Here is a 44,804-nt window from a genome sequence, read left to right as displayed (position 1 = left end):
CTTCCTCTGCTAGCTTATTCGAAGAAGATGGGTGCGTCGAGGCTACTCGCAGCGGATTCATGGACGTTTCGCTCGTTGCTCTATCCTACTGAGCTACTGGGACACGACATAAAAAATACATTTCCTTTTTTATTCTATCCCACCCCACTCTCAGTACGCTAATTCAAGTAGTGGCTCGAGTGGGGGCGCGGATGCTTCCTTCCGTAGCCTATTCAGACGTGCTGAGCTACTGGGACACGGCATAAAAAATACATTTCCTTTTTATTCTATCCCACCCCACTCTCAACGCTAATTCAAGTAGTGGCTTGAGTGGGACGCTATCACTTCCTCCATTGCCCTGTCCATTTTGCGTCAGGCTGTTCAATACATGAAAAAAAGGCCCTTTTCGGGCCAAACTTTTTTTACGTCCCAGGAGAGATTCGAACTCCCGACTCGACTCGGTTTTGCTTCTTCTTTTGGTCTTTGTTTCCTATTTCTTTTTTCTCTTCGTACGTTGCGCCGTCCCTTCCTCTTCTCGCTTTTTCACCGAAGCCGGATGCGTCGGGACGACTCGCAGCCGATTCACCGATGTTTCGCTCGTTGCTCTATCCTACTGAGCTACTGGGACACGACATAAAAAATACATTTCCTTTTTTATTCTATCCCACCCCACTCTCAGTACGCTAATTCAAGTAGTGGCTCGAGTGGGGCGCTGATGCTTCCTTCCGTAGCCCATCTTGTTCTAAACATGAAAAAAAGCCCTTTCCGGGCTTGGGTACGTCCCAGGAGAGACTCGAACTCCCGACCGACGGCTTAGAAGGCCGCTGCTCTATCCTGCTGAGCTACTGGGACACGACATAAAAAATACATTTCCTTTTTTATTCTATCCCGCCCCACTCTCAGTACGCTGATTCAAGCAGTGGCTCGAGTGGGGCGCTGATGCTTCCCACCGTAGCCTATTCAGACGTGCTGAGCTACTGGGACACGATACTAAAAATCAACACTGTGCTGCATTATCATTTATGATTCTGCTCGGCTGTGCCTCTTCCTCTACTAGCTTATTCGAAGAGGATGGATGCGTCGAGGCAACTCGTAGTTATTTCTCTGATGCATTGCTCGTCGCTACTGGGACACGGCATTATTAAATAGTAAGCGGGTGATGGGAATCGAACCCACGACGCCAGCTTGGGAAGCTGGAGTTTTACCATTAAACTACACCCGCATTGGACGCCGAAGGCGGCACCCGGATTCGAACCGGGGGTGAAGGTTTTGCAGACCTCTGCCTTACCACTTGGCTATGCCGCCGAGAGAGCGGAAGACGGGACTCGAACCCGCGACCCCCACCTTGGCAAGGTGGTGTTCTACCACTGAACTACTTCCGCATATGGCTGGGGTAGCTGGATTCGAACCAACGCATCACGGAGTCAAAGTCCGTTGCCTTACCGCTTGGCTATACCCCAATAATATGCAGCTAATGGGGCGACTAGTGGGAATCGAACCCACGAATGCCAGAGCCACAATCTGGTGCGTTAACCACTTCGCCATAGCCGCCATAAACAGGGGCAGTAGGAATCGAACCCACACCGGAGGTTTTGGAGACCTCTGTTCTACCATTAAACTATGCCCCTAAATGGTGGAGGGGGACGGATTCGAACCGCCGAACCCACAGGGAGCGGATTTACAGTCCGCCGCGTTTGGCCGCTTCGCTACCCCTCCAAGAGATGGCTCGAGACGGAATCGAACCGCCGACACAAGGATTTTCAGTCCTTTGCTCTACCGACTGAGCTATCGAGCCGTTATATCATATGTATTATTTATTACTTGCTTATTTTGTGCATCGCACTATGCTTTTTAACTATATAACTTAATCTATGTTATGTAAAACCATTGAAAATATGTATGGCGGAGGAAGAGGGATTCGAACCCCCGCGGGCTGTTACACCCCTATCGGTTTTCGAAACCGACCCCTTCAGCCAGGCTTGGGTATTCCTCCGCGAAGTGGAGCCTATCGGGATCGAACCGATGACCTCCTGCGTGCAAAGCAGGCGCTCTCCCAGCTGAGCTAAGGCCCCAAGATAAACTGGTCGGGAAGACAGGATTTGAACCTGCGACCTCATGGACCCGAACCATGTGCTCTACCAAGCTGAGCTACTTCCCGATTCAGAGTCATCATGTACGGTCTATGCTGGAGCGGAAGACGGGACTCGAACCCGCGACCCCCACCTTGGCAAGGTGGTGTTCTACCACTGAACTACTTCCGCATAAAACAGTGAGCAAGTATTATTATAATGAAAAGTCGCAGATTGTCAATATAATCATTTATTTTTTCTTTTATTTCGTCGTTTATACTGACCTAAACGACGATTTTCATTATACAACTATATTATATATTCGTCAATAATAAAATTAGACACTCTAGTTGAAAGAGTGCCTACTTACGTTAGACGATAGGAAACTCCACCACCACTTTTGTTCCTTCCCCTTCTTTGCTTTCCAATGAAATAGTTCCGTCGTATTTTTCGACGAGGCGTTTGGCGATGGAAAGCCCGAGTCCGTTGCCCCCTTGTTTTCGGCTGCGCGCCTTGTCTACGCGGTAAAAGCGACGAAAGACGTAAGGAATGTCTTCTTGCGGAATTCCGATGCCAAAATCTTGGATCACCATGTTCGCTTTACCATTTTCTTTATAGACGAAAAGGTGAATTTCCTTCCGAGACTCTCGGCTATATTTCACCGCATTGTCCAACAAAATAATAAAAATTTGCTCGAGGTGCCGAACGGCGATTGGAATATGCACACGTTCTCTACAGATTTGTTGGAACGTGTAATCTTCATACACACTCGAAAAGTTGCGGACGACCGAGTCTAGTACAGCGCATGCGTCTACTGCTTCTGTCGCTTCTATCGTTTCTATTTCCGTCCGCGATAGCTGCAACAATTCATTCACTAAATGAATGAGCCGATCCACTTCTTTTAAACTTGACTGTAGCGATTTATTTAATACATCTGGGTCATGTTTCCCCCAGCGGTTTAACATCGTCAAATGCCCTTTAATGATCGTTAACGGCGTCCGTAATTCGTGGGAAGCATCTTCGACAAACTGTTTTTGCTGTAAAAACGCTTGTTCTAAATCGTCCATTAAGTCATTAAAAAGGTTGCCGAGCTGTGCCAGTTCGTCATTCGTATCATTGATCGGCACCCGTTCATTTAGTCCGTTTGTCTTGATTTTTTGCACCGTATTCGTCATCGCTTGCACGTTCACAAGAAGTTGTTTGGCAATAATCGTGCCGCCTAAAAAACTTAAAATAATCGCGCCTGCTCCCGTTGCAATCATGACGAGAAAAATGATATCGCGAAAGTAGTCAAACGCCTCCATATTACGAACAATTTCGATCGTACCAGGAAAAATCGTCAACGGGGAACGTAAAACAAGTAATCGATCCTCCCCATGGTGAACGATTTCATATTGTAGCGATGTGGTGTTCTTCGGCTTCACCCATCCGCTTGGGACAGCGCGAGAAACCGTCAAGATTGGGGTTCCTGTTTTGTCTAATATTCGAAAAAGTTGGTTTTTCTCATTAATGGTCGCAAAATACGATTCGTATCGTCGCAATTGTGAAGGGGTTTGAATCGATTTTTCTTTAAAAAACGCTTCCATTTCCGTTAGTTGGTGCCGCATGTTTTGTTGTTCATAACTAACGCTCCACTTTTCAATTACGATATACTGTAACAAATTGTACGAGATAAACAGCACGCTTAACAACACGGAAGACCAAATCGTCAATTTCCACTTAATCGGAAGTTTTTTAATCATTGGCGCATCACATATCCAACTCCCCGAACGGTCTGGATATATTGTTCTTTATCTTCTGCATTTAGTTTATTGCGCAAATAGCGGACATACACATCGACCACGTTCGTTTCTACAGCATAATCATAGCCCCATACTTGATCTAATAACATCTCGCGCGTTAATACGCGGTTAATATTTCTCATAAACGTTAAAAGGAGCTCAAATTCTTTATTGGTTAGCTCAATCAGTTCTTTTCCGCGTTTGAGCACGCGGGATTCAATGTCCAACTCTAAATCTTTAAACGTCAAAAGGGGCGGTTTTGCTTCCCGTTTTTCTTCGCGACGCAAAATGACGCGAATTCGTGCTAACAACTCTTCAATCGCAAACGGTTTAACGACATAATCATCTGCCCCACTATCGAGCCCCATGACACGATCCATGACGCTATCTCTTGCGGTTAACATAATAATCGGTGTCTCTTTTTCATTTCGCAAACGGCGACAAACTTCCACGCCATTCAACCCCGGTAGCATCAAATCAAGCAAAATAACGTCGTAATCGTTTTTTATGGCTAAATCAAGCCCACTTCTCCCGTCATGTGCTACATCCACTTCGTATCCTTCGTATCGGAGTTCAAGTTCTAAAAATTCCGCCAATCCTTCTTCGTCTTCAATTACTAACAGTCGGTACATCTCCCTTCCCTCCTCTACATAAGCAAGTGGACGGCTAAAGCGCCGCCAAATAAAAGCGCGGCCCATTGATGTAACTTTTTATAGCTTCTGCCCTGTTTTCCTTTGTTAAACCGTTGTAACACATACCCGAGCGTACTCACAAGAAGCAAGGCGACGAACGCTCCAATGCCGCTATATACTCTGCCCATTTTATCGTCATGATGCAAGAAAAAATATGTGCCATGACTAATGACAAGAAAAAGCGCAAGATAGCCAAATAACGTATGGTGTTTTCGGAAAAAAAGAAACGCTTCTTTTAGGTCGTGCTGCCAACGAATATTTCGCTTCTTTCCTTGCATAAACGCATGGCGAACGAGCCACATTCCGCCACCGGCGATTGCGCTAAATTCTGCTAGCGTTCCTAACAGTTTGTATAGTTCTTTATGTGGTGCTTGTCCGGTTAACCAGATAAGCACAAATAACGCAACACTTAATGAAGCTAACAGCGCGCCTGCTATTTTCACTCCTACATGAAGAATGGGATGGGAAAAAACTGCTTTCATTTGTCTTCACTCCTTTTGTATTTATCATACCGCATGATGTTAAAGAAAAAAGTGAAAGGAAATGAAAATTTTTTCATAAAACAAGTCCCTTCGCCAATAGCGAAGGGACGGAGCACTCATTCATTTTCGTCGTCAGCTTCTACTTTTACCACTTTTCCAGTTTCTGCATCGATTTTCACTTCTTGCTTTCCGTTGTCTGTTTGCACCGTAATGCTATAAACCGTTTCATCGTTATCTTTTTCAATCGTTGCTTCTGTTACTTTGCCGCTCACTTGATGTAGCGCAATCGTTGTTGCTTCTTCTTTCGTGATGTTGACGGAATCTGCCTCGCTTCCTTTCGCGTCATCGTTCGTTTCGTTGTCGCTTACTTCTCCTTCTGCTTTGTCTTGATCGTTTTTGTCAATCTTCACTACCACACCTGTTTGCGCATCGACTTTCACATCTGATAGTTTTCCTTGTTCATCTTTCACTTCGACCGCATACACAACGACACCGTCTTCATTCTCAAGTTCTGTTCCATTTTCTTGCCCTTTTACATGTTGCAATGCAATGTCCATCGCTTCTTTCTCCGTAATTTTCGCTTTTGCTTGCAGTTGATCCTGCTCTTGTTCGTCAGATACCTCTTTTGTTGCTTGCGTTTTGCTTGCGGCAAACGCATCATGCTTGAATGTAGCGCCGACGATTCCACCTCCAACGATGGAAAGTGCTAATGCTGGGATGAGAAATTTTTTGTTCATTTTTGTTCCTCCTTGTCATGGTATGTTTTACAGTTCTAATCGTACGGTTTGCAAATGAAACGAACGAAAAACGGATATGAACAAGCGTTAATATGTTCATGAAAAATTTTTCACATTTTCTCTCTTCGCTTGTATAATGATAACCGTACAAACGGAACAAAGGGGGGCTTTTTGTGCTTACGTTTATGCAACTTTTTGAAGCATACCGCTCGCTTTGGTCGAACCGGTCGCTTGCAAAAGAGGAGGCGTTGACAGAAGAAACGTGTAAAGCGTTGCTTTATGAGGCGATAGAAAAAGAGTTGCGCGATGAAATGACCCATCCGCGCGTTCGGCAAGCGCCAGAAGTAAAATTTCATTATGCCGTCAAACGAATCATGGCCGCACCTTTAGCAGAAGCGGAAAAACTAGATTTAATTGACCTGCATTTAGAAGTGATGGAGCAAATTTTATTTTAGCACAAGGGTGTTGATTATCCATTATTTTACTAAAAAAACACAGAATCATATGACTGAACACAAGCTTTTCTGCCTCTTCCCTCGAACAAGAACGCCGGCGGGCAAATGACATTTGCCCGCAAAGCGTTCATTGTTCGAGGAGGGCATGCTGCGCGCATGCCCAGTCGGCAAGCGGTTCGCTTGCCGACTAAGGCAGAAAAGCTAGAAATAGAGCGATGTCAACTGGTTTTTATTGGTTAATCAACACACCTGTTTATGTTACTATTTCCTACTCTTTGCTGCCTTATCATCAATATACCGTTTTCTAAACAGAAAATGCAAAAAAGAACCCGACGAAATGTCGAGTTCTTTTGCTTTTTACCGTTTCCCTTTTACATACGGCGTTCCGAGCGCTTTTGGCGCATCGGCACGACCGATGAATCCAGCAAGCGCTAAAATCGTTAATACATATGGCGCGATTAATAAGTAAACGGTCGGCACATTTTTTAAGAACGGAATCGCTTGGCCAACGATACTCAAACTTTGTGCTACGCCGAAAAACAGGGCAGCTCCCATCGCACCAAGCGGATGCCATTTCCCGAAAATCATCGCTGCAAGCGCCATAAACCCGTGCCCAGAAATCGTCGCATGGCTAAAATCACGTGAGATGATTGTCGCATATACCGCACCGCCAATACCGCCTAACGCACCGCTAATCATTACGGCAATATAGCGCATTTTCGTAACGTTAATTCCCATTGTATCCGCCGCCATCGGATGTTCCCCAACGGCACGTAAGCGAAGACCAAACGGAGTTTTAAACAAAATATACCAAACAACGAACGCTAACGCAATCGCAATATATGACGGAATGTAGCCGTTTGCGAAAAAGAGTGGGCCAATCACCGGAATATGGCTTAACACAGGGATATCAATTTTGTCAAAACCGACCTGAATTTGATCCGTTTGCCCTTTTCCGTACATTTTTTTCACTAAAAAAAGCGAAAGTCCAACCGCTAAAAAGTTAATGGCTACGCCGCTGACGACTTGATCGGCACGAAACGTAATGGATGCCACGGCATGAAGAAGTGAAAAAACCGCACCGACTACCATCGCGACTAAAAGCGCCAACCAAGGAGTAAGTTCGCCGAATCGATCAGCAAACGTTAAGTTAAACACAACGCTTGTAAACGCTCCAATAACCATTAACCCTTCTAAGCCAATGTTAACGACACCGGAACGTTCGCTAAATACGCCGCCAAGCGCCGTGAAAATAAGTGGAGCGGCAAAGAAAATCGCCGAAGGAACAATAATTTGTAAAGCCTCATAAACGCCCACTTATTTTCCCTCCTTTTGAAAACGAGATAGTAACAAACGAATTAAGTAACTAGATGCGACAAAGAAGATGATGAGCGCAATGACAATATCGACAAGTTCTGTTGGTACATCCGCACTTGACGGCATTTCAAGCGCTCCTACTTTCAACGCACCAAATAAAAACGCCGATAAAATAATCCCGAACGCGTTGTTGCTGCCAAGTAACGCAACCGCGATTCCGTCAAACCCGACACCTGTAAAGCCAGCTTTTACAGAAATATTCCCAAATGTTCCTAGTCCTTCCATCGCCCCAGCAACTCCGGCGAACGCACCGGAAATAACCATCGCTAAAATAATGTTGCGCGGCACGTTCATCCCTGCATATTGGGAAGCGTGTTGGTTAAACCCAACCGCACGCAACTCATATCCTTTTGTCGTTTTTTCTAGTAAAAACCACATGACAACCGCACCGATAAGCGCAACAATAATTCCGTAATGCAATGTCGAATAATCCGTAATCGATTGCAAAAACTCTGATTGTAATGACGCCGAAGCGTGCACTTTTGCGGACTTAAAGCCTTTATCTGACAACACAGAACGAATAACAGCGTTGGACACGTGCAAAGCGATATAGTTCATCATAATCGTAATAATAACTTCATGTACTTTAAATCGCGCTTTCAAAAAGCCTGGAATAAACGCCCATAACGCTCCCGCTGCGGCAGCTGCTAAAATCGCTAGCGGCAAATGAATGATTTTCGGTAGATCAAATGAAACACCAACCCATACCGCCGCAAGCCAACCAACAATAAGTTGCCCCTCGACACCGATGTTAAACAATCCGGTACGGAACGCAAATGCCACTGCTAGCCCCGCAAGAATGTATGGCGTTGCTTGTCGAATCGTCTCCCCGATATAGTAGCTATCACCAAACGCTCCGTATACGAGTGCAGAATAGCCAGCAATTGGGTCGTACCCGCTAACAAGCATGACAATCGAACCAGCAATCATGCCGAGCAATACAGCAAATACAGGAACAAGAAAATTTGTTACACGATTTGAACTCATGAAGAAACACCTGCTTCCTTCCGTTTACTTCCTGCCATTAATAATCCTAGTTCTTGTTCTGTCGTTTCTTTCGGATCAACAATCGCCACAATTTTTCCTTCGTAAATGACCGCAATTCGGTCGCTTACGTTCATTACTTCGTCCAATTCAAACGAAACGAGAAGAACGGCTTTTCCTTGGTCACGTTGTTCAATCAGCCGTTTATGAATAAATTCGATCGCCCCGACGTCAAGCCCGCGCGTCGGCTGTGCAGCAATGAGCAAATCTGGGTTGCGATCTACTTCGCGACCGATAATCGCTTTTTGTTGGTTCCCACCGGAAAGCGCCCGCGCTTGCGTATATTCATCTGGCGTCCGCACGTCAAACTCAGCGATTAGCTGGCGCGCTTTTTCATAAATAGCTTTAAAGTTTAAAATTCCTCGTTTGGAGTATGGTTCTTTATAGTACGTTTGTAGCACCATATTTTCCCCGATTGGGAAGTCAAGGACAAGTCCGTGTTTATGGCGGTCTTGTGGAATGTGACCGACTCCTGCTTCCATAATTTTTCGCGGTGACAAGTTAAAAATGTCATTTCCATTTAGCTTAATCGAACCAGATTCTGCTTTGATTAATCCTGTAATCGCTTCCACTAATTCTGTCTGCCCGTTGCCGTCAACCCCAGCAATCCCGACAATTTCGCCAGCACGAACGGTCAAATTTAAATGATCGACAACCGTCACCCCGCGCGCATCTTTCACTACTAAATCACGAATCTCTAACACTTCTTTTCCTGGTTGAGATGGTTTTTTCTCTGTTTTAAAATGCACTTCACGCCCAACCATTAATGCTGCTAATTCGTTCGGATTCGTTTCGGAAACGTTAAGCGTCCCAATGCCTTTCCCGCGGCGAATAACGGTGACGCGGTCGCATACTTCCATAATTTCTTTCAACTTATGCGTAATTAAAATAATCGATTTCCCTTCGCGAACGAGCGCACGCATAATTTGAATTAACTCTTGAATTTCTTGTGGCGTTAACACAGCTGTCGGCTCGTCGAAAATTAAAATTTCCGCCCCGCGGTAAAGCGTCTTTAAAATTTCTACCCGTTGTTGCATTCCCACGGAAATATCGGAAATTTTCGCCGTTGGATCGACCGCTAGCCCGTAACGTTCCGATAGTTCGCGCACTTGTTCTTCCGCACGTTTAATATCGATCGTCCCGCCTTTTGTCGGCTCGCTTCCTAAAATAATATTTTCTGTGACCGTAAACGTATCGACAAGCATAAAATGTTGGTGTACCATCCCGATGCCAAGGTCATTAGCCACGTTCGGATTGGCGATTTTTACTGGCTGTCCTTTGACACGAATTTCGCCGCCGTCCGGTTGATAAAGACCGAACAATACGTTCATGAGCGTCGACTTACCGGCACCATTTTCTCCAAGCAAGGCGTGAATTTCTCCTTTTTTCACTTGGAGTGTAATGTTGTCGTTTGCAACGAAATTGCCAAATACCTTCCGAATATTAAGCATTTCAATTACGTATTCCAAACAAATTCACTCCTCTTAAATGAGCTGTTAGAAATCATCAAATAAAAAGTTACAATTGCTTGCAACTTTTTATTTAACGATTTTTAGCGAATAAAAAGGCTAGCATACACTAGCCTTTTTATTCGATTGTGTTATTTCAAATTCGCTTCAAATTGTTTGTATTCGTCGCGAGTCGTTGGCACTTTCACTTCGCCGTTAATAATTTTTTGTTTCCATTCATCAACTACTTTTAAGATGTCTGGTTTAATGTTATCTTGTGTTGGCGCAATGCCTACCCCGTTTTCAGGAAGACCGTACTCAAGCACTTTGCCGCCAGGGAATTGTCCTTCTTTTGTTTTCTTCGCTACGTCATATACTGCTACGTCTACACGTTTTACCATAGATGTTAATGTGACGTTGTATGTTTTGTCGCCTACTTTTACTTCCCCTTCTGGCGCTTGGTCTTTGTCTACACCGATAACCCAAAGTTCACGGTTAGGGTCTTTTGTTTTTAAGTCTTTTGCTTCAGAGAACACACCGTTACCTGTTGCCCCTGCTGCATGGTAAATGACGTCAATGCCAGAAGCGTACATGCTAGAGGCAATCGCTTTTCCTTTGTCCGCTTGGTCGAACGCACCAGCATATTGTACTTCCACCGTTGCTTTCGGATTCACCGCTTTAACCCCTGCGCGGAAGCCGCTTTCGAATTTCTCAATTAATGGAATTTCCATTCCGCCAACGAAACCGATTTTGTTCGTTTTCGTTGTCAATCCTGCGACAACCCCGACAAGGAATGAACCTTCATGCTCTTTGAACGTAATGCTTGCTACGTTTGGTTTATCAACCACACTGTCAACGATGGCGAATTTTTGTTTCGGCTTTTGTTCTGCGATTTTTGTAATCGCATCTGTCATTAAAAAGCCGATACCATAAATTAAGTCAAAGTTGCTGCGCGCTAGTTTGTTTAAGTTTGTAGAATAGTCTGCATCGCTTTGCGATTGCAAATAGTCATAGCCGTCTTTTCCTTTTTTCATGCCATTTTCTTCACCGAACTTTTGCAATCCTTCCCATGCAGACTGGTTGAACGATTTGTCGTCAATTCCGCCAACGTCTGTTACCATTGCTACTGTGAAATTGTCTTTCTTTTCTCCTGCTTTCTGTCCTTGTCCACAACCGCCGAGCAATGTACCAGCAGCTAACACAAGAGAAAGCGCTAAACCACCAATGCGTTTTTTCTTCATCGCTTCTACCCCCTAAAAAAATAGTGAATGCGTATACTTTCTTATTATTGAATACATCCGACGTTTCTATGTATGAAATGTCACCCCCTTTAAAAATGAATGCGTTTTCGTAACACATGGAAACTAAACTTATCCGATTTGAAATAGTTAATCGAATACAAAATCGGTTCATCGTTGTTATCAAAATGCATTTGTTTTAAAACAAGGAGCGCCGTTTCCGGGTCGCATTGCAAAGTTGGTGACACTTTCTCATGGTAGCCGAGCGGTTCGATATGCGCTACCGCATAAGCGATGTCGTGATTTGTCTGGTTGTGTAAATTCTCAAACATTGATTCGTGTTCATACGAAATTCCTTTCGGCAAATATTTGCACGGGATTTTATCCACACAATATACCACTGGCTCTCCGTCAGCTGTCCGTACCCGTTCCACAAATAAAATGTCCTCGTCAGGCGCGCATTGGAACCGGCGAACGTCTTCTTCCGTTGGCCCTTGGATAGAAGAAGAGAGAAAGATCGTCCCTGGCTTTCGACCAGCTTGTTTAATCATATCGGTAACACTACTTAGCTGCTCGATACCAGACGTAAACATCGGGCGGGAATTGATAAACGTACCGACACCGTGCCGACGGATAATCACATTTTCTTCCTCTAGCACACGCAACGCTTCGCGCAACGTCGCTCGACTCACGCCAAGTTGCTTTGAAAGCTCAAACTCCGACGGAAGCTTTTGTTTTTCTTTATACACGCCTGTTTCGATATCATGCTTAATGCGATCGATCACTTGTAAATATAAGTGGCGATTGTCAGACTTAATAGACATTCGAAAGAGCCTCCAGTTAAATAAGTTTCCAGATATCAGACCTCTGACGTTAGACGTTGTAACCTAGTCGTCATTACTATAACATTTTTTTCGTCATAAATAAATAGGGAATAAAAATTTTGTCGAAAAAAGTAAAAACCATCAACGTAAACGGTTTCAATGTGTTATGCTGATTCAAGCGCTGCTTGAATCAGCTTAAGATGTTTTCGCATTTTCCCGCGGAATAAGCACTGCCCGCGGTTTACTGCCTTCGTAAGGGCCGACGACACCGCGTGCTTCCATCGCATCAATTAAGCGGGCTGCTCGGTTATAACCGATGCGGAAACGGCGCTGCAACATCGAAACAGACGCACTTTGCATTTCTATCACTAATTGAACGGCTTCGTCATACAATTCATCTTCAAATTCTCCATCTTCTTCTGCTACGTCTGTCGGCATCATTTCTTCTTGGTATTGCGCCTTCTGCTGCGAGATGACGAACTGGACGACTGCTTCCACTTCTTCATCCGATACGAACGCGCCTTGTACGCGCACCGGTTTCGCTGCCCCCATCGGCAAGAAAAGCATATCTCCTCTCCCAAGTAACTTCTCCGCCCCGCCCATATCTAAAATCGTGCGCGAATCGGTTTGCGACGAAACACTAAAGGCAATACGTGACGGGATGTTTGCTTTAATCACTCCTGTAATAACATCCACCGATGGGCGTTGTGTCGCAATAATGAGATGAATACCAGCAGCACGCGCCATTTGCGCTAGCCGAGTAATTGCATCTTCGACATCAGACGAAGCGACCATCATTAAGTCCGCCAATTCATCAACAATGACGACGATGTATGGAAGAAGCGGCTGTTTTCCTGCTTGTTCTCGTTGAATATATTCGTTATATCCCTCAATATTCCTTGTTCCAGTATGGGAAAATAACTCATAGCGCCGCTCCATTTCGTTGACGACTTTTTTCAACGCTTGCGATGCTTTTTTCGGGTCGGTTACCACTGGCGCTAATAAATGCGGAATGCCGTTATAGACGCTTAGCTCCACCATTTTCGGGTCAATCATCATCAATTTTACTTCGTGCGGCTTCGCCCGCATTAATAAACTTGTAATAATGCCGTTAATGCAGACACTTTTTCCGCTTCCGGTTGCTCCTGCGACAAGAAGGTGCGGCATTTTATTTAGCTCCGCAACGACCGCTTCTCCTGAAATGTCTCTTCCTAGCCCGATTAATAGCTTCGCATCTGGTTTATAATGTTCTGTTGCTTCTAATACTTCCCGCAATGAAACGGTCGCAATTTCTTCATTCGGTACTTCAATACCGATTGCCGATTTTCCTGGAATCGGTGCTTCGATGCGAATATCTTTTGCCGCTAGCGCCAACGCTAAATCGTCGCTTAAGCTGACAATTTTGCTCACCTTCACTCCCGCGTCTGGATATACTTCATATTTCGTCACGGCTGGGCCAAGATGAACTTGTGTCACTTTCGCTTTGACCCCAAAGCTTTGAAACGTTTTTTCTAATTTACGAGCATTAGCATAAATGTTGGCATGATCTTTCGATTGATTGATTGGCTTCGGTTGTTTTAGTAACTCAAGTGGCGGCAATTGGTAATCGGTATTTTCCATTTCCGAAAACGCCATCGGTTCGTTTGCCTCTTCCTCTTCGATTAGCGGCGATTGTTCTACTCTGACAGCGGCAAAATCGGAAATAATCGGTGGCGGCGATGATTCTTCTTCAGCCAATTCTTCTTCCATCGGCAACGTTTCCTCCGCAATGACTGTCTCTTCTGGCGGTTTGCTTGTTCGTTTCGTCGATGTCCGTTGTTTTCGATTGCCCCATGCTTGTTTTATATCGGCAATAAACGCTTGCCATTGGCGGAAAATAAACGAAACAAGCCAATGAACGGCTTTGCCAACCGTTTCGTTTAACGATTTCCCCGTGATTAAAATAGCGCCTATGACAAACAAAAAGAAACAAACCCACTTCGTCCCAAGTTCATCAAAGAGCTGATAACTCGCTGCAAATAAAATCGCTCCGACCATCCCTCCCCCTAAATCGTGCGGCGCAGCAGCCGCTCCGTTTGCTTCTTTCCAAAACAGTTCCCATGTTGTGCGAATAATGCTTGGATGGAATTCCCCTTGCCGTGACAGAAGCCGAAACAACGTCAGATGGCTGAGCAGTAAAAGCGCAATACTAATCGTATATCCGCCAATTAGCCATCGGTGAAAAAATGGCGGCCATGCCCGCTTCCAAATAAGATAAATGGCTAAAACGAATCCCCCGATTAATAAAAGGATGTACCATTCGCCAAGGAAAAAACGCGCAAATGAAACGACTGTTTTCCCGACGAGACCAAGTTGTGCCATCGCGATGACGGAAAGGGCAAGCAAGGCGAGTCCGGCCAATTCGAAACGAAAGGTTGTTTTCCATTCTTGTTTTTTCTTTTGTTGTTTATGACGTTGTCGTTTGCGTTTCGACATGTTTCTCCACTCCGATACAAAACTGGAAATGTCGAAAAAAGCAGCCAACGTTGGCTGCTTTCTTCCGTTTCTTTTTATTATACACTAAATACGTAAGGAATTCATTAAGATGTTATTGTCGATAACGGAAATCTAGCGCCTGGGGCGTATTTTTGCTCTAAAAAATGGGCGGGGTTTGTGCTTAAATTGCGAACAATTTCCCATTCTTTTGTTTCTGTTTCTTGTACGAGAAACGGAATACCGTCGTAATAAATGACTTGCTGTTTCGTATACGCTTGTTCATCTACCGGAAAAATGAGATGTTCAGGCATGATCGTGTATAAAATCATTGCAACATCGTTCCTCCTTCTTTTTTCCATTCGATGAGCTGCCGCAGTTTTTGCAGCGCTTGTGCCACGCCACCTACTTCATCAATTAACCCATATTGAACAGCATCTGGTCCAACAACGTTTGTGCCGATGTCGCGCGTTAAATTTCCCTTTGAAAACATGAGCTCTTTAAATTTTTCTTCGGTAATTTTTGAATGCTTCGTTACAAAACGAACGACGCGCTCTTGCATTTTATCTAAATACTCAAACGTTTGCGGAACACCAATGACAAGCCCTGTTAAACGAACAGGATGAATTGTCATCGTTGCGGTTTCCGTAATAAACGAATAATCACACGATACGGCAATCGGTACGCCAATCGAGTGCCCTCCCCCTAACACAATCGAAACGGTCGGCTTTGATAATGAAGCGAGCATTTCCGCAATTGCCAGCCCCGCTTCCACGTCACCGCCAACCGTATTTAAAATGACAAGCAATCCTTCGATGTTCGAATTTTGTTCAATCGCAACAATTTGTGGAATGACGTGCTCGTATTTTGTCGCTTTGTTTTGCGGTGGAAGTTGAATATGTCCTTCGATTTGGCCGATAATTGTTAAACAATGAATGGCTGTATCTTGCGTCATTTGCGGAATGTTCGTTTGCCCGAGCTGTTGAATGTTCGTAACTACTTGCTCTTGTTTTTCTTCTTGTTGGTCTTCTGAACCGAACGGTATGTATTGTTTTTTCTCCATGTTCATGCTCCTTTCTTGCCTAGTATTGTTTAGTATGTTCTATGAAGCAAAGAAAAATGCCGGCGGAATTTTTTCTCCGACCGGCATTTCCGTTCGACTTTGAGCATGATTCGTTTAAACTTCCATAATGATTGGTAAAATCATCGGTTTCCGTTTCGTTTTTTCAAATAAATATTGGCTTAACGCATCGCGAATATTAGATTTTAATGAAGACCATTCAATCACATACTCTTGCATACATTTATTGACGATTGTCGTCACTAGTTTTGTCGCTTCCTCAAGTAACGTTTCCGATTCCCGTACATATACAAATCCTCGGGAAATAATTTCTGGACCGGCGACAATTTTTTTCGCTTCTTTACTTAACGTCACAACAACAATTAAAATTCCGTCTTGGGAAAGCAAGCGGCGGTCGCGCAAGACGATATTGCCAACATCTCCGATTCCTAACCCGTCAATTAATACGTTCCCGTACGGCACTTTGCCGCCAAAGCGCGCCTGCCCGCTCCGAAATTCAATCACATCGCCTTTATCTACTAAAAACGTTCGCTCTTCAAAAACGCCAACTGCTTTTGCTAATGCGGCATGCGCTTTTTGCATGCGGTATTCGCCGTGAACAGGGATAAAATATTTCGGTTTCATTAAATTAAGCATCAATTTCAGTTCTTCTTGGCATCCATGTCCTGATACGTGCACATTTTTATAGACAACATTTGCCCCTGCACGGTATAGGGCATCAATCGTTTTTAAAAACAACAATTCATGGCCAGGCATCGGCGAAGCCGCCACAATGACCGTATCTCCTTCTTTAATGTTCACTTGTTTATGCGCCTGTTTCGCCATCCGCGCAAGCGCCCCCATCGGCTCTCCATGGCCTCCCGTCGTCAAAATGACTAGCTCTTCATCGCGATATTGTTGAATGTCTTGGATGGAGATGACCGTTTTTTCCGGTAGTTGTAAATAGCCGAGACGAACGGCGACATCCATCACTTTATGCATGCTTTTTCCGACGATTGCTACTTTTCGCCCGTGCGTTTTCGCTGCATGTAGTACTTGCTGAATTCGTGTAATATTGGAGGCATAGCAAGCAGCTATCACCCTGCCGTTAGCGTTATATACGACATCGGAAATCGCTTGGGCGACGGTCGTGTCCGAGCCGGTATACCCTGGTTTTTCCGCGTTCGTACTATCGGATAATAAGCATAGTACCCCTTGTTCGCCAATTTGCGCCATTTTTCCTAAATCCGCACGATTCATCCCGTACGGCGTTTGATCGAATTTAAAATCGCCCGTATAGACGATAGCGCCTTGCGATGTGTAAAAACTAATTCCGATGGAATCTGGGATGCTATGAATCGTTCGGAAAAACGTCACCGTTGCTTTTTCAAACACCACTTCAGAATCGGAATGAATTTCGATAAATGGCGCTGTTGTCGTCATATCATGCTCTTTTAGCTTTTCTTGCGCCAAGCCAAGCGTCAACTTTGTTCCATAGACAGGGGCGGTAATTTTCTGTAATACATACGCAATCGCACCGATATGTTCCTCGTGTCCGTGCGTTAAAAAAATCGCCTTTACCCGCTCTTTTTTTTCAACAAGATACGTAATATCTGGAATGACTTTGTCGATACCGAGCATCTCGTCTTCCGGAAACATCACTCCTGCATCAATGACAAAAATATCATCGTCTAGTTCAATCACATACATGTTTTTTCCGATTTCCCCAACTCCACCGAGGGAAAACACTCGTATTTTCTCTACTTGTTTCAAACGCTTCGTCCTCCTAATGCTAAACTAACCCGCTCAAAGTCACTTGACTTTATTATAACTGATGGAAGATTTTAAATACAAGATAGTATCGTGCATAAACGACGAACGAAGAGAGGGTAAAACTAAGAAAAGCGCAAAGCGCCCGCCTATCGGCGAAGATCGCACAAGCCCCACCGAGGAGGCTTCGCCGCCGCAGCGTGGGGCGGAGCGACTCGAGCCGATGGCGCTTGGAGCTGGACAGCGCTCCGCCTAATGGTAAGATTTTATACTTTCTTACCTTTGAACAAAAAAACCGATTCACGTGTGTGAACCGGCTTATCGTGTTTGCAGCAATGTCATTAGTTCATTGCGCTCTCGTTCCGTAAGCGGGACGAGCGGCAAGCGGACAGGGCCAACATCAAGTCCTTTTAGTTGCAACGCCGTTTTGACTGGCGCTGGACTTGGCGCCGCAAATAATCCTTTCATAATCGGGAGCAGCTGTTGGTGAAGCTTTGCTGCTGTTTGATGATCCCCAGCTTCAAACGCCTCGATCATTTCTTTCATTTCATTGCCGATGACGTGTGATGCGACGGAAACAATGCCTGCTCCACCAATCGCTAATACCGGAAGCGTCAAGCCATCGTCTCCGCTATATAATAGAAAGTCATCGTTCGTGCGCGCAATTACTTCGGTCATTGCATCAAGGTTGCCGCCTGCGTCTTTCAACGCAACGATGTTTGGAATTTCTGCTAAGCGGACGATCGTTTCAACAGAAATATTAACGACCGACCGACCAGGAATATTGTAAACCATCACCGGCAGCGGCGTGCTTTCGGCAATCGCTTTAAAATGTTGGTAAATCCCTTCTTGGTTTGGCTTATTGTAATATGGGGCGACAATCATGACCGCATCGACGCCAGCTTCTTCGGCTTTTTTCGTTAAATCAATCGAAGCACGTGTATTGTTGCTTCCTGTTCCAGCAATAACTGGCACTCGTCCGTTGACAACAGAAACGACGTGACGGAAAAGAGCAACTTTTTCTTCTGTCGTCAATGTCGGTGACTCCCCGGTTGTCCCTGCGACGACAAGTGAGTCCGTGCCATTTTCCAGCAAATAATTCACAAGTTGTGTCGTTTTGTCAAAATCGACATTTCCTTTATTATCAAATGGCGTGACCATCGCCGTTACGATCTTACCGAATGAAATCACTATGTTCACTCCTCATCCACATCATTCATCGACGGTTCCTCGGAAAGATGGAAAGCATCATGCAACGCATTAACGGCTTTCTTTAAATCGTCTTCTTTGACGAGTACCCAAATCGTCGTATGGCTATCCGCCGATTGTAAAATTTGAATGCCTTGTTCTGAAAGCGCGGTAACAATTTTAGCGGTAACCCCCGGTACGCCGGCAATTCCAGCGCCGACCGTTGACACTTTCGCACACCCCCGTGTCACGATCGGCTCATAACCAATCGCGCGCAACGCTTCAATGGCGCGGTCAGTCATTTCGCCAGCTACTGTATAGACTACCCCATTGGGAGAAATGTTAATGAAATCGACGCTAATTCCTTCGTTTGCCATCGCCTTAAATACGTCCGACTGCAATTCGTAATGTCCTTCTTTTGCTTGTACTTTAATTTGCGTCACATTCGCCACGTGCGCAATCCCAGTGACGAGCCGTTCTCTTACGTCGCTTCCTTTCGCTAGTTTAACGCTTGATGTTACAAGCGTTCCTAGCGAATCGGAGTACGTCGAACGGACACGAAGCGGAACTTTTGCTTGCATCGCAATTTCCACCGCGCGCGGATGGATGACTTTGGCGCCTTGGTAAGCCATGTTGCAAATTTCCGTATACGTGACAACATCAAGCGGGCGTGCGTTTTCAACGATGCGCGGATCGGCAGTCATCACTCCTTCGACATCGGTGAAAATGTCGACCCACTCAGCGTTTAACGCTGCTCCTAGCGCTGCGGCGGAAGTATCGCTGCCACCGCGGCCAAGGGTAGTAATATCACCATCTTTCGTCGCCCCTTGAAATCCGGCCACGACGACGACATCATACTCTTCTAATGTTTTTATTACCCGGTCGCACCGCATCTCAATAATTTTCGCATTGGTGAAATCGTCATTTGTTCGAAAGCCTGCTTGCGCTCCAGTAAAGGCGGTTGCTTTTATTCCGTGTTTATTCAGCATGTTCGTGAAAACGACGCTAGAAATAATTTCTCCGCACGCCATTAATAAATCTTGCTCGCGCTTGTTGACAAACGTGTCGCTGCCGCCAATGAGCTCAAGTAGCGTGTCGGTCGCATACGGCTCGCCCTTTCGTCCCATCGCAGAAACAACGACGACGACTTTATAGCCTTCGTCGAGCGCTCTTGCGATATGCTTTCGGGCTAGGTCACGTCCGTATTCATCACGAACGGACGTGCCGCCAAATTTTTGCACAATGATTTTCATGTTAACACCTCATTACAAGTTTACAAGCCCGAGCTTTAATAAGCTTTCGGCAATTTGCACCGAGTTCCATGCCGCTCCTTTTAGCAAGTTGTCAGATACAATCCATAGATGGAACCCATTGTCGCGATCTAAGTCTTTTCGAACGCGCCCGACAAATACGTCGTTTTTGCCGACACAATCGGCTGGCATCGGGTACAGTTGCTCTGCTAGGTCGTCTTGCAGTACAACGCTTGGCGCTTCTTTTAACAGTTGTTTCATTTCTTCGACGCTTATTCCTTCTTTTTCCACTTCGATATATACCGATTCGGAATGCCCTGTTATCACCGGAATGCGCACGCACGTTGCAGCTACTTCTAGCTCTGGCATGTGCATAATTTTTTTCGTTTCGTTGATCATTTTCATCTCTTCAAACGTAAAACCGTTCGCTTGGAATTTATCAATTTGCGGAATTGCGTTAAATGCAATTTGATAATGTTTCCGGTCGGATTTTACCGGCAAAATTTCTGGAGTAAACGACTCGCCAGCAAGAATCGCCTTTGCTTGCGTTTTTAGCTCCTCGATTGCTTGCGCACCGGCACCAGAAACGGCTTGATATGTTGAAACGATGACTTTTTTCAATCCAAACGCTTGGCGAATCGGCTCAAGTGCCACGACCATTTGAATCGTTGAGCAGTTTGGGTTGGCAATAATGCCGTTATGCCACGTTAAGTCGCTTTCGTTCACTTCCGGCACGACGAGCGGAACGTTTTCGTCCATACGAAAGGCACTTGTATTATCGACAACGATTGCTCCGCGTTTCACTGCTTCTGGTGCAAGTGCCTTTGATACCGCACCACCTGCGCTAAATAAGGCAATATCCACTCCTGCAAAACTTTCTGGTGTTGCGACTTGTACTTCGATTTCTTGCCCTTTAAACACGACTTTTTTGCCAGCAGAACGTTCAGAAGACAACAACGTCAACGTTTCCACTGGAAAATTTCTATTTTCTAACGTTTGAATCATTTGTTGGCCGACCGCACCAGTCGCTCCGACGACCGCTACATGCAACCCGTTTCGTCCCATTATTCATTCTCCTTCCAGTTCATTGTTCACTGTATCGATTTCGATAGTTTTTATTTTAACATATTCGTCTTTAAAGGAGAGAAATTTTTTATGCATGTGCATAAAATTTCTTTTTAATGATTATTTATTAGTTTCGGAACGCTTCGATAATGACGGGTTGCAATTGTTTTCCTTCCATCGCCGCAACGACAGTATCCCGCAACAAAGACATTTTCGCTACCATCGAATTCGGTTTTGCATAAGGGGCATCTTGCCCAAACGGTATAAAGTAAATATTTTTCGCTGCCATAAGCCGCATTAAATTCACGCCGTTTAGGCCTAGCGCGTCGTTTGTCGAAATGCCAACGACAACTGGGCGATGGTTGCGCATCGTCGCTTTCGCCGCCATTAACACCGGCGAGTCGGTCATTGCATTGGCTAGCTTGCTCATCGAGTTGCCTGTTAACGGGGCGATGACCATGCAATCGAGCGGAATTTTTGGCCCGAGCGGTTCTGCTTTCACGATTGTATCAATGACTTTGTTTCCTGTAATCTCTTCTAGTTTCTTTACCCACTCTTCTCCTTCGCCAAATCGTGTATTTGTCGTCTTGACGGTGTGCGTAATAATCGGCAATACTTCTGCCCCTTCCTTCACTAACTTTTCTATTTCGGGGATGACAGCATCGTACGTACAATGCGACCCTGTCAATCCAAATCCGATGCGCTTTCCTTTTACACTCATTTACGCTTTCCCCTTTCGTTTCGTTAAATCATGAAATAATAGTTGTGAAAGAACGTTCGCAATAATTTGTCCCGCTGTTTTCGGTGCTACGACCCCTGGAAGCCCTGGGGCAAGCAATGCTTTAATGCCGCGCTTTTCCGCATAGCGAAAATCAGTGCCTCCTGGCTTTGACGCCAAATCGATGATGAGCGTATGCGCCGGCATTTTTGAAATGACGCTCGCTGTCACAACCATTGTTGGGATTGTGTTAATGCAAACGTCGATGTCGCGCACTTCTTTTTCGAGGTCGTGAAGTGGAAACGGCTCTAGTCCCATTTCTGTAATGCGCGCTAAATGTTCGCTGCGGCGTGCACCGACTTTTACTTTCGCGCCTAGCGCAGCAAACGTACGAGCGACGGTCATGCCAACGCGCCCTAGCCCTAATACCGCGATGCGAGAGCCGTGAATAGTAAAGTCGGTATGTTGAATGACCATCATAATCGTTCCTTCAGCGGTCGGAATCGAGTTATAGATGGCGACATCGTCGCGTTCAAACAGCTGGACGTATTTTCGATTGACTTTTTTCATTAGTTCATCTAAATAGCTATTGCTAATGCCAGAGTAAACGACACAATGCTTCGGTGTTTTTAATAACACGTCTTCTGTAATGAAAATTTGTTCGTTCGAAAAAACCGTGTCAATCTTCCCTTCTAGATTGGTGCCGTGAACGGGTAAAATAATTGCGTCGATATCGGAAAAGTCAACTTCATCGATATACATTTTCGTTGCGCCCGTAAAGTTGTGCGCTAATTGGTCGAAGCCGACAAGGGATAACTTCGCATCAAGTTCCGTCAGTTTGCGAATCACTTCGAGCTGCCGCGCATCCCCGCCAATAATAGCGACGTGCATACCTGTCAGCATCATCTTTCTCACCTTCTTTATAAAACGTATTGGCACTATTCCTTCCACATCTTATGTCAATGGCGACTATTAGGTGAATGTATCAAAAAAAAGCGGAGCTGGCATGCGCCAGCTCCGTTATTCCTCTGGAAAATCAATAATGACCATATCTTCCCCGATTTTCCGAATATATTTCCACGGGATGCGAATTTCGTTTCCTTCTTTGCGAAAGCCAAACCATTTTCCCGTTGGGATTAACAATGCTTGAATGTGGCCTGTTTGCTCGTTCACTTCCAAGTCTGTTTGTCCTAACACCCCAAGCCTCTCTGCCCGTCGGACATCGACAATTTCCTTTCCGCTTAGCTCGCTTAGCCGCACCATCTATGCCTCCCTTTATCGCTTTACTATCATTGTAAGAGAAAAGAGAAGAAAAAATGCCTGCAAGTTGTTTTGCAGGCATCTCTATTCATTCAACTTGCTCGGCAGCTGACCATCCGGGCTAATTAACGCAACGGCATAGTCTTCGCTAAACATCCGAGCGGCAAGCTCGTTCACTTTTTCTAATGTCACGCTGTTCACTTCGTCGATGATTTCATCGAGCGAACGGTGACGACCAAGCAACAACTCATTTTTGCCGTTACGGCTCATGCGGCTATTCGTGCTCTCTAAGCTTAGCATCAAGTTTCCTTTCATTTGTTCTTTGCTGTTTTGCAACTCTTTTTCCGTAATGCCGTCCTCTTTTAACTTCCGAACTGTTTCTTGCATCGTTTCAAACAACACATCTAATTGGTTGCTTCCTGTTCCTCCATAAATCGCCAATAATCCGCCATCGCGATAAGAAGAATGATAAGAAAAGACAGAATACGCCAATCCGCGCTGTTCCCGCACCTCTTGGAATAAGCGACTGCTCATGCTTCCCCCTAAAATGTTGTTGAGAATGATTAAGCTATAAATATCTTCATGACCAACCGGAAGTCCATTAAAGCCGATGCATAAATGTGCTTGCTCGGTATCTTTTTGCCGCGCCAACTTTTGTGGGACGAAAACAGGCGAAAGGTTGTTTTCCTGTTTTTGTTTCGCGGTAAACGTGCCGAAATATGCCGCGATTTCTTCGATAAAGCGCTCCGGCACATTGCCGGCAACGGAAATGACGACACGGTCTGGCGTATAATAGTCTGCCATGTACTCACGTAACGAATCGCCAGTAAATGTGCACAACGTTTCTTCTGTCCCTAAAATTGGAAACCCAAGCGGATGGCTAGCGTAGCACGCTTTACTTAATAAATCGTGGACAATATCATCTGGTGTATCTTCATACATTTTAATTTCTTCCAATACGACGTTGCGCTCTTTTTTCAATTCGTCCTCCACAAACGTTGAGTGGAAAAACATATCCGCTAACATATCGAGCGCAAAGTGAGCATGTTCATCAAGTACTTTGGCGTAATAGCACGTATATTCTTTCGATGTAAAGGCGTTTACTTGTCCACCAATGCTGTCAAATGCTTCGGCAATTTCACGAGCGGTACGCGTTTTCGTTCCTTTAAAAAACATGTGCTCCAAAAAATGGGAAATGCCGTTGTTTTGTTCATGCTCGTTGCGCGAGCCAGTTCCAATCCAAATGCCGATTGCTACCGAGCGAACCGTCGGAATATGTTCGTGGACAATTCGTACCCCATTTTGACACGTATACTTGTTAATCAAATTCGCGTTCCTCCTATTTTTTCACAATTCTTTTTTCGTCTAACAACATAGAGACCGTTCCGATGTCATATGTTGGTTGAATGGCAGTAATTAACGGCTCTAACGCTTCCGCCGTCGAAGATGTCGGATGCATTAAAATCATCGCTCCAGGATGAAGTTTTGATGTTACCCGTTTCACTATAACAGATGGCGACGGTTTTTGCCAATCAATTGTATCGACACTCCACATAATCGTATACATGTGTAAATCATGTGCAATGTTTACGACATCGTCGCGGTAGCTGCCGCTTGGAGGGGCAAACCATTTACATGTCACCCCTGTTGTTGCCTCAATGATTTCGTTCGTTTTTTGCAATTCCTGCCGAATCGATGAATTATCCAATGTTTTTAAGTCTGGATGACTATAGGAATGATTGCCAATTTCGTGCCCAGCATCTACAATCATTTTTGCCATTTCTGGGTGCTTTTTTACCCAACGTCCTTCAAGAAAAAAGGTCGCCTGCACGTGATATTTTTTCAATGTCTCTAGCATTTTCGGAATGTATTCCTCTCCCCAAGCAACGTTAATTAAAAAAGCTACCATCGGTTTTTCTGGGTGTCCACGGTAAATCGGGGCTGGCGGTAAATCATTAAGATGGACAGAAGGCGATACTTGTTCGTATACAAGTTTTTGTGCGTCAAATACGCCACCTTTTTTCATATTGCGGTACGATGCTTCAACATTTACTTTTAAGCCATTATAGCCAGGAATTGCTTTCCAAACGCGATCAATGACCGCGTTTTGCGGCGGAATTTCGTATTGTTTTGCTTTTTGTTGAATTTCTATATACAACGGATCTTTCCATTTTGACGCTTCGCTGCTTTTTTCGCGCAAGTTTGCCGTGTAGTCGTTGATTGGTGATTGGCTAATAATGCCCCATATAAATAGCAGCATAATGATGAGTAAGCTGTAACGAGCGATATCCCATCCCCCCTTTTTATTACAAATATGTAGTCGAGGGACAAGATAGAACCCGTTTGAAACGACAAAGAAGCCTAGGTCGTCCTAAGCTCCTTAGTTGCTTTCTTTTTCTTTTTGTTCGCGCAGCACCGCTTTTCGTGACAAGTTGACACGTCCTTGTTTATCGATTTCTGTGACTTTGACTAAAATTTCGTCACCAATTCCGACGACATCCTCAACTTTGCCAACGCGCTCTTCTGCAAGCTCCGAAATGTGCACGAGGCCATCTTTGCCGCTGAACAACTCGACGAACGCACCGAATTTTTCGATTCGTTTCACTTTTCCTAAATAAATTTGCCCAACTTCGACTTCGCGAACGATGTCTTCAATAATCTTTTTCGCTTTTTGGTTCATTTCTTCATTGACCGAAGAAATGAAAATCGTTCCGTCTTGTTCGATGTCAATTTTGACGCCGGTTTCTTCGATAATTTTATTAATTTGTTTGCCGCTCGGTCCGATAACGTCGCGAATTTTATCTGGATTAATTTGCATCGTTAAAATTTTCGGCGCATATTTGGACAGCTCTTTGCGCGGTTCACTAATCGTTTGCATCATATGGCGCAAAATTTCCATCCGTCCTTTTTTCGCTTGCTGCAACGCCTCTTCTAAAATTTCGCGCGAAAGTCCTTTAATTTTAATGTCCATCTGTAGCGCTGTGACACCTTTTTCTGTTCCTGCGACTTTAAAGTCCATATCGCCAAGATGGTCTTCCATGCCTTGAATGTCTGTTAAAATCGTATAATGGTCACCGCTTTTGACAAGCCCCATCGCAATGCCAGCGACCGGTGCTTTAATTGGCACCCCAGCATCCATCATTGCAAGCGTGCTCGCACAAATGCTTGCTTGTGACGTCGAGCCGTTCGACTCTAATACTTCCGAAACGAGGCGAATGGTATATGGAAATTCTCTTTCGGACGGAATGACTGGTTCTAGCGCCCGTTCGCCAAGCGCCCCGTGCCCAATTTCGCGACGTCCTGGTCCACGCATTGCCCCTGTTTCCCCGACGGAAAACGGCGGGAAGTTATAATGGTGCATAAACCGTTTCGTTTCTTCAATGCCAAGCCCGTCCAAAATTTGCACATCGCCAAGCGCCCCTAATGTACATACGCTGAGCGCTTGCGTCTGTCCGCGCGTGAACAACCCAGAACCGTGCGTGCGCGGCAACAGCCCAACTGCGGATGCGAGCGGGCGAATTTCGTCAATTTTTCGACCGTCCGGACGCACTTTTTCTTCGGTAATGAGGCGGCGCACTTCTTCTTTCACAAGTTTGTATAAAATTTCGTTTACTTGTTTTAGCGTATTTTCATCGGCTTCTTGCGCTTCATATTTGGCAATGACGCTTGCTTTTACTTCGTCAATTGCTGCTTCGCGCGCCAATTTTTCCGGCACTTGCACCGCTTTTTTAATTTCCGCTTCCGCAAGGGCGCGAATTTCCGCCTCTAGTTGTGGGTCGAGCTCGTATAAAACGATTGCCATTTTTTCTTTGCCGACTTGTGCAGCAATTTCCTCTTGAAACGCAATGAGCCGTTTAATTTCTTCATGACCGAACATGATGGCTTCGAGCATGATTTCTTCTGGAACTTCGTCAGCGCCAGCTTCGACCATGTTAATCGCGTCTTTTGTTCCCGCGACAACAAGGTGAATGTCGCTTTTTTCCGCTTGTTCGACCGACGGGTTAATGACGAATTCGCCGTCGACACGTCCTACCGTTACGCCAGCAATCGGTCCTTCAAACGGAATGTCAGAAATCGTTAGCGCCAAAGAAGAACCGAACATTGCCGCCATTTCTGGTGAGCAGTCTTGATCGACGCTCATCACCATGGACACGACTTGTACTTCGTTGCGAAACCCTTCGGCAAATAACGGACGAATCGGTCGGTCGATGAGGCGGCTTGCTAAAATCGCTTTTTCGCTCGGACGACCTTCGCGTTTAATGAATCCACCAGGGATTTTTCCAACCGCATATAAGCGTTCTTCATAATTGACGGTTAATGGAAAAAAATCGACATTTTTCGCTTCTTTCGAGGCAGTCGCTGTGCTCAAGACAACCGTATCCCCGTAGCGAACGAGCACCGCTCCGTTTGCTTGTTTCGCCATTTGTCCAATTTCCGCAACGAGTGGGCGTCCGGCCCAATCGATGGAAAACACACGTTTTTCTTGCTCCATATAGATGAGTACTCCTCTCTATGTACAAATCGAAAATGTAAACTACTTATAGTATGAACGAATCGCTAGCCAACTATCAACCATGAATTGCACGTCTTCATGCATCGCTTATAACTAGCAAAAAAGCGGGAATGCTCCCGCTTTTTATCGACGTAATCCAAGTTTGTTAATCAATTCACGATAGCGCGTAACGTCTTTATTACGTAAGTACGTAAGTAGGTTGCGACGTTTACCAACCATTTTTAACAATCCGCGACGTGAATGATGGTCTTTTTTATGAACGCGTAAATGTTCGTTCAAGTTGTTAATTTGCTCTGTAAGGATAGCAATTTGAACTTCTGGCGAACCAGTGTCCGTGTCATGGATTTTGAATTGGTTGATGATTTCGTTTTTGCGTTCTTGTGTTAATGCCATCCTCGTTCACCTCCTTAAAATTAACCGCCAATTACCGAGCAAGCGTCGGTGACTCGACTTGCCAAGCAATGGCTATTTTGCATACAGTTATTAGCATACATCGTTTTGCGACAAAATGCAAGGATTTTCGCTTAAATTTAGAAAATATGCTTTTGCTTGCTCTTGGTCACGCTCGATTTGCTTTATTAATTGTTCAATGCTCGAAAATTTTTGTTCACTGCGTAGCCGTTTATGCCATTCGATCGTGACCGTTTGCCCATAAATATCGGCTGCAAAATTAAAAATATGCACTTCTATATGTGGTTGTCCTTGACGCTCGGCATGAAATGTCGGTTTGTATCCGACGTTACATACACCGTTGTACACTTCTGTTCCGATATGAATTTTCACCGCATATACACCAAGCGCTGGCAAAAGGTAATCGTCTGTTAGGGCAATGTTGGCGGTTGGAAAGCCGATTGTACGCCCCCGCTTTTCTCCGTCAATGACTGTCCCTTTGACTGTATAGAAACGACTAAGCAATGGCGGGAGTTGATCGACGTCCCCGCTTTTTAGCAACTGTCGAATGTAGGTGGAACTCACTTTTTCGCCGTTTCTTGCTAGCTTTGGAACGATCGTATGCGTAAATTGCTCGCGCGCATGAAACGGGAGTGTTTCCATCGTCCCTTTTCCGAGGCGGCCGTATGTAAAATCAAAGCCAGCAACGACATGTTTCACGTGAAAATCGATAATATATTGATCGACAAATTGCTGCGGAAGAAGATCGGCAAACGAAGGGGTAAACTCGACGACGTACAAATAATCTACCCCCAACTGGGCGATGAGCCGCTCTTTTTCGCGAAGCGGCGTAATCAGCTGGACGTGCGCTTCTTTCTTCCTAAGTACGACAGACGGGTGCGGGTGAAACGTCATGACGGCACTTTTATAGCCAGCCTCAGCTGCCAGTTCTACCGCTGTTCGAATGACTTGTTGATGTCCGAGATGAACACCGTCGAAATAGCCGAGCGCCATGACAGTTGGCGGGAAATTTTCTTTTTTTCGATCGTGCGGATGTGTAATAAACATTGTTTCCATAGTTTCACCTTCTGTTTTTCGCCGATCACGAAAATACTTTTAATGGCTTCCATAAATGCGGCTTCGTCGGATGCTTATAGTAAAGGGCAACTGCTTCATTTTTTTCATTAACCATTAATACAGGGCCTTCAAGTAATTGTAATTCTTCCGGAAGAGGTAAAATCGCACCGTTTTTTACTTTCTCTGCTACTTTATCATGCATTTCATATTTCGGCAAATGAAAAAGCGCTTTTTCGATCGGAAGGAGCAAACGTTCTCCTTCTCCACGGGCAATAAAGTCTTCTATTTCGGAAAATGTCACACATTGCTCAAGCGTAAATGCTCCGGATGCCGTTCGGACTAAATGTGACATATGCGCAGGAAAGCCAAGCTGTTCGCCAATCATCACCGCTAATGTGCGGACGTATGTTCCTTTGCTGCATGTCACGCGAAAGCGAAAAGAAAGATGTTCTCCGATGAAAACGGTTCGATCGTCCAATAACGTTAATTCGTGAATCGTCACGACTCGCGACGGCCGTTCAACTGCGATGCCAGCACGTGCGTATTCGTACAATTTTTTGCCGTTTACTTTCACCGCAGAGTACATCGGCGGTGTTTGCTGAATTTCCCCGGTTAGCTGCTGAAAAACATGCTCAATTTCTTGGCGCGTAATCGCCCGATCAACTGGTTTTGTCGCAACGATTTCGCCAGAAGCGTCTTCTGTTGTCGTCGCCGTCCCTAACGTCACTTCTCCTTCATACGTTTTGGTTGCTCCTGTTAAAAATTCCGCAATTCTTGTCGCTTTGCCAATACAAATTGGCAATACGCCAGAAACGTCTGGGTCGAGTGTGCCTGTATGCCCGACTTTTTTTGTTTGAAATAGGCGGCGAATTCGAAACACGCAATCGTGTGACGTCATGCCAGCTGGTTTATGTAACAATAATACCCCGTCCACTACACTCCCCTCCTATGCTAGATGGTGATATGTAAATAATGGAAATGGATAGACCGCACGTCTATCCATTATTCCTCTTTCGTATGTTCTTGGGAAATTTGGCGAATTAACGATTCAATGCGGTTTCCGTAATCGATTGATTCGTCAATTTCAAAATAAATTTCCGGCGTTTTGCGCAAACGAATGCGTTGGCCGATTTCGGAACGAATGAACCCTGTTGCTTTCGCTAGTCCTTTAAGCGTATTTTTCTTTTGTTCTTCATCGCCGAGAACAGAAATATACACTTTCGCTTGCTGCAAATCGCCAGTGACGCGAACATCGGTGACTGTCACAAACCCGATGCGCGGGTCTTTAAGTTTGCGCCCGATAATGTCACTTAATTCTTTTTTCATTTGTTCACCAACACGTGTAGCTCGCAAACTCATTTTTCTCACCTCGATTAAAACCAATCAAATGTGGTAACCGTCCGTTCGATTTCCGGAAAAGAGTCAATCATCTCTAACGCGCGATACAGCTCTTTTTCCGTCGCTGTCCGCTCTGATGTAACGGCAACAATCCCTAGTTTCGTCCGTTGCCATACGTCTTGGTAATCGATTTCGGCTACTGATATATTATATTTTTGCCGGAGCCGTGTCATTATTCGTTGCAACACGGCTCGCTTTTCTTTTAATGATTGCGCGTCGTAAATCAGGCATTCGCATTCGACGTAGCCAATCATTTCCGCTCGACTTCCTGCATAATATACGCTTCGATAACGTCGCCTTCTTTAATGTCGTTGAAGTTTTTAATCGTCACGCCGCACTCATATCCTTGCGCGACTTCTTTCACATCGTCTTTGAATCGTTTTAATGTGTCGATTTGTCCTTCATATACGACGACCCCTTGGCGAATGAGGCGCACGCTGCTGTCGCGCGTAATTTTTCCGTCCGTCACATAGCAGCCGGCAATCGTGCCAACTTTCGATACTTTAAACGTTTGCCGAACTTCTGCTTGCCCGATGACTTTTTCTTCGTATTCTGGGTCAAGCATCCCTTTCATCGCTGCTTCAATTTCTTCAATCACTTTGTAGATGATGCGGTGCAAACGAATGTCGACTTTTTCGGATTCTGCCACTCGTTTGGCGTTCGCATCCGGACGAACGTTAAAGCCGATGACGATCGCATTAGAAGCAGAGGCAAGCATAATATCGTATTCCGTAATCGCGCCGACGCCAGAGTGAATAATTTTGACGCGCACACCTTCAATATCGATTTTTTGCAAAGCGGCAACGAGTGCTTCGACAGAACCTTGCACGTCCGCTTTGACGATAATGTTTAGCTCTTTCATTTCGCCTTGCTTAATTTTTTCGAATAAATCATCGAGGCTGACACGCGTTTTGACGCTGCGCTGTTCAAGCAATTGTTTTTGCGCGCGCGCTTCGCCAATTTGTCGCGCTTTTTTCTCGTCTTCAAACACCATAAAGCGGTCGCCGGCTTGTGGCACGTCGTTTAACCCTGTAATTTCGACTGGTGTAGACGGCCCTGCTTCTTTAACGCGGCGGCCGACATCGTTTGTCATCGCCCGCACACGGCCATACGTGCTGCCGACGACAATCGGATCACCGATGTGCAACGTTCCTGTTTGAACAAGCAATGTAGCGACAGGTCCACGCCCTTTATCAAGCTTCGCTTCAATGACCGTTCCGAGCGCCCGTCGGTTTGGATTTGCTTTTAATTCTTCCATTTCACTGACGAGAAGAATCATTTCTAATAAGTTGTCAATACCTTCTCCTGTTAAAGCGGATAGTTTGCAATAAATCGTATCGCCGCCCCATTCTTCTGGAACGAGTTCGTATTCCATTAATTCTTGCATGACGCGGTCTGGGTTTGCCGTCGGTTTGTCGATTTTGTTCACCGCGACAATAATTGGCACGTTTGCTGCTTTCGCATGGTTAATCGCTTCGACCGTTTGCGGCATGACACCGTCGTCCGCAGCAACAACGAGAATAACGATATCCGTTACTTGCGCTCCCCTTGCCCGCATTGTCGTAAATGCTTCGTGGCCAGGAGTGTCTAGGAAAGTAATTTTCTTATTGTTGACGGTTACTTGGTAAGCACCGATATGTTGCGTAATGCCACCCGCTTCTTGCGCGGTTACTTTCGAGTTGCGAATTGAGTCAAGAAGAGTCGTTTTTCCGTGGTCGACGTGCCCCATGATTGTCACAACCGGTGGACGCTCAATCAAATTAGCCGGATCATCGACAATTTCAAGCGACTCGAAATCTGTTTCGTCGATGACGATTTTTTCTTCCACTTCTACTCCGTAATCCGAGCAAATAAGCTCGATCGCATCTTTGTCTAAGTCTTGGTTAATTGTTGCCGTAATGCCGAGCATGAATAGTTTTTTAATGATTTCTGACGGCTGTTTGCCTAGTTTTTTCGCTAGTTCAGCGACCGTTAATGAGCCTTCAAACGTGATTTTTTTCGGAAGCTCTTTTTCTTTTTTCACTTGTATTTCTTGTTGTGGCGCTTCATAGTTTCGTTTTTTGTTCTTTTTGTTTGTGAAAATTTTCTTTTCTTTTTGTTGGATTTGCAAGTCGTGTTTTTTTCCTTCCTTGTTTTTCGTCACCGCTTTTTTAATCGGTACTTTTGTTGTGATGACTTCTTCCTCGTCTTCATCAAACCCAGGGACTAGTCCTTTTGGTTTCACGGTCACGTTTTGTTTTTCTTTCACTGGCGGCTTTGGCGTGCTTTTTTTGGCCGGCTCAGCTTTTTTATACATACTATCAAGTTTTGCGATGACTTCTGGTTCGAGCGTTGCCATATGATTGGAAACTTCAATATTCATTTCTTTTAACTTATGAATGATGTCTTTACTGGAAACGTTATTTTTTTTCGCGTATTCATATACACGGATTTTAGACATAGATTCACCCCCACAATGATTCGTCGAACAGCGTCATTAACGTTTGTGCAAACCCATCGTCGATGACGGCGACGACTACCCGTGCGTCTTTTCCGATCGCTTGCCCAAGCATGTAGCGGTCGGGTGCATAGCGCAACGGGATTTCGTATGATGTACATTTATCCTCGATTTTTTTGCGCGTATTAGTCGATGCGTCGTCGGATAAAATCACAAGTTTCGCTCTCCCGCTGCGAATCTCTTTAACGACTAATTCTTCGCCAGAAACGACTTTGCGCGCTCGGGTCGCTAGTCCAAGCAACGATGACCATTTATTTTTCATTCGCTGCGTTTGTCTCCTTTTCTGCGAGTTGAAGCAGTTCGTCGTACAACGCGTCGCTAATTTCTGCTTTTAAATGGTGCGCCAATACTTTTTTCTTTTTCGCGAGCAAAATACATTCTTTCTCTAACGTGATGTAGGCTCCGCGACCAGCTTTTTTCCCGGTCGGATCAATTGATACTTCGCCTTCTTTGGAACGAACGATGCGAATCATTTCTTTTTTCGGTTTCATTTCACCCGTTACAACACATTTTCGCATTGGAATTTTTTTCATTCCGTTCCCCCCTCACTCGATTTCTTCTGTTGGCAAATCGAATGTTAGGTTCATGTCTTCTTCATTATTTCCTAATGGCTCAAAAGAAGCAAACAAAGTGTCTGGTTCGTAAGCGATTCCGAGTTGTTTTGCTTCCGATTCGCTTTTAATGTCGATTTTCCAGTTCGTTAGCTTCGCGGCTAACCGAGCGTTTTGTCCCCGCTTTCCAATTGCGAGCGATAGCTGGTAGTCCGGCACGATGACCGTCGTTGCCCGCTCTGCTTCGTTAACGATGACGCGCAGCACTTTCGCTGGGCTTAATGCGTTTGCGACAAATTCGATTGGGTCATCCGACCAACGGACGATATCGATTTTTTCTCCTTTTAATTCATCAACGACCGCTTGCACGCGTTGCCCTTTTGGTCCGACGCAAGCGCCGACTGGGTCGACTTCTGGATTGTCCGAGTGGACGGAAATTTTCGAGCGGTCGCCGGCTTCGCGAGCAATCGATTTAATTTCTACTGTCCCATCATAAATTTCTGGCACTTCTAGTTCAAACAAGCGTTTTAATAACCCAGGGTGCGTACGGGAGACGAAAATTTGTGGCCCTTTTGTCGTTTTTTCTACTTTCGTAATAAACACTTTGAGTCGGTCGTGCGGTTTATATGTTTCGTTTGGCATTTGTTCGCTGACCGGAAGCAATGCCTCGACTTTGCCAAGGCTGACATATGCATAGCGCGGGTCGACTCGTTGAACGATGCCTGTCATAATGTCTTCTTCGCGGTCGATAAACTCCGCATAAATAACGCCGCGCTCTGCTTCGCGCACGCGTTGGGTGACGACTTGTTTCGCGGTTTGTGCAGCAATGCGGCCGAAATCTTTTGGTGTGACTTCCATCTCGACAACGTCGCCTACTTGGTAGTTTGGATTGATGAGGCGGGCTTCGTCGAGTGAGATTTCTAGGCGGGAGTCGTATACTTCTTCGACGACTTCCTTGCGAGCAAATACTCGAATCGTGCCTGTTTCGATGTTGAAGTCGACGCGCACGTTTTGCGCTTGACCAAAGTTGCGTTTATATGCCGAGATAATCGCCGCTTCAATCGCTTCAACGAGCACGTCTTGGCTAATGCCTTTTTCTTTCACAAGCGCGGCTAACGCGTCTAATAGTTGCGTATTCATGAAACGAAAATCCCCCTTTTCGAACAATTAGAAAAAGATCACAGCAAGCCTTGCGCTTGCAATTTTTTCGAATGGAATGTCAATCGATTTTCGGCGCGTTTTTTGCTTGACGGTAACGGTGACCGTTTGGCCATCAAAGTTTGTCAATTCGCCTTCGAACTCTTTTTCTCCTTCAATTGGTTCGTATGTTTTAATATATACGTTTTTCCCGACGGCTCGCTCAAAATCTTTCGCTTTCTTTAACGGGCGTTCTGCTCCTGGAGAAGATACTTCCAAAAAGTAGTTATATGGAATCGGGTCAACAGCGTCTAATTTTTCGCTTAATTTTTCGCTGACAACGCCGCATTGCTCAATATCAATTCCTTCTTCTGAGTCGATGAACACTCGCAAAAACCAATTTTTTCCCTCTTTTACATACTCAATATCGACTAATTCAAGGTCCATATCGTCAAGAATTGGCACGACTAGTTCTTCGACGACTTCTGTTACCTTTTTGCCCATTTTTTCCCTCCTACACTTCGAGAAAATCATTTGTTAACGAGCGGAAATATAGCCAATCAATGCGAAAGAGTGGGTTTCCCCACTCTTCTCTTACCGATTATCTTCACCATTTCCCCTAAAACTATAACATATTGGAAAATATTTTTCAACCGGTCAGACTAGAATAACGAAAGTTGGTTATGGTCCGGCAGTGAGTCAAGGCAGCCGCGACTTTCTAAATACTCTAAAATCGTTTTCGATACTTTCCCGCGCTGCTGTAAGTCTTCTTTTGATAGAAATTCTCCTTCTTCGCGAGCGCGAACAATGTTTAACGCAACGTTTTCTCCGAGCCCCGGAATAGCATTAAACGGCGGAATGAGCGAGTTACCGTCGATGATAAATTCCGTTGCTTGCGAACGGTATAGGTCAATATTTTTAAACGAGAAGCCGCGCTCGCACATTTCTAAGGCGATTTCTAGCACCGTGAGCAAGTTTTTCTCTTTTGCGGTCGCATCTAACCCTTTGGCATTAATTTCTTCGATGCGCTTGCGAATGGCGGCTGACCCTTTCACCATCGCATCTAAATCAAAATCTTCCGCCCGTACGGTAAAATAGGACGCGTAATACAATAGCGGATGATGCACTTTAAAATACGCAATGCGCACTGCCATTAAGACGTACGCAGCTGCGTGCGCCTTCGGAAACATATACTTAATTTTTTTGCATGATTCGATATACCATTCTGGTACGTTGTGTTTGCGCATTTCTTCTTCGAATTCTGGGGTGAGTCCTTTTCCTTTCCGGACGGATTCCATAATTTTAAACGCTAGCGATGGCTCTAAGCCGCGATAAATTAAATACACCATAATATCGTCGCGGCAGCCGATAACTTCCGACAAGGTACACGTTCCGTTTTGAATTAGTTCTTGTGCATTGCCAAGCCATACGTCTGTGCCGTGCGAAAGGCCGGAAATTTGCACAAGCTCTGAAAATGTTTTTGGTTTTGTATCTTCTAACATCTGCCGGACAAACCTTGTTCCGAATTCCGGAATGCCAAGCGTGCCGACATTGCACATAATTTGCTCCGGCGTGACGCCAAGCGATTCCGTGCCGCTGAAAATTTTCATCACTTCCGGGTCGTCCGTCGGAATGGTTTTCGGGTCAATGCCGCTTAAATCTTGCAGCATCCGAATCACCGTCGGGTCGTCGTGGCCGAGAATATCAAGCTTTAGCAAATTGTCGTGAATCGAATGGAAATCAAAATGCGTCGTTCGCCATTCCGCGTTTGTTGCATCTGCTGGATATTGAATCGGCGTAAAATCGTAAATGTCCATGTAGTCCGGCACGACGATAATGCCGCCTGGATGTTGTCCTGTCGTCCGTTTCACGCCGGTGCACCCCGCGGCTAGACGGTCAATTTCCGCTCCGCGCAACGTTAAATTTAAATCGCTTGCATACCCTTTAACAAACCCGTACGCTGTTTTATCCGCAACAGTGCCAATCGTTCCTGCACGATAGACGTTGTCTTCGCCAAACAGCACTTTCGTGTAGTTATGAGCCCGCGGCTGATACTCACCAGAGAAGTTTAAATCAATATCTGGTACTTTATCCCCTTTAAAGCCTAAAAACGTTTCAAACGGGATATCGTGGCCGTCTTTTTTATATTTCGTGCCGCATTTCGGACAATCTTTATCCGGCAAATCAAATCCTGAACCGACCGAGCCGTCGTTGAAAAACTCGGAATGTTTGCAGCTTGGGCATACGTAATGCGGCGGAAGCGGGTTTACTTCTGTAATTTCCGTCATCGTTGCCACAAACGACGAGCCGACCGAACCGCGCGAACCGACAAGGTAGCCGTCATCGAGCGACTTTTTCACTAGCTTATGCGAAATTAAATAAATGACGGCAAACCCGTGGCCGATAATGCTTTTTAATTCTTTTTCTAACCGCTTCTCGACAATTTCCGGCAACGGATCGCCATATATTTCTTTCGCCCGCCGGTAGCTCATTTCGCGAATTTCTTCGTCCGCCCCTTCAATGCGCGGCGTATATAGCTCATCTTTAATCGGCTTTACTTCTTCGATTAAGTCCGCAATTTTGTTTGTGTTCGTCACGACAATTTCTTTCGCTTTCGCTTCTCCGAGAAACGAAAACGCCTCTAACATTTCATTTGTCGTGCGGAAATAGACGTCCGGCAACGCGTGGCGATTCAGCGGATTCGCCCCCGCTTGCGAATGAATTAAAATTTTTCGGTAAATTTTATCCTCCGGATGCAAATAATGGACATTTCCCGTCGCCACGACTGGGATGTTGAGCTTTTCGCCAAGCAAGACGATGTTACGAATCACTTCTTTTAGCGTCTCCTCGTCTTTCACATAGTCCATCTCAATAAGCGGTTCGTAAACCGCCGGCGGATGAACTTCTAAAAAGTCGTAAAACTTCGCCACTTCCTCTACTTCTTCTAGCGATTTTTGCATGACTTGCTCAAACACTTCCCCTTTGTCGCAACCGGACCCGATTAAAATTCCTTCTCGATGTTGTTGCAACACCGAACGCGGAATGCGCGGCACGCGATAAAAATATTGCACGTGCGCTAACGAAACGAGCTTAAATAAGTTTTTTAAGCCAACCTCGTTTTGCGCAAGCAGCGTCACATGGAACGGACGAGAACGCTGATACGCCGTTTCTTGGCGAGAGCGCTCGTTTAATTCATCGTGGTACAATATTCCTTTTTCTTGTGCATCTTTCAGCATTCGCATCAATAAATGCCCTGTCGCCTCTGCATCGTAAATGGCGCGGTGATGTTGTGTTAATTCAATGTCAAACTTTTTACAAAGGGTATTTAAGCGATGGTTTTTTAGCTCTGGATATAAAAATCGGGCAAGTTCTAGCGTGTCGATCACCGGATTCGTGACGCGCGGAATGCCAATTTTTTTCAAACCGGCGTTAAAAAAGCCGATATCAAAGCCCGCGTTATGTGCCACAAGCACACTGTCACCGATCCAGTCATAAAACGTTTGCAATACCTCTTCGACATCCGGTGCATCTTTCACCATCTCATCCGTAATTCCCGTTAATTCGATCGTCGTAATCGAGAGCGGATGGTGTGGATTTGCGAATGACGTAAACCGGTCAATAATCTCGCCGTCTTTGATTTTGACGGCAGCTAATTCAATAATCGTATTATATACGGCAGATAGTCCAGTCGTTTCAACGTCAAACACTACAAACGTATCGTCCGTAAGCAAGCGGTGCGCTTCGTTGTAAGCGATCGGGACACCGTCATCGACGATGTTCGCTTCCACCCCATATAACACTTTCATGCCGTATTTTTTTGCAGCGCTATACGCCTCAGGAAATGATTGCACAACCGCATGGTCCGTAACAGCAATCGCCGGATGCCCCCATTTTTTCGCTTGTTCAATCAGCTTGGTGACCGACGTGACTGCATCCATTTGACTCATTGGGGTGTGCAAATGAAGCTCTACCCGTTTCTCCTCCGCCGTATCTTCCCGCTCTTTCGGCTTGATTTCATTGACATCGTTCGCTAATAGTACTAAGTCGCGCACGAACGTATCGTTTTGCACGCTTCCGCGCACTTTCACCCACATGCCTTTTTTTATTTTTTCCATTAGTGCGACGTCTTCTTTGTCACGCGAGAACATTTTCACTAAAATCGAGTTCGTGTAATCGGTCATTTTAAACGTTAATAGCGAACGACCGCTTTTTAACTCTTTTACTTCCGCCTCGAAAATATACCCTTGAACGACGACGCGCTTTTCTTCTTCAATAATGCTATCAAGCGTGCGCACTTCCTCTTCCTCACGAATCGGATACCCGATGACAAGCGGTCCTGACGGTTCCGGCACGGACTCTTTCGCCGTTTCACTTCTTGCCGTCATTTCCGCTAACGCCGCGAACGCCCGCGCTTCGTCTTCTTGCTGTTTTTGCGCCAAAAATTGTTCATACGCTTGTTCCGAGTGCTTCACTTCCGTTTCTAGCCGAAGCAATGGAAAGCCGAACGTTTCATATATTTCCGGCAATTTTTCCGCAAATCGGCGCTTTACCGCTAGCGCCTCCGCTTCGTTGCGCGCCGTCACAATCATTTTATTGCCTTGTACCGTTGGAAGCTGCTCTTGAAGGAGCAGAAGAAGCGGAGATGACATATCTTCTAACGACCGTAAACAAAGCGGCCAATAATCGTGGACATCGGCTGCTGTAAATGATGTATCCGTCGTTTGAATAGTATGCTTTACCGTCGCAATGTGCCGAAACGCTTGCCCAAGCCGTTCGGTAAAAAGTTCGTACACGCGTGCCGGCAAAATGCGCGGCAGTAAAAAATAAAAATGCCAGCATCGTTTTTCTTTCTCAATGACTAATTTTTCTATCCCAGCGCCTGAAAAATACGGAACTAGTTCATCAGACGTCAAATCGAGTTGCTCTAATAACACGCGAAACCGTTGTTTTTGCTCGTTTGTTAACATGCGTTTCCCCTCTCAATTGGAATGAGCAGAAGGGCTGTCCTAGAAGGAATCAGCCCTTTACGTTTACGATGACTGTAATAGACGGTTTACTGTTTCGACTAGTTCATTTACATGTACTTCCATTGATTCCCCTGTTTGTCGCACCTTTACTTCCACAATGCCTTCACCGGCGCGTTTTCCGACGGTAACACGAACTGGAATTCCGATTAAATCGCTATCGGCAAATTTCACGCCTGGACGTTCTGGACGGTCGTCGTACAGCACTTCGAGTCCTGCTTGTCCTAATTTTTCGTACCATTCCTCTGCTAGTTCACGCTGTTCATCGTTTTTCGGGTTCACCGAAATGAGATGAACATGGAACGGTGCAACCGCTGCTGGCCAAACAAGCCCGTTTTCGTCGCCAAATTGCTCGGCAATCGCAGCAAGTAAACGAGAAACACCGATGCCGTAGCAGCCCATAATCATCGTTTGCATACGACCATTTTCATCAAGATACGTAGCATTCATCGCTTCGCTATAGCGCGTGCCTAGTTTGAACACATGTCCGACTTCAATTCCGCGCGCAAAGCGAATCGTTCCTTTTCCATCCGGCGACGGATCACCTTCTTGAATAAAGCGTAGATCGGTATATTGCGATACGTGAAAATCGCGGTCTGGGTTCACGCCGATATAGTGGTAGCCTTCTTCATTCGCCCCGCATACGCCATTGACGATTGCTTGCACCGCATAGTCGGCAATAACGGTAACAGATTCATCCACCCCAATCGGTCCAAGCGACCCAACAGAGCAACGCATCACTTCTTTCGTTTCTTCTGGCGATGCGAGTTCAACAACCGATGCTTCAAACACATTTTTTACTTTCACGTCGTTCGCCTCATGGTCGCCGCGGACGAGCACTAAGACGTAACGGTCATCTACTTTAAACAATAACGACTTAATGCATTTTTCCGGCGCGACTTGTAAAAATGCCGACACTTCTTCAATTGTTTTTTGCGTTGGCGTATGCACTTTTTCTAGGGAACGAATTGGCTCATCACTTTTTTCGTATGTCGTTACGACTGGGGCCATTTCAATATTGGCTGCATAATCGGACGCATCGGAATATGCGATTGTATCTTCTCCGATTTCAGACAATACCATAAATTCATGTGTATCTTTTCCACCAATTGCCCCTGAATCAGCGATTACCGCACGGAAATTCAAACCGCAGCGGCGGAAAATATTCGAATATGCCTCGTACATTTTGTTGTATACGTCATCTAAACTTTCTTTTGACGTATGAAACGAATACGCATCTTTCATAATAAATTCACGGCCACGCAACAACCCAAAGCGCGGACGTTTTTCATCACGAAATTTCGTCTGAATTTGATATAACGTCAGCGGTAGTTTTTTATATGTTCGTACTTCGTCTCGTACAAGCGCAGTAATGACTTCTTCATGTGTCGGGCCGAGCGCAAAATCGCGGTCGTGGCGGTCTTTTAAGCGCATAAGCTCTGGTCCGTACGAATACCAACGACCAGATTCTTGCCAAAGCTCCGCTTGCTGAAGCGCTGGCATAAGCAATTCAATCGCGCCCGCCCGATTCATTTCTTCGCGAATAATCGCTTCTACCTTTTGTAAGACACGCTGACCGAGCGGCAAAAACGTATATACGCCGCTCGCGCTTTGCCGAATAAACCCAGCCCTTAGCAATAGCTGGTGGCTTTTTACTTCTGCATCCGCTGGTATTTCGCGTAGCGTTGGAATAAACGACTGACTTTGTCTCATCTTCGTGCACCTCTTACAAGAAAAATTTTTGAATGTCGTTCCATGTCACCACTAACATAAGTAGCATTAATAACGCAAAGCCGATAAAATGAACCATGCCTTCTTTTTGCCGGTCAATCGGCTTGCCGCGCAACGCTTCAAGCGCAAAAAACATTAACCGTCCACCGTCTAATGCTGGAAGCGGCAACAAATTCACAATCCCGAGGTTAATGCTTAAAATCGCGCCCCATTTCATGACGTAATAAATGCCGGATTGGGCGACTTTGTTTGTCGATACGGCAATGCCGACCGGCCCTGATAGCATATCAAGCGAAAATTGCCCGGTAATTAAATGGCCGATGCCAACAACAATTTGTTTTGTCCAATAGTACGTTTCTAATGCCCCTTGTTTAAACGAGCCGACTACCGATTTTTCCATCGGGCCATAGACGCCAATTAAGCCGATCGTTTCTCCCTGGACTTGTTTCGCTTCTGGAGTTACAGGAATATCTAATGATTTCCCATCCCGCTGAATCGTAAACATGAGTTTTTCTTCTGGATGGGCGCGAATAATTTCAACGACTTCTGTCCATGTCGTCACTGGCTCATTATCAATCGACAGCACGACGTCCCCTTGCTTTAGGCCGGCTTCGCGTGCCGCCCCTTCTTTTGTTAACTCCCCGATAATCGGTTTATCGACCGGATAGCCTTGCAATAAACCGATGAGCACGAACACAGCAAACGCTAAGACGAAATTAGCTAACGGTCCTGCGAAAATAGCTAGCGCCCGCTGCCCGAGCGTTTTTGAAACAAATTGGCGGTGGTACGGCGCAATTTGAATTTCTTGATGATCGTGCACAAAGAACGCTGGTTCGCTCACTGAAAAGCGAACGAGCCGCTCTCCGTCCTCATCTTCGTAGCCAGTAATGTACATGCCATGCTCTAAATCGGCTTGCTCCACTTCAATGATTTTCGCCTCTGGATATTCGTCTTTATGATTGATAATAATTTTGTTCACATTGCCGTCTCGGTCGAATTCTAATCCGACGATTTGCCCTGGCTTTACTTCAATCATTTCTGGGTCTTCACCAGCCATGCGGACAAATCCGCCTAACGGAAGTAATCGAATCGTATAGACCGTTTCCCCCCATTTGAATGAAAACACTTTTGGACCAAACCCAACGGCAAACTCCCGACATAAAATGCCAGCGCGCTTCGCAAAAATTAAATGCCCAAGTTCGTGAAAAAACACGAGCGCCCCGAAAATGGCGACAAACGCAATAACTGTATTTAACGTGTTCAAATTTTCAACCACCCTTTATGTTAATAGTGACTGGATATAGCGGCGCGTTTCTTCGTCAACAGCTCGAATGTCATCAAGCGTCGGTTGATGAATGATTGTATGCTGCGCTAACGCCCGTTCAATGAGCTCTTCAATCATTAAAAACGATATGCGCCCGCTTAAAAACGCCGCCACCGCTTCCTCGTTCGCCGCGTTCAACACCGTCGGCAACGAACCGCCCTTTTTTCCTGCCTCATATGCAAATTGTAAACAACGGTAACGGTCAAAATCAACTGCTTCGAAATGAAGCTTCCCGACTTCTGCTAAATGTAGCTTTTTTGCGCCTTTTACTTCTAGTCGGTCAGGGTAGGTGAGCGCATATTGAATCGGGACGCGCATATCCGGTGTTCCAAGTTGGGCGATGATGCTGCTGTCGTGAAACTGAACGAGCGAATGAACGATGCTTTCCCTATGTAACAATACATCAATTTGTTCATATGGCAACTGAAAGAGCCAGTGCGCTTCAATGACTTCAAGCCCTTTATTCATCATCGTCGCCGAATCAATCGTAATTTTTGCTCCCATCGACCAGTTTGGATGGCGAAGCGCCTCTTCGACTGTTACATGGCGAAGCTGTTCGCGTGTTCGGTCGCGGAAACTTCCGCCTGACGCCGTTAAAATAATTTTCTCAATCGTTTTCGGCTGTTCTCCTTGCAAACATTGAAAAATCGCGGAATGTTCGCTATCGACGGGAAGAAGCGCCACGTCATGTTTGTTCGCTGCTTCTGTGACAATATGACCTGCTGTCACAAGCGTTTCTTTGTTTGCTATGGCAATCGTCTTGCCCGCTTCGATGGCCTTTAATGTCGGCACAAGTCCAATGCTGCCGACAACCGCATTCACTACCATATCCGCTTTTGGATGGGTAGCAACTTCAATCAATCCTTCGTCGCCAGCGACGATTTTCGCTTTTCCGTTATATTCCGCACGCAGTGCAGAAAACGCCTGCCAATCAGCGACCGCAACAAGTTCGGGCTGAAATTGGTCAATCGCTTGTTTCGCCGCTTCTACATTTTTCCCGACGGATAAAGCGATGAGGCGAAATTTTTCTCGGTGCGCATCAATGACATCTAGCGTCTGCTTTCCAATCGAGCCGCTCGCACCTAATAAACTAATATACTTCAACGTATTCACTCCCACTACATTTTTAAGAAAAGATGCAAAATTGGTAGCATAAACAATAAGCTATCAAACCGGTCTAAAATGCCGCCATGCCCTGGCAACAGATTGCCTGAATCTTTTACCCCATAATGCCGCTTAAACGCCGATTCGACTAAATCTCCCATCTGTCCAACGACCGAAAGCACGAGCGTCATCACAAGCAAAAGCGGAACGCTCGCAAAAGAATCGGTAAACCATTGGTAAATAAGGGCAACGATTAACGCACAAACCGTGCCACCAATCGATCCTTCCACTGTTTTATTCGGGCTAATTTCCGGCCAAAGTTTCCGTCTTCCGAACGCGCGGCCTGTAAAATAGGCCCCTGTATCGGTCGCCCAAATGATAAATAGCGCGTAAAACATAAGGGAAAGACCGGCTAGACGCGTTTCCATAAAGTAATGAAACCCAAAGCCGACGTAAAGACTAGCTAACATGGCAAATGCCGCATCATCAAACGTAAAGCGATTTTTTGTCGTCACCGTATAAATAAGCAAGAAAAGGGTGATAAGTAAAAGCAAGTCTAGTTTCGTTAACGGCAAAAGCCACGATTCGCGCGCAAGCAACCCCCACACGAATAGCGTGCTTATCACACCGGCGCTTGAAAGAAGCTTCGTATTTTTCATCCGCAATAATTCAAACAAGCCAATCGTTGCTAATACATATGTTACAACAATAAAAGGAATGCCGCCAAAAATAACAATCGGTAAAAAAAGGGCAGCGGCAATCACCCCTGTGATGATTCGTTGCTTCATCCTCGTTATACGCCTCCAAATCGACGGCCGCGCTGCTGAAATTCTGCGACCGCTTGTAATAAATGCTGTTCCGTAAAATCTGGCCAGAGCACATCCGTAAACCAAAACTCTGTATATGCCAGCTGCCAAAGCATAAAATTGCTTAAGCGAATTTCTCCGCTCGTCCGAATAAGTAAGTCAGGGTCTTTTAAATCTTTTGTCATTAAATACGAAGCGATGACATCTTCGGTAATTTCCTCCGGTGTTAATTGTCCTTTTGTCACTTGTTTCGCAATTTCTTGCATCGCATACGTAAGTTCTCGGCGGCTGCCGTAATTGAGCGCAAAATTTAAAATAAGCCCTGTATTATGTTTCGTTTCTT

40 protein-coding genes and 13 tRNA genes (1 of these 53 only partly in view) are annotated in these 44,804 nt (G+C 45.4%); 2 read left to right on the top strand and 51 right to left on the bottom strand.

The genetic code is table 11. The annotated features are described in order from the left end of the window. Positions 1–757: 757 nt before the first annotated feature. The 17 genes from GGR02_RS02375 to GGR02_RS02295 all read right to left on the bottom strand — a co-directional run bounded on the left by GGR02_RS02375 (position 758) and on the right by GGR02_RS02295 (position 5,740). A tRNA-Arg gene (locus GGR02_RS02375) sits at positions 758–831 on the bottom strand. Positions 832–1,130: 299 nt separating this feature from the next. Next, positions 1,131–1,201: transfer RNA gene (locus tag GGR02_RS02370), tRNA-Gly, on the bottom strand. Between the two features lie 12 nt (positions 1,202–1,213). Next, positions 1,214–1,284: transfer RNA gene (locus GGR02_RS02365), tRNA-Cys, on the bottom strand. A gap of 5 nt (positions 1,285–1,289) precedes the next feature. Beyond that, positions 1,290–1,361, bottom strand: a tRNA-Gly gene (locus GGR02_RS02360). Positions 1,362–1,364: 3 nt separating this feature from the next. Further along, positions 1,365–1,439 (bottom strand) — tRNA-Gln (locus GGR02_RS02355). A 15-nt stretch (positions 1,440–1,454) separates the two neighbouring features. Beyond that, positions 1,455–1,530, bottom strand: a tRNA-His gene (locus GGR02_RS02350). A 6-nt stretch (positions 1,531–1,536) separates the two neighbouring features. Next, positions 1,537–1,607 (bottom strand) — tRNA-Trp (locus GGR02_RS02345). 3 nt (positions 1,608–1,610) lie between these two features. Next, positions 1,611–1,695: transfer RNA gene (locus GGR02_RS02340), tRNA-Tyr, on the bottom strand. 6 nt (positions 1,696–1,701) lie between these two features. Continuing rightward, positions 1,702–1,774, bottom strand: a tRNA-Phe gene (locus GGR02_RS02335). Between the two features lie 105 nt (positions 1,775–1,879). Beyond that, positions 1,880–1,972, bottom strand: a tRNA-Ser gene (locus tag GGR02_RS02330). Between the two features lie 6 nt (positions 1,973–1,978). Beyond that, positions 1,979–2,051: transfer RNA gene (locus GGR02_RS02325), tRNA-Ala, on the bottom strand. Positions 2,052–2,060: 9 nt separating this feature from the next. Then, a tRNA-Pro gene (locus GGR02_RS02320) sits at positions 2,061–2,137 on the bottom strand. Positions 2,138–2,165: 28 nt separating this feature from the next. Next, positions 2,166–2,240: transfer RNA gene (locus GGR02_RS02315), tRNA-Gly, on the bottom strand. A gap of 179 nt (positions 2,241–2,419) precedes the next feature. Next, positions 2,420–3,790 carry a HAMP domain-containing sensor histidine kinase gene (locus GGR02_RS02310; RefSeq protein ID WP_183183144.1) on the bottom strand — a complete coding sequence of 457 codons (1,371 nt, stop codon included), beginning with the start codon at positions 3,788–3,790 and terminating at the stop codon, positions 2,420–2,422. After that, entirely contained in the window at positions 3,787–4,461 is a 675-nt protein-coding gene (locus tag GGR02_RS02305; protein ID WP_183183142.1) for a response regulator transcription factor, read from the bottom strand. Before GGR02_RS02305 ends, GGR02_RS02310 begins: the two co-directional genes overlap by 4 nt. Positions 4,462–4,475: 14 nt before the next feature. Then, entirely contained in the window at positions 4,476–5,003 is a 528-nt protein-coding gene (locus tag GGR02_RS02300; RefSeq protein ID WP_183183141.1) for a hypothetical protein, read from the bottom strand. A gap of 116 nt (positions 5,004–5,119) precedes the next feature. Further along, positions 5,120–5,740: a PepSY domain-containing protein gene (locus GGR02_RS02295; RefSeq protein ID WP_183183140.1), complete on the bottom strand. Its 621-nt coding sequence runs from the start codon at positions 5,738–5,740 to the stop codon at positions 5,120–5,122. 173 nt (positions 5,741–5,913) lie between these two features. Here GGR02_RS02295 and GGR02_RS02290 point away from each other — a divergent pair, with 173 nt between their 5' ends. Together GGR02_RS02290 and GGR02_RS17365 are read left to right on the top strand one after the other, a co-directional pair. Then, positions 5,914–6,195, top strand: a complete 282-nt coding sequence (locus GGR02_RS02290; protein WP_229706086.1) for a hypothetical protein — start codon at positions 5,914–5,916, stop codon at positions 6,193–6,195. 105 nt (positions 6,196–6,300) lie between these two features. Then, a complete protein-coding gene (locus tag GGR02_RS17365) occupies positions 6,301–6,435 on the top strand; it encodes a hypothetical protein (RefSeq protein ID WP_260174932.1) in 135 nt (44 codons plus the stop codon). Between the two features lie 117 nt (positions 6,436–6,552). Here the strand turns inward: GGR02_RS17365 and GGR02_RS02285 are convergent, their stop codons facing one another. The 34 genes from GGR02_RS02285 to GGR02_RS02120 form a co-directional block, all read right to left on the bottom strand. Then, positions 6,553–7,512, bottom strand: a complete 960-nt coding sequence (locus GGR02_RS02285; RefSeq protein WP_183183139.1) for an ABC transporter permease — start codon at positions 7,510–7,512, stop codon at positions 6,553–6,555. Beyond that, positions 7,513–8,559, bottom strand: a complete 1,047-nt coding sequence (locus GGR02_RS02280; RefSeq protein WP_183183138.1) for an ABC transporter permease — start codon at positions 8,557–8,559, stop codon at positions 7,513–7,515. Further along, entirely contained in the window at positions 8,556–10,085 is a 1,530-nt protein-coding gene (locus GGR02_RS02275; RefSeq protein ID WP_183183137.1) for an ABC transporter ATP-binding protein, read from the bottom strand. The genes GGR02_RS02280 and GGR02_RS02275 overlap by 4 nt, the downstream gene beginning before the upstream one ends. Before the next feature lie 131 nt (positions 10,086–10,216). Further along, positions 10,217–11,305, bottom strand: a complete 1,089-nt coding sequence (locus GGR02_RS02270; RefSeq protein WP_183183135.1) for a BMP family lipoprotein — start codon at positions 11,303–11,305, stop codon at positions 10,217–10,219. An 89-nt stretch (positions 11,306–11,394) separates the two neighbouring features. Next, entirely contained in the window at positions 11,395–12,126 is a 732-nt protein-coding gene (locus GGR02_RS02265) for a GntR family transcriptional regulator (protein WP_183183134.1), read from the bottom strand. Between the two features lie 195 nt (positions 12,127–12,321). Next, positions 12,322–14,601 (bottom strand): DNA translocase FtsK, encoded by a 2,280-nt coding sequence (locus GGR02_RS02260; protein WP_183183133.1) that lies wholly within the window; start codon positions 14,599–14,601, stop codon positions 12,322–12,324. Positions 14,602–14,705: 104 nt separating this feature from the next. Continuing rightward, on the bottom strand, positions 14,706–14,930 hold the full coding sequence (locus tag GGR02_RS02255) for a YlzJ-like family protein (protein ID WP_183183132.1): 225 nt from the start codon (positions 14,928–14,930) through the stop codon (positions 14,706–14,708). Then, positions 14,927–15,661, bottom strand: coding sequence for a ClpP family protease (locus GGR02_RS02250; protein WP_183183131.1), 735 nt, complete (start codon positions 15,659–15,661; stop codon positions 14,927–14,929). The genes GGR02_RS02255 and GGR02_RS02250 overlap by 4 nt, the downstream gene beginning before the upstream one ends. Positions 15,662–15,775: 114 nt before the next feature. Next, positions 15,776–17,431 carry a ribonuclease J gene (locus tag GGR02_RS02245; RefSeq protein ID WP_183183130.1) on the bottom strand — a complete coding sequence of 552 codons (1,656 nt, stop codon included), beginning with the start codon at positions 17,429–17,431 and terminating at the stop codon, positions 15,776–15,778. A 315-nt stretch (positions 17,432–17,746) separates the two neighbouring features. Continuing rightward, positions 17,747–18,619 carry a 4-hydroxy-tetrahydrodipicolinate synthase gene (gene dapA, locus GGR02_RS02240; RefSeq protein WP_183183128.1) on the bottom strand — a complete coding sequence of 291 codons (873 nt, stop codon included), beginning with the start codon at positions 18,617–18,619 and terminating at the stop codon, positions 17,747–17,749. 5 nt (positions 18,620–18,624) lie between these two features. Beyond that, positions 18,625–19,869 carry an aspartate kinase gene (gene dapG, locus GGR02_RS02235; protein ID WP_183183127.1) on the bottom strand — a complete coding sequence of 415 codons (1,245 nt, stop codon included), beginning with the start codon at positions 19,867–19,869 and terminating at the stop codon, positions 18,625–18,627. A 12-nt stretch (positions 19,870–19,881) separates the two neighbouring features. After that, the gene (asd, locus tag GGR02_RS02230; protein ID WP_183183126.1) at positions 19,882–20,931 is read right to left on the bottom strand and encodes an aspartate-semialdehyde dehydrogenase; all 1,050 of its coding nucleotides are present in this window, start codon (positions 20,929–20,931) and stop codon (positions 19,882–19,884) included. A gap of 127 nt (positions 20,932–21,058) precedes the next feature. Beyond that, a complete protein-coding gene (locus GGR02_RS02225; protein WP_183183125.1) occupies positions 21,059–21,652 on the bottom strand; it encodes a dipicolinate synthase subunit B in 594 nt (197 codons plus the stop codon). Then, complete coding sequence (gene dpaA, locus GGR02_RS02220; RefSeq protein ID WP_183183124.1) at positions 21,653–22,555, bottom strand: dipicolinic acid synthetase subunit A; 903 nt, start codon at positions 22,553–22,555, stop codon at positions 21,653–21,655. A gap of 114 nt (positions 22,556–22,669) precedes the next feature. Next, the gene (locus tag GGR02_RS02215; RefSeq protein WP_066323936.1) at positions 22,670–22,909 is read right to left on the bottom strand and encodes a YlmC/YmxH family sporulation protein; all 240 of its coding nucleotides are present in this window, start codon (positions 22,907–22,909) and stop codon (positions 22,670–22,672) included. Between the two features lie 84 nt (positions 22,910–22,993). Next, positions 22,994–24,235 carry a M16 family metallopeptidase gene (locus GGR02_RS02210; protein WP_183183122.1) on the bottom strand — a complete coding sequence of 414 codons (1,242 nt, stop codon included), beginning with the start codon at positions 24,233–24,235 and terminating at the stop codon, positions 22,994–22,996. Positions 24,236–24,248: 13 nt separating this feature from the next. Then, on the bottom strand, positions 24,249–25,169 hold the full coding sequence (locus tag GGR02_RS02205) for a polysaccharide deacetylase family protein (protein WP_183183120.1): 921 nt from the start codon (positions 25,167–25,169) through the stop codon (positions 24,249–24,251). A 120-nt stretch (positions 25,170–25,289) separates the two neighbouring features. Continuing rightward, a complete protein-coding gene (pnp, locus tag GGR02_RS02200; RefSeq protein ID WP_183183119.1) occupies positions 25,290–27,401 on the bottom strand; it encodes a polyribonucleotide nucleotidyltransferase in 2,112 nt (703 codons plus the stop codon). A gap of 144 nt (positions 27,402–27,545) precedes the next feature. Beyond that, a complete protein-coding gene (gene rpsO, locus GGR02_RS02195; RefSeq protein ID WP_066323929.1) occupies positions 27,546–27,815 on the bottom strand; it encodes a 30S ribosomal protein S15 in 270 nt (89 codons plus the stop codon). 90 nt (positions 27,816–27,905) lie between these two features. Continuing rightward, positions 27,906–28,889, bottom strand: coding sequence for a bifunctional riboflavin kinase/FAD synthetase (gene ribF, locus GGR02_RS02190; protein ID WP_183183118.1), 984 nt, complete (start codon positions 28,887–28,889; stop codon positions 27,906–27,908). A gap of 25 nt (positions 28,890–28,914) precedes the next feature. Continuing rightward, positions 28,915–29,823 (bottom strand): tRNA pseudouridine(55) synthase TruB, encoded by a 909-nt coding sequence (gene truB / locus GGR02_RS02185; protein WP_183183117.1) that lies wholly within the window; start codon positions 29,821–29,823, stop codon positions 28,915–28,917. A gap of 68 nt (positions 29,824–29,891) precedes the next feature. Next, positions 29,892–30,248: a 30S ribosome-binding factor RbfA gene (rbfA, locus tag GGR02_RS02180; RefSeq protein WP_183183116.1), complete on the bottom strand. Its 357-nt coding sequence runs from the start codon at positions 30,246–30,248 to the stop codon at positions 29,892–29,894. Between the two features lie 14 nt (positions 30,249–30,262). Next, complete coding sequence (locus GGR02_RS02175) at positions 30,263–30,541, bottom strand: DUF503 domain-containing protein (RefSeq protein ID WP_183183115.1); 279 nt, start codon at positions 30,539–30,541, stop codon at positions 30,263–30,265. Next, on the bottom strand, positions 30,538–32,727 hold the full coding sequence (gene infB / locus GGR02_RS02170) for a translation initiation factor IF-2 (RefSeq protein ID WP_183183114.1): 2,190 nt from the start codon (positions 32,725–32,727) through the stop codon (positions 30,538–30,540). The genes GGR02_RS02175 and infB overlap by 4 nt, the downstream gene beginning before the upstream one ends. 4 nt (positions 32,728–32,731) lie before the next feature. Next, positions 32,732–33,046, bottom strand: coding sequence for a YlxQ family RNA-binding protein (locus tag GGR02_RS02165; RefSeq protein ID WP_183183112.1), 315 nt, complete (start codon positions 33,044–33,046; stop codon positions 32,732–32,734). Beyond that, positions 33,036–33,317, bottom strand: a complete 282-nt coding sequence (gene rnpM / locus GGR02_RS02160; RefSeq protein WP_183183111.1) for an RNase P modulator RnpM — start codon at positions 33,315–33,317, stop codon at positions 33,036–33,038. The genes GGR02_RS02165 and rnpM overlap by 11 nt, the downstream gene beginning before the upstream one ends. Before the next feature lie 12 nt (positions 33,318–33,329). Continuing rightward, on the bottom strand, positions 33,330–34,475 hold the full coding sequence (gene nusA / locus GGR02_RS02155; RefSeq protein WP_183183110.1) for a transcription termination factor NusA: 1,146 nt from the start codon (positions 34,473–34,475) through the stop codon (positions 33,330–33,332). 27 nt (positions 34,476–34,502) lie between these two features. Continuing rightward, entirely contained in the window at positions 34,503–34,976 is a 474-nt protein-coding gene (gene rimP, locus GGR02_RS02150; RefSeq protein ID WP_066323912.1) for a ribosome maturation factor RimP, read from the bottom strand. 158 nt (positions 34,977–35,134) lie between these two features. Then, positions 35,135–39,439 (bottom strand): PolC-type DNA polymerase III, encoded by a 4,305-nt coding sequence (locus GGR02_RS02145; protein ID WP_183183109.1) that lies wholly within the window; start codon positions 39,437–39,439, stop codon positions 35,135–35,137. Positions 39,440–39,502: 63 nt separating this feature from the next. Then, complete coding sequence (locus tag GGR02_RS02140) at positions 39,503–41,209, bottom strand: proline--tRNA ligase (protein WP_183183108.1); 1,707 nt, start codon at positions 41,207–41,209, stop codon at positions 39,503–39,505. A 13-nt stretch (positions 41,210–41,222) separates the two neighbouring features. After that, positions 41,223–42,491 (bottom strand): RIP metalloprotease RseP, encoded by a 1,269-nt coding sequence (rseP, locus tag GGR02_RS02135; RefSeq protein ID WP_183183106.1) that lies wholly within the window; start codon positions 42,489–42,491, stop codon positions 41,223–41,225. Positions 42,492–42,506: 15 nt separating this feature from the next. Further along, the gene (locus tag GGR02_RS02130) at positions 42,507–43,664 is read right to left on the bottom strand and encodes a 1-deoxy-D-xylulose-5-phosphate reductoisomerase (RefSeq protein WP_183183105.1); all 1,158 of its coding nucleotides are present in this window, start codon (positions 43,662–43,664) and stop codon (positions 42,507–42,509) included. Positions 43,665–43,669: 5 nt separating this feature from the next. After that, positions 43,670–44,443: a phosphatidate cytidylyltransferase gene (locus tag GGR02_RS02125; protein WP_183183104.1), complete on the bottom strand. Its 774-nt coding sequence runs from the start codon at positions 44,441–44,443 to the stop codon at positions 43,670–43,672. 5 nt (positions 44,444–44,448) lie between these two features. Continuing rightward, positions 44,449–44,804 carry the end of an isoprenyl transferase gene (locus GGR02_RS02120; protein ID WP_183183103.1) on the bottom strand. Its footprint extends 412 nt past the window's final position, so only the last 356 of its 768 coding nucleotides appear in the window; its start codon lies off the right edge, out of view; it ends in the stop codon at positions 44,449–44,451.

Origin of the sequence: Anoxybacteroides voinovskiense, assembly GCF_014196205.1 — a bacterium.
Lineage (GTDB): Bacteria > Bacillota > Bacilli > Bacillales > Anoxybacillaceae > Anoxybacteroides > Anoxybacteroides voinovskiense.
Note: the sequence above shows the minus strand (reverse complement) of the source record. Positions and strands in the feature narration are given on the sequence as shown.

What these genes read in the sequence shown, in the direction of transcription:
- GGR02_RS02140 (WP_183183108.1), bottom strand. Translation starts at nt 41,209, where the DNA reads ATGAGACAAAGTCAGTCGTTTATTCCAACGCTACGCGAAATACCAGCG.
- GGR02_RS02295 (WP_183183140.1), bottom strand. Translation starts at nt 5,740, where the DNA reads ATGAACAAAAAATTTCTCATCCCAGCATTAGCACTTTCCATCGTTGGA.
- rbfA (WP_183183116.1), bottom strand. Translation starts at nt 30,248, where the DNA reads ATGAGTTTGCGAGCTACACGTGTTGGTGAACAAATGAAAAAAGAATTA.
- GGR02_RS02300 (WP_183183141.1), bottom strand. Translation starts at nt 5,003, where the DNA reads ATGAAAGCAGTTTTTTCCCATCCCATTCTTCATGTAGGAGTGAAAATA.
- infB (WP_183183114.1), bottom strand. Translation starts at nt 32,727, where the DNA reads ATGTCTAAAATCCGTGTATATGAATACGCGAAAAAAAATAACGTTTCC.
- GGR02_RS02270 (WP_183183135.1), bottom strand. Translation starts at nt 11,305, where the DNA reads ATGAAGAAAAAACGCATTGGTGGTTTAGCGCTTTCTCTTGTGTTAGCT.
- GGR02_RS02145 (WP_183183109.1), bottom strand. Translation starts at nt 39,439, where the DNA reads ATGTTAACAAACGAGCAAAAACAACGGTTTCGCGTGTTATTAGAGCAA.
- rimP (WP_066323912.1), bottom strand. Translation starts at nt 34,976, where the DNA reads ATGGGCAAAAAGGTAACAGAAGTCGTCGAAGAACTAGTCGTGCCAATT.
- GGR02_RS02260 (WP_183183133.1), bottom strand. Translation starts at nt 14,601, where the DNA reads ATGTCGAAACGCAAACGACAACGTCATAAACAACAAAAGAAAAAACAA.
- nusA (WP_183183110.1), bottom strand. Translation starts at nt 34,475, where the DNA reads ATGAATACGCAACTATTAGACGCGTTAGCCGCGCTTGTGAAAGAAAAA.
- rnpM (WP_183183111.1), bottom strand. Translation starts at nt 33,317, where the DNA reads ATGAAAAAAATTCCAATGCGAAAATGTGTTGTAACGGGTGAAATGAAA.
- GGR02_RS02305 (WP_183183142.1), bottom strand. Translation starts at nt 4,461, where the DNA reads ATGTACCGACTGTTAGTAATTGAAGACGAAGAAGGATTGGCGGAATTT.
- GGR02_RS02310 (WP_183183144.1), bottom strand. Translation starts at nt 3,790, where the DNA reads ATGATTAAAAAACTTCCGATTAAGTGGAAATTGACGATTTGGTCTTCC.
- GGR02_RS02225 (WP_183183125.1), bottom strand. Translation starts at nt 21,652, where the DNA reads ATGAGTGTAAAAGGAAAGCGCATCGGATTTGGATTGACAGGGTCGCAT.
- GGR02_RS02250 (WP_183183131.1), bottom strand. Translation starts at nt 15,661, where the DNA reads ATGGAGAAAAAACAATACATACCGTTCGGTTCAGAAGACCAACAAGAA.
- GGR02_RS02125 (WP_183183104.1), bottom strand. Translation starts at nt 44,443, where the DNA reads ATGAAGCAACGAATCATCACAGGGGTGATTGCCGCTGCCCTTTTTTTA.
- GGR02_RS02255 (WP_183183132.1), bottom strand. Translation starts at nt 14,930, where the DNA reads ATGATTTTATACACGATCATGCCTGAACATCTCATTTTTCCGGTAGAT.
- GGR02_RS02205 (WP_183183120.1), bottom strand. Translation starts at nt 25,169, where the DNA reads ATGCTGCTATTTATATGGGGCATTATTAGCCAATCACCAATCAACGAC.
- ribF (WP_183183118.1), bottom strand. Translation starts at nt 28,889, where the DNA reads ATGGAAACAATGTTTATTACACATCCGCACGATCGAAAAAAAGAAAAT.
- dpaA (WP_183183124.1), bottom strand. Translation starts at nt 22,555, where the DNA reads ATGATGCTGACAGGTATGCACGTCGCTATTATTGGCGGGGATGCGCGG.
- GGR02_RS02265 (WP_183183134.1), bottom strand. Translation starts at nt 12,126, where the DNA reads ATGTCTATTAAGTCTGACAATCGCCACTTATATTTACAAGTGATCGAT.
- GGR02_RS02165 (WP_183183112.1), bottom strand. Translation starts at nt 33,046, where the DNA reads ATGAAAAATAAATGGTCATCGTTGCTTGGACTAGCGACCCGAGCGCGC.
- GGR02_RS02280 (WP_183183138.1), bottom strand. Translation starts at nt 8,559, where the DNA reads ATGAGTTCAAATCGTGTAACAAATTTTCTTGTTCCTGTATTTGCTGTA.
- GGR02_RS02175 (WP_183183115.1), bottom strand. Translation starts at nt 30,541, where the DNA reads ATGATTGGCTACGTCGAATGCGAATGCCTGATTTACGACGCGCAATCA.
- asd (WP_183183126.1), bottom strand. Translation starts at nt 20,931, where the DNA reads ATGGGACGAAACGGGTTGCATGTAGCGGTCGTCGGAGCGACTGGTGCG.
- GGR02_RS17365 (WP_260174932.1), top strand. Translation starts at nt 6,301, where the DNA reads ATGACATTTGCCCGCAAAGCGTTCATTGTTCGAGGAGGGCATGCTGCG.
- dapG (WP_183183127.1), bottom strand. Translation starts at nt 19,869, where the DNA reads ATGAAAATCATTGTGCAAAAATTTGGCGGCACGTCCGTTCGTGATGAA.
- pnp (WP_183183119.1), bottom strand. Translation starts at nt 27,401, where the DNA reads ATGGAGCAAGAAAAACGTGTGTTTTCCATCGATTGGGCCGGACGCCCA.
- rpsO (WP_066323929.1), bottom strand. Translation starts at nt 27,815, where the DNA reads ATGGCATTAACACAAGAACGCAAAAACGAAATCATCAACCAATTCAAA.